Source organism: Chloroflexota bacterium (genome assembly GCA_009840355.1).
GTDB lineage: Bacteria > Chloroflexota > Dehalococcoidia > Lucifugimonadales > JADFKI01 > Bin90.
The window spans coordinates 1-57,671 of record VXNZ01000046.1 but is presented as its reverse complement, the minus strand read 5'-3'; the positions used below and the strand labels follow the sequence as shown (position 1 = coordinate 57,671).

The window sequence follows — 57,671 nt, the reverse complement described above, 5'->3', positions numbered from 1 at the left end:
GCGCCATGGAACTAGAGCAAGAGGAAGAAGAAGCGCTCCTAACGCAGATCGAAATCGAAACCCGCAGAGTAAGAGCGCGCGTGCTGGGGGAAGACGGGATGGCTGCGGGGGAGTGACGGCGTTGCGTTGCCCTAATGGGACAAACCACGACAAACCGGGACAAACGAAGAAGCGGGAGCAGCCTATTTGACTGCCCCCGCCTGTTTTCATTTGCCCTTATGGGCGACTATCTTGCGGCTAACTTAGGAATCCGCTTATTTCGCCGCGGATGCGGTTGTTGAAGTCCTTGCGGGCTTCGTCGTACTTGGGGCCGACCGGGCGCCTGTCGTTCTGCACGGCGGCGATGTAGGAATCCAGCCCCGTACGGTGGCGGCGGATTCCCCGAATAGAACCTACGAATCTGTCAATCATGTGCAACCTCCTTGCCTTCAAGGTTTGCAGAATACCGTTTCATTCTGCCACGTTTGGCAGTTCACTTGCGGTATGTATCCATCATAGGCAATCCATAGCATTACTTGAAGATATATTACTGAATATGTTATATTTGTTACAGCAATGACAACATGGTTCTACATTCTTGCAGAGGTCTATCAACAAATGGAAATTCGGGAACTGAGGAGCTTCAGCACGGCGGCGCGCCTGCGGAGCATTTCACGGGCGGCACGGGAACTTGGGTTGGGGCAGCCTACGGTTACGACGCACATCAAGAAATTGGAAGAAGAACTGAATATGACGCTGTTCGACCGGGTGAAGCGTCCCATACAGCTCACGCTCGCCGGACAGCGATTGGCGGACATCGTTACGCCGCTGGTTGAAGGCATCGACGCGCTGCCGACAATGACCGCGCTCGCCGAAGAAGAGGGCCCGGTGCACATCGCGTCCACGCCGGACATCATCCCGCATACGCTGCTGCGCGTGGTGCGCGTGTTCCTGAACCGCTATCCGCGTGTTCACCTGCGGGTGCGCTCCGGCACGCGCACCGAGGTGCTGCAAATGGTGGAGAGCGGCGATGTTGACCTAGGCGTGGTGCAGCACGCGGAGAAGAGTGAGTCGCTGGAGTTTCAGGGGCTGTTCCTGTACGAGCGCGTGCTGATAACGCCGCTGGACCATCCGCTAATGCGCGAGCCGCTGCAGTCGCTGGAGCAGATAGCGGGGTCGCCGCTCATTCTAATGGGACGCGGCACGCACACGCGGCAGATTTTGGAGGAAGAGTTCAAGCGGCGCGGCGTGGACTACGACATAATAGTCGAGCTGGACAGCATGGACATGATCAAGCGGTATGTCGAGCTGGGCATGGGCATATCGGTGGGACCCCGTCTGTCGATAGAGCCGGACGACTCGCAGCGCGTAGGCGTCATAAGCCTGGCAAACTTCCTGCCCGTCGATCAAGCGGGCATCGTAACGCTAAAGGGCAAAACAGTCTCCACGCCCACCCGCAACTTCATCGCCGTAATGCAGGATGTGCTGTCGCCGGCAGGCTCGCATCGGTAATTTTCGCTCATTCATCCCATCTCCGCCCCAATCCTGCCCTTCCTGTCCATCAATGTTAGTGAACCACGCCCGGCGCGTATTTGATGCCCACCAATTCCGCGGTTACGACTATACGGTGGTCGTAAACTAGGCGAGGGACGCAGGCTACTAGCGTTAGCTGCGCTACATCTGCGCCGTAGAGTTCGAGCTCGTCCTGGTGCAACACCTCGGTGCGAGTGATCTTGTACAGGAATATGCTGCCGTCTTCGTTCTCCAACTCCACGAACACATCGTCGCCGTCTCGCAGCAGGTCGGGTATCTCCGGCAGACGCTGGAACACGTTGCCTTCGCCCCTAATCGGGCTTTCCAAGTGTCCGAAATACCACGCATTGCCGCGTTCTCCCGGGTTCGGCGACTGTGGTATGTGTCCCACCAGATTCTTCGGCGTCTCGTACGCTCTGCTGTCACCTAAGTTCAATATGGACAGTTCCTTCGTCTCCGAATCGACATCTATCAGCGGAATGGCGATGCGCGTGGTTGCGCTGCCCGAACCCCGAAGCAGCGCGTCATCCACCGCCGACACCGCGCGGAATCCGTCCGGCAATCCGCTGCCGCCACCGTCCGGGTTGTACACATACGGCTCGCCGCCTGCCCAAAGCGGCTGCGCCCAGAACTTGGGGTGAATGTGCGACGCAGGATAGAGCGCAGTGTAGCTCGACGGCGGCAAAGTGGATTCTTCCTGATTGGCGGGACTCGCCGGACTGGTCGGACCAGTCGGGCCAGTATGGTTTGATGACTGCGCCGGGCTGACGGCGCCTGCTTGCGAACCCGCGTTGACAGGCAGGTTTACGGCGGCGCTGCCCGATGATGTTGTCACCGATGCACCAGTCGTTGTGCCTTGCGCCGGAGCGACGACAGGATTGCTGAGCAAAGGCGCGGACGACATGGTAGAAGACGATGACGACGATGCAAACGACGCGCCGGCCGGAGCAGACGGATTGGCGAGCGTGGACTGCGCGGACTGCGCCGCCACAACATAATTGAGGTCGCCGAGCTGCGAGCGTGCGCTTGTGGCGTAGGCGAAGTAGCCGCTGACGATGGTCAGCAGCAGCGCGCCCACCACTACCATCGCAATGCCGAGCGTCAAATTGCGCCGGCGAACGGGACGCCGCGTATTGTCGCTGTGCTGCTGGCTGGTTCTCATGCGCTAGTCGCTGCCGGTTCGGAAATAGACATCGATGGTCAGGATACGCGATATGGCGCACAAATCCGCCGCATCTAATGCAAGAGCGTAATTGGAGACTTGGGGAGAGCCTGCGAATGCCTACCGCATGCGTGGGATATGAGCTGCGCCGTTGGCTATGGGCTCGTTCAGGTACACATCGCCGTTGCGGATTTTGATGTTGAACCCGCAATCGGGATCGCTGCACACCCAAGCCTTGTAGTGAATCGGCGCTCCCTGACTTCCGAAGTCGGATAATGGAAGCAAGCTACCCTGTGGGCATGCTTTGCATTCCGGCCAAGTCTGTTGCACGGCACCCTCCTCCTTCTTCCTGCACGACTTGAATACCGATAATATATTCAGGAAGTATATCTCAATTGTATCATTATAATGTTGAGTTAAACAAGTATGTCCACACGCGCGAAAGTATCAGATTCTGCGTAAGTGAAGCAAGCCCCAGTCTTGGGCATAATTGAGACCAACATCCTTCCCGTCCTGTTCATCCCTATCCTGTCCATCAATGTTAATCTCCCACCCTATAAATCCGCGTGGGCTATGCGGTCGTACTTCGCGCCGCCGGGCAGAAGCGTGCTCCGCATAAGGCTGATACCGTTCACCGCGATGATGCGAGTTGTGGGCAATTGCAATGCGGATAGGGTGTCTGTGGCAAATTGCCTGTCCGCTCGCGATGCTCTGTGGTGCATTCTTCCGACGGTCAGGTGCGGGTTGAATCGCTGCTGCTGAGTTGCGGAAAAGCCCGCCGCAATGAGCGCGTCTTCGACTTGGACTTGCAGCGAGCGTAACGCCGGCATATCGCCATCGACGCCGACCCACAGCACGCGAGCGCGATTCGCGTTAGGGAACACGCCGGTTGTGCCAAGCGTAAGGCAGAACGGCGCGTTAGGCGCATTATCCGACCGGCGCTTCGACGAAAACGCGGCAACCGCCTGCGCCATCGCATCCTTAACCACCGGCACCCTATCAACACCAATGTCGCCGAGAAATTTCAGTGTCAGGTGAACGCCCTCAGGACGGACAAGCCGCAGATTGTCAATGCGCGCGCGCCGCAGCGAATCTATCGCATCCGCCACGACCCGCTTCACATCATCAGGCAGCTCAATGGCAACAAAGACGCGCAAAGTATCCATACTCGACCCCTATATCCTACCCATCCCGCTAAATCATCTCGCCCAGCCGCCTATACCAGCACACCAGTGCGTCCAGCGAATAAGCGGCGTTCGCGGGACTCGGATTCGGCACGACGAACACCTTCGACTGCCCGATGCAGCGCTTCTGCAAGCCTAGCTCGATGGTCGATTGCCGGACGCCCTCGCCATGCCGCAGGTAATTGCGATAGGCGACCGCGCCGTGAAAGCATACGATGCGCGGCTGAAATCGTTCCATCTTCGCCTTCAGCACGGGAGCCCACTCGCGGTAGTTTGCGGCGCGCAAGTCGGACGCGCCTCGCGTTGGGCGCTTGACCACATCGGTCAAGCCGATGCCCTGTTCCGGCAGCTTGTAATCGGTCGCGGAGTCTAGCGGCTCGGCGAGCAAGCCGGAGCGATTTATCGCGCGCCAGAAACGGTTGCGCGGCGTGGCAAAGTAATGCCCGACTTCGACCGAATACAGGCTAGGGTTCAAGCCCACTAGCACGATGTCCAAGTTTTCTTGCAGATAATCCGGTAAGGTGTCCATGGAGCTTACTTAACGGGATGGGTAGTATGGACTGGATGGGTAGGATAGTGGATGAGCATTAGTATAAGACGATTTCACAAATGCAATTTATACCTGTCATTTCGAGCGAAGCGAGAAATCTAAAGTCGGAAACAGGTTTGCATGCAACGATTTCAGATTCCTCACTGCGTTCGGAATGACAAAGACAGCGCGGAATGACAATATTAGGAATTTGTGAAATCGTCTCATTAGTATGGCATTTGCGTTTCCGGGTGTTCGCGGATGTAGTGGACTTGCCGCACGCTGAAGTCTTCTTGCAGCTGCACGGTTAAGCCACCGTCTACGACGAGCGCGTGTCCGGTGATAAACGACGCCTCGTCCGATGACAGGAACGCGACCGCGTTTGCGATGTCGTCCGGCGTGCCGGTGCGGCGCACGGGATATTGATCCTCGAAGTAGCGAAAACCGGACGGGTTTTCGTCCCAGCGTTCGCGCTGCCGTTCGGTAACGATGTGCCCGGGGCATATCGCGTTGACACGGATGCCGTCGGGACCAAAGTCTATCGCCATCTGCTTGGTGATGCCGATGACGGCGGACTTGCCCGCCTCGTATATGAGCTTTTGCGGCGCCATAAGCAGCCCGTGCACGGACGATATGTTGACGATGCTGCCGCCGCCGACCGCGCGCATATGCGGCACGGCATACTTCGCCGCGAGGAAGTGAGCCTTGACCAGCGTCGCCATGCCTGCGTCCCACGCCGTCTCGGTAACGGTCAGCGCGTCGCCGTCGCTCTCGTCCGTCGGGCTGAACGCGTTGTTCACCACGATGTCCAGCCTGCCCCAATTGTCGATGGCGACTTGCACCATCGCGGCGATATGCTCGTGCTTGCCCACATCGGTGTACAGCACTTCGGCATTGCCGCCCGCACTGCGAATCGTCTCTGCGTTGGCTTGCGCTTCGGTCATATTGACATCGGCGATAAGGACATTCGCGCCGCCCGCAGCCAGCAGCCGTGAAGTCGCGCCGCCAATGCCGGCCGCGCCGCCGGTAACGATAGCCACTTTGCCTGCAAACTTGCTCATGTTAGACCTCCGGCTGGATTCTTGCTTTCGCAGGAATGACGGTCAAGGGATGGATGAACATAATTGTAATGGTTTGAGAGCGGGACTGGAAGGAGTGGGCACAAGTGCAACGCCGACCCACCCCGGAGGGACAGAGTCGGCGTTGATAGGGTTGTTCTATACTTTTGGCGAGTTTACTATCGGTCTTGGCTATCTCGCGGCAGTATCTTGAACTTGCGCCGCGCGTTTCCGAGCCACTTGCGGTAGCGTTCGCGCTTGCGGCGCTCTTTGTTGCGCCACCATTTGAATGTAACCAGCAGGTTGAACACAAGCGGGGTAATGAAATCCTTAAACGGAGGGTCTCCCCATTCCAAGTCATCATCCCAAACCCACTTGGGCCTCTTGTCGTCATTCGCCTTGCGTCGCGTCATCGTATTACCGAACGAACTCAAAGGTGTACATCCCGTTGTGGTAAGTATAATCGAATATGCCATCGGGACGCTCGTCAGTAATCACCACTGGGTCGTCGGGCATTTCCTTGATGCGCTTGATAGCCGACAGGGCGTCGTCCAGAGAGAAAGCGATATTGATTGCCCGTTTCCTTCTCAAGAACCTAGACGGGAAGCCAGGGCTACCCACCCAAGCAAGCGCACCAAATGCGAACTCCATGTACGACTGCCAAGTGGAGAAACCGTCTGCGAGCGCATAGCCGGCTCCGAACTCAGAGGTTTCCGGGTGTATGACCAAGTATCCGTTATCGTGGTAATAGATATTGTAACGGATACCGGTTTCGTCTTCCAAATCCTTCTTCAGCTTGTCCAAGTCAGCAGTATGCTCTTCCCAATTAGCTTCGTAATCCCAATCTGGTCCTGGCATTGTTTCTATGCTCCTTTCTGATGAACATAAGGTCTGTATATCACAGATGTTCTCTCATCCGAAGGCATCACCGTCTCCCTCCTTCCCTAACGGTTTGCAAATTTGCTATAGATGTTGAACATTTGTACTCACAGAGTAAGTAGAACATATATTCGCCTGCGTGTCAACCCCAATTTTGCTCGCATTCATAATCTATTTCCCCGTCTGGGAGAACATCTTGGCTCGCGACGGAGGTGATTGTATTCACGCGCTAGTCTAAATTGACATTCTTACAAGCGCGTTGCTACCATGTGGGTTGCGTGCGTGTGTGCGCTAGTACGATACGGAGAGCACCAGCCTTGTCTTATGTAAAGAGCCTGCGTTGTCGCGAATGCGGCAGCGAATACCCTGTCGAGCCGCAGTATGTCTGCGACTTCTGTTTTGGGCCGCTCGAGGTGTGTTACGACTATGATGCCGTAGCGAGCGTCATCAGCCGCGAGCGCATCACCAAGGGTCCGCTGACTATGTGGCGCTACCACGACCTTCTGCCTGTGGACGCGGAGATGGCTCTGGATATGCAGACCGGCTTCACGCCGCTCGTGCGCGCCAAGAACCTGGGCAGGCTGCTCGGGCTGAACAACCTGTACATCAAGAACGACAGCGTCAACCCGACATTCTCCTTCAAGGATAGAGTCGTGTCCGTGGCGTCCGCGAAGGCGCTGGAGTTCGAGTTCGACACGCTGGCGTGCGCATCGACCGGCAATCTTGCCGGCTCGGTGTCGGCGCACGGCGCGAAGGCGGGCATGAACACGATGGTCTTCTTCCCGTCCGACCTCGAACGCGGCAAGATACTAGGTGCGGGCATATACGGCGCAACGCTCGTCGCCGTGGATGGCACATACGACCAAGTGAACCGCCTGTGCAGCGAACTCGCGGACAACCACCGCTGGGCGTTCGTGAACATCAACATGCGCCCGTTCTACTCGGAAGGCAGCAAGACGCTGGCGTACGAAGTCGCGGAGCAGCTCGGCTGGCGCGCGCCCGACGCCGTTGTCGTGCCCGGCGCATCCGGCTCGCTCTTTACCAAAATCTGGAAGGGCTTGAACGAACTCAAAGACCTGTCGCTTATAGAAACGGCGCACACCAAGATGCACATCGCGCAGGCAGAGGGCTGCTCTCCCATCGTCACCGCATACGATGAGGATACGCCGCATGTGCGCCCGGTTACGCCGGACACCATCGCCAAGTCGCTCGCCATCGGCAATCCGGCGGACGGTTTCTATTCCATCAAGACCATCGAAAACAGCGGCGGCAGCGCGGTCGCTGCGCCCGAAGATGAGGTCGTCGAAGGCATTCAGCTTCTCGCTGAAACCGAGGGCATCTTCACGGAGACGGCAGGCGGCGTTGTGATTTCCGGACTGCGAAAGCTTGCGAAGAGCGGCAAGATACAGCCCGACGACCTGACAGTGGCGTACATCACCGGCAACGGGCTGAAGACGCAAGAGGTGGTCGAATCCGTCGTCGATCCGGTGTTCACCACGCCCGCATACGAAGATTTCATGACCAACATGGCAGCGCGGAAAGAAAGAAATGGTACGAGTCATGGCTAGGCGAAGAGTCAGGTTCACCTTCCCCGAACAATTGATTACCGAGCCGCTGATATACAACCTCGGCCGCAAATTCGAGATTGTTACGAACATCCGCCGCGCCAATGTGCAAGAGCGTGTGGGCTGGGTCGTGCTGGAACTCGAAGGCGACGAGGACGAGATAGAGCGCGGGCTGGAATGGATGATAGCGGCGGGCGTGCGGGTCGATCCGATTACGGGCGACCTGATAGAAGGGTAGGCAAGCGCATGGTTGTTCAAGACCTGACCGCCGCCGAGTACAAGCAAATGGCGTTGGACTTGCTGGTGCGCGCGGACGATGCTCTAATGGCGCGCGACTACGACAGCGTTTCCCCGATGCTGTGGGGCGCCTTAGAACACGCCTTAGCAGCGGCAGCAGTAGAGTGTGGCTGGCAGCCGCCGCAGACCGACGATGAGACGGAATTGCGAGAAATCGTTAAGCGCTTGGAGAAAGAGCGCGGCAAGGATAAGATATTGGACTATATGTCCGGCGCCGGCATATTCAAGGACAACATGAACGTTCGTTACCTTGAAGACTACGAGTTCGATTTCTTCGCCCCGAGTACGAGTCGCTTCGTGTTAAAGCTGCTCAACCAAAATGGAGTGGACACATGCAACAGCGCCACAGGCGAATAGACAAATCAGAGTGCGCTGAATTAGATTTATGAACGCTTCAGAACACGCCCAACTTGCTGTGGCATGGCTGGCAGTGTCGGACGAAGAATTCGCCGAAGGCAGGCGAATGCAGGCATCGGAGAAACTCTGGGGAGCAGTGGCGCACGCATTGACAGCAGTTGCCATGGAGCGCGGCTGGGATTACGGCAGACATAGACACTTTGCTATCAACTCTAGGCAGCTTGTCGAAGAATCCGGCAACATTACGATGGCAGAAAATCCAAAGTGGCACAGCGCTTCCGTTCTAACTTCTACCAAGGACATCTCACTGACATTCAAATTGCGGAGGAGCGTCCGCGCGTTCGTAGCTTCACTTATTTCGTTCTGAACTTTTTCCCTGAAATCCCAGACAATTAACTGCTGGCGACCAATCGACAGATTGACAATCAACTAACTAATCGGAGGAATACTCGACATGAGCATATCGGTCAGGATACCGACACCACTGCGGCGCGTAACCGACGGCGCAGACAAGGTGGACGCGGACGGTGCCACGCTGGAAGAGCTTATCGGCTCGCTGGAAAGCCAATACCCCGGAATCAAGGCGCGACTCTGCGATGAAGAGGGCGAGTTGCGCAACTTCGTGAATGTGTACATCAACGGCGAGGATGTGCGCTTCCTAGACGGGATCGGCACCGCCACCAAGAGCGGCGACGAAGTCAGCATCGTCCCAGCCGTAGCAGGCGGAAACTAACATCGCTCCATAAAAGTCCCTTCCCCCTTATGGGGGAAGGTTAGGATGGGATGATGAAGCCGTTGCAGGCCAACTCCCGTCAATTCACTCCACGGTTGAACGAGGCTAGCCACTTTTGCTTTTGCGCGCGGCGGACACGCTCGTCTGGCGGTGTGAAACGGCTGTGGAACTCGCGGCGGTATTCTGCGAATTCGCCTGATGTTATCGCGGCGCGCATCTCTTCCATCAGCCGTAGGATGAAGCGTAAGTTGTGTATCGTCGCCAGACGGTACGCCAGAAGCTCCTTCGCGCGGAACAAGTGGTGCACATACGCCGCCGAGAATGTGCGGCAGGTGTAGCAGTCGCAGCCCTCTTCGATCGGCGTGTACTTGCGCTTGAATCTTGCCGCCGTGATGTTCAGCCTGCCCTCACGCACGAACAGCGCGCCGTTGCGGGCGACCCGTGTCGGCAGCACACAATCGAACATGTCGATGCCGCGCGCAACGCACTCCACAAGGTCTTCCGGCGATCCGACGCCCATCAGGTAGCGTGGCGCGTCCTCCGGCAGCAGCGGCGCGGTGTATTCCACCGTGTCGTACATCGCCTGCTTCGACTCGCCCACACTCAGCCCGCCAATCGAGTAGCCGGGGAAGCCCACGCTCGTGATGAACTGTGCGGACTTGCGGCGCAGATCGGGAAACAAACCGCCCTGCACGATGCCGAAGATGCGTTGGTCGGAGCGGGTGTGTGCATCGACGCAGCGCAGCAGCCAACGGTTCGTCTTGTCCACCGCCGCGCTCACAGTCTCGCGGTCGCTGTCCGCCGGAGCGCAAATGTCCAGCGGCATGATAATGTCCGCGCCTATCATCTGCTGGTGCTGTACCGCCGCTTCCGGGCTGAAGGTATGCTCGCTGCCGTCGATGTGCGACTTGAATATGATGGCGTCTTCGGTAATCTTCCGCAGATGTTCGAGGCTAAACCCCTGAAATCCGCCGCTGTCAGTGAGAGTCGCGCCATGCCACTGCATAAAGCCGTGCAGCCCGCCATGGTCGTTCACAATGTCCACGCCGGGTCGCAGGTATAGGTGATATGTATTGGCGAGCACGATGGTCGCGCCGATGTTCTGCAAGTCCGCAGAGTCCAGTGCCTTAACCGACCCTTGCGTCGCCACGGGCATAAACGCAGGCGTAGGCACTTCCCCATGCGGAGTCTGCAAAACACCCGCGCGCGCGTCTCCGTCAGTCTTGTTAAGCGTGAAGAAAGGCATGTCGTTCAGGTTCATGGGATTATTGTACAGCGATGGTGTGGTTGGCGCATGTTGACTGTCCCAATCCTAACAACCCCCATCCTAGCCTTCATCCGGAAGGGAAAGGAACTCATCCTTCCCATCCTGCGCATCCATGTTAGTTTTAATACCCCGCGCTCTACCCACGTATGCCCTGGATGATTAGCTGCACGCCCAGGATGAGGATGACTACCATGAGAAGGCGCAGTATCCAGGGTCCGCGTACCCTTCCGGCGAGGCGCGCGCCAATCTGTCCGCCGGTTACCAAGCCTATGCCCGCGAATACGAATGTGGGGAACCACTCGATGTTGCCGATGATCGCATGGGTCGCCGCGCCCGCGGTGGTGTAGAAGGACAGGGCGAATATGGATGTGGCGACCGCGACCTGCACCGGGAAGCCGAAGGCATAGACGAGTATCGGAGTGCGGAGGAAGCCGCCGCCTATGCCGAAGAAGCTGGATATGAAGCCGAGCACGAAGTTGATGAGGACTGCCCACCTTTCGCTCAAGCGGTAGCGGTAGGTCTCCCCGGATTCGGCGGTTATGCGTCGGCGGTGAAGTGTCTGGGGATCGATGAAACTGCGACGGCGTCTCCTGGCGCGGGCGAGCGCGGAACGCTCCTGCGTATTAAACTGCTGCGCTGCTATACGAAAAGCAAGCAGGACCAGTATTACGCCGAAAGCGGCGTCGTATATGCCGGGCAGCTCTTCAAGCGCCTTTTTGAGGACGAAAGGCGCTATGACGGAACCCGGGATTGCCGCAGCCGCGAACAGGTACGCGCTGCGCTTGTCCACGATACGCATCAACCTGTAGGCGAATGCCCCCGATATGCTGTTGGCAGCGACCAGTGCAAGCACTGTGCCGGACACGACGGAGGGGTCTTCTTCAGGGAAGAGAATGCGCAGCATGGGCACGAGTATGAAGCCGCCGCCCGCGCCAACCAGCACGCCGAAGACGCCGGTGCCGAAGCCCAATATGGCAAGCGTTATCCACTCGGCGATTTGCTGCCATTCCAGTGCGGACAGCCACGCTATCAGCCAAGCCGGACCGGAGCCGGTAAGCCAATCCAGCTCGGGCATCTAGTCCACCGCCAGCGCCTCTAAGGTTTGCTGCACAACTGCGGCGGGAACATCGCTGCGGACGGTGGCGTTGCCGATGCCGTCCAGCAGCACCCAACGGTTCGCGCGTCCCTTCACCTTCTTGTCGGACATCATCGCGTCTGTAACTGCTGCAATGTCCATCTCGCCGCAGGTCAGCGGCAAACCGTAGCTTTCGAGCAATTGGCGCTGCCGTTCCACTTCTTCGTCCGCCAACATCCCCATCGCGTTGCCGATGCGCGCCGCGCCCATCATCCCCACGCTCACCGCCTCGCCGTGCAGGAAACTGCTGTAGCCTGTAGTCGATTCGATGGCGTGTCCGATGGTGTGCCCGTAGTTCAGCAGGATGCGTATGCCCAGCGTCTCGCGCTCGTCCTGAGAGACTACATTCGCCTTGATCGCCACGCTGCGCCGGATGATGTCGGTGGCGATGTCTTGCTCAAGCGCGAGCAGCGAGTGCCTGTGCGTCTCGAACGCGTCCAGCAGGTCGCGGTCGAGAATCAGCCCGTGTTTGATGGCTTCCGCCCAGCCAGATGTCAGCTCGCGCTTGGGCAGTGTTTGCAGTGTGCTGACATCGACAAGCACAAACTTGGGCTGGTAGAACGCGCCCACGAGGTTCTTGCCCTGCGGCAGGTCAACGGCGACCTTGCCGCCGACTGCCGCGTCCATCATCGCGAGCAGGGTTGTTGGCACTTGCGCTAATGGCAAGCCGCGCAGGTATGTCGCCGCGACGAAGCCCGCGAGGTCGCCCACAACGCCGCCGCCGACCGCGACTATCATATGTCCGCGCTCTGCCTTGCGCTCTGCGAGCCAGCGATATACGAGCTGCACCGTTTCCAGCGTCTTATGCGTCTCGCCGGCTGGCATTATGAACATGTGCGCGGCGATGCCGGCTGCTTCGAGCGAGAATTGCGCGCGTCGCGCCTGTCGATGCACCCCCTCGTCGGTGATGATGTACGCGGTGGACACATCGAGAATGGAATTGACGCGCTCACCAATCTCGTCAATAGTGTTCCAACCCACCCATATCGGGTAGTCCCCTTGTGTTGATTTGACGATTGCGGCGAGGTCTGAATATTCGGTCATATTGGCGTTCCAGTCTTTCCCTTGCTCAAGTTCGGTCGTGCAGGTCAGATGTCCGTCAGTCTGATGCTTGCCGGTCTGATGCCTGTAATTCAGATGATTGCATGTCGGCGGCGCGCAAATCTTCGGCTCTTTGGCGCATCCAATCCGGATAGGCTTTCCAGCAGATAGCGGTGTCGCCCTCATTGAGAATGTCGAACGCTCGGACGACTTCGTGCGCCGCCTGCTCGGGTGTCAGTATGTCGGTGTGGACTGTCCAATGGGCAAGAGTATAATTTAGTTGGCGCAGGGACTTCAAGGAACGGATGCGTTCAAGCGGGTCGTTCGCGGCGAGCATAGGGCGCACGATGGCGTCGTCGCCGGTGCTCTGCGCCAGCACTCGCTCGAAAATCGTCTCCGGCGTGGCTTCGAGGCATACGACCGCGCCGTGCTGCATCATAGCGGCGCGATTGTCCGCGCTCTCCGCAATGCCGCCGCCTGTGGAGACGACCTGCCGCTCGGATTCGCAAGCAGTAAGCAGCGTCTGCGCCTCGGTCTCGCGGAAATGCGGTTCGCCATGTTCTGCGAAAATGGCGTCAATAGTAGTGCCCGCGTCCGCCTCGATGCGCTCGTCCAAATCCACAAACTGCCAGCCAAGAATACGAGCCGCCTCGCGCCCGACAGTAGTCTTGCCGGTGCCTGAGAAGCCTGTGAGGAAGATGTTGCGTTTCAATTGAGTTGTCCTAGTTGGTGAGCGTACCCTAGCAATAATAGCCTATCAAACACGTCCAAACTACGCCTAATGTCATCTCGTCTGCGTTTGAAATACATTTGATATACTAATGTTAAGCGATTATAATCGCGCTCACAATCAACGGACACTGCAAGGAGATGTACGCGGTATGTTGCCTGCGAAAATCAACTCCCAATTCTCCACACTGCCTGCATATGGACCTGTGGAAGCCGTCTTTGCTGAAGACGTAGAGACTGTTGCTAAGCTACTCAGCGAGGGAGAATTATCCTGGTCTGATGCTGAAGCCGTTCTGAAGGTGTTGCTGGCATTGCACATAGCCCAGCAAACCAATTCGATCTCGAATGCAATAGAAGAATTATTCGTGGGATTGTTCGATAGTCTTGAACCGGAATTTGAAAGATAGAGACTTCTGAATGGATGTAAGTATGGAACACAACGAAGATAGCTCAAAGGAAGAACATACCGAGCCAGAACAATCTCCCTTATTAGGCACCGATGAAGGCAACAACGGGTTGACAGAACTGATAGGTATTGAAGAAGCTCAACGCATATCCCCTGATGCTCGAAAAAATACTCACTCAGCGACTCTTCGCCAGTTTCACATCAGTACGTATTCCAAGCATCAACCCCATGTTCCAGCGCATCACTTCTGAGCATATCACTGCGATTATAGCTGGGCGTGAAAGCAGCAACGAGCGTGAGCACGAATCACAAGCATCGCGCGAAGATACCAATTCCTCTACTTCCTGATAGGTCTAATCGCCGCTATTGGGCTTATCGTCTTCTTCTCGCTGACGGATGATGGGGTGAATCTGACGATCGTTATAGTTGCGATCCTCAGCTTTGTCGGCGGCTTCGGCTTAGGGCGCACGACCGGACGAAGTTAGCCTTACATACGCCACACTACTCCCCACAACTACCTACCCCATCTTCAGCAAGGCTACATTGCCCGCCGCGAACATGGCGTCTATGGGGGCTTTGTTGCCCGTCCACATCTCGAAGGCTGTTGCGCCTTGGTAGATTAGCATAGGCAAGCCGCCCAGCGCCGTTGCGCCTGCGTTGCGTGCGCCTGCTAGGAACGGCGTGTTCTGCGGGTTATAGACCATATCCATCACCACCGCTTCGTGCGGTATTATGCCGCCCGATAGTGGCGTCTGCCCTTCGGATTCGCCGTGCCGCATGCCCACCGATGTGCAGTTGACAATGAGATCGGATTCGAGCGCGACAGGCTCTAAGGTCGTGTCATCCAGCACGGCGGCGAGCACGCTCACGGCGTCGTTGTGCAGCGATTCCGCGAGCGCCTCCGCGCGGGAAACATTGCGGTTGGCGATGGTGATAGACGACACGCCCTCGCGACATAACGCGAACGCCGCGGCACGAGCTGCGCCGCCCGCGCCGAGCAGCAGTGCTCGCTTGCCCGCAGGCTCGAACCCGCCGTCTTCCTTCAGCTCGCGCATGAATCCGTGCGCGTCCGTGTTGTGTCCTACGAGGCGTCCCGCCGTCTTGACTATCGTGTTCACCGCGCCGATGGACTGCGCCAGCGGGTCCACTTCGTCCAGCAGCGCGATGACGCTCTCCTTGTGCGGAATCGTCACATTCGCGCCGATGAAGTCGCCGCTGCGAATCTTCGCCACCTCTTCGGCGAGTCCCTCCGGCGGCGTCTCCCACGCTAGGTAGCGCACATCCAGTCCGTAATGGTTAAACGCCGCCTGCTGGAATGCGGGCGACAACGAATGCGAAAGCGGGTAGCCGAATATGCCTGCCAACTGTGTCATGATGCTGCCTCCTGTGAGCGAGGATGCTGTTTGCGTGCATCAAGTATATCAGCAAGCCGCCAAGCGGTCATTACGCTAACATCGATACGGGATGGGAAGGATGATGGTCGCTTTCCTTCTGGCGGACGGTAAGGCATGGGGAAATGTTAGGCAAGGGAGCGGCGTTAGTACAAGACGATTGACCACTATCGCGCCTGCAAGCGCATTGACCCACACGCCGCGCACTGCTTACGATATCCTTGAATATGTGAACTGCTGGAACGCCGCCGCGATGAGGAATGTGCTATGAACGACTATGACGACATTGTTAGGCAGATTGCCGGGTGCACCCGTTGCGCGCTGTCGGAGCGGCGCACGCGCACCGTGCCGGGCGACGGCTCGCCGAGCGCGGACATAATGTTCATCGGCGAGGCGCCGGGCTACAACGAAGACCGGCAAGGGCTGCCGTTCGTCGGCGCGGCGGGCAATGTGCTGACAGACTTGCTCGCGGGCATCGGTCTGAGCCGCTCGGATGTGTATATCACAAACATGGTCAAGTGCCGTCCGGACAACAACCGCGATCCGCTCGCCGCCGAGTTGGATGCATGCTCAGCGTATCTCGACGCGCAGATAGAGCTTATCGACCCGAAGGTCATCGTCACGCTAGGGCGATTTTCATTCGGCAAGTTCTTCCCGGGCCGCAGCATCAGCCGCGAGCGAGGCAAGCCACGATCATGGCGCGGCAGAATGATATACCCGATGTACCACCCGGCGGCAACGCTCCACAACCCGCGCCTACGTCCCGCGCTGCAAAACGACTTCCGCAACCTGCTGCCCTTAGTCGAAGAAGTCATCGCCATGCCAAGCGACATGCAGCAGGACGATGCCGCGCCGGATGAATCGGAGACGCCCGCACAGCAACTGAGCATGTTCTAGGCGCGGCGTGCTTCGATGTGGCGCCCTGACTTGCTGATGTGTAAGCTTTGCATCAGCGACGATTTCATAAATCCCTCGCCTTTTGATGAGCGAAACAGTTAAGGTGGTGCGATGAAGAAGTGTCAATCGCCTGCCAGGTCGCATCGAAGCAAGTTGGCAGCAGCCTAGATAGGACGAGATTTTCGATGCGGGTGAATAGTCAAGAGTATCGCAACATCGTCACGCCCATCCTGACGATGGTCGTCATGTTGCTGTTCGTCTTCGGCTGCGGAGCGACTGAGCCGCCGTTGCCGTCCGCGTCGGTTCCAGTGCCGTCCGTACCGACAACATCGCCGTCCGCGACTCCGGCGGCGCCTGCGGAATCGCCCACAAGCGTATCGCCAGCCGCAACCGTTCCGCCTACATCCGCCGCATCGACGCCCGCTGTGCCAGCGCCAAGCGATGGGCGCACGATAACCGTCAGCATCGCGCCGGTCTCACGCGACTTGCCGGACTACGACCGCGACGATTGGCGACACTGGAACGACGATGACCGCGATTGCCAAGACGCGCGGCAGGAAACTCTCATCGCCGAGTCTCGTAGCGCGGTATCGTACCGGAACGCTGACCGTTGCCGTGTGGAGAGCGGCGAATGGTTCGGCGTCTATACCGGCGAGTCGTTCACCGACCCCGGCGACCTAGATGTCGATCACATGGTACCGCTCGCGAACGCCCACGACTCCGGCGGCTGGGCGTGGTCGCGCGAGCGCAAGGCGGACTACGCGAACGCCCTGCTGTACGACAACCACCTAATCGCTGTGAAGGCGTCCGCGAACCGGCAGAAAGGCAGGAAGGGACCCGAAGAATGGCGGCCGTCTCGCCGAGAGTACTGGTGCCAATACGCTATTGACTGGGCGACCATCAAGCAGAACTGGGGTCTCACGGCGACCCAGCGCGAGGCAGACGCGCTAGGCGAAATGCTTGCGACCTGCGACGAACCGACTTCGCTGGTAATCGAATCAGGCACAGGCGCTGCCACATCGCCGTCCGCGCCGCCCGCATCGACAGCGACTCCGATACCGCCATCAGCGCCATCGTCCAGCGAATTGCCCTATGACCCGGACGGACCCGACCGCAACTGCGGCGACTTCGACACCTGGGACGACGCGCAGGCATTCTTCCTCGCAGCCGGCGGCCCCAACGACGACCCGCACCGCCTAGACGGCGATGGCGACGGCGTAGCCTGCAACTCCCTCCGCCGCAACTAGCCCCGCTTGCTCACGCCCCATCCTTGCCTCACTCTCCATGCGGTCGCTCCACGCATCTTCCACATTCCCCGTTCAACACACACTCGCATGTTACAATCAGCGTGCACCCGTGCTCCGTCAAGATACCCGCGAACATACGACACGGCGCACAAGCACAAATCACAAGCGCAAACAAGGGAGGCGCGAGATGGCTACGCAGCGCAGCGGAACGATGGTCACATACGAAGACTACCGCGAAATGCCTGATGACGAGCGCTACGAAATCATTGACGGAGAGTTAATTATGGCTGCCGCGCCTAGCGTAGTGCATCAGTTGATTCAGGATAACATCGGACGACGGCTGAGCCTATTTGTGCATGATAACAACTTGGGCAGAGTCCTTTGGTCGGCGACGGATGTGCTGCTCTCGGAGATAAATGTAGTGCAGCCGGACATCCTGTTTGTCAGCAACGCGCGGGCGAGCATAATGACATATAGCGTTATCAACGGTGCGCCCGACCTAGTGGTAGAGATACTCTCGCCCTCGAATACTCAACACGATACGGTTCGCAAGCGCGAACTCTACGCCCGATTCCGCGTTCCCGAATACTGGCAGGCGGACTCGGATACTCTGGAAGTGACCGTCCTGACTCTCGCGGGCGACGACTACGATGTCGCCGGCGTGTACAAGATGGGCGACACGCTCGTATCGCCTATCCTGCCGGGCTTCGCGCTCGATGTGGACGACATTTTCGACGCGGATGTGTTGGCTTTGCTCAGCGAGCAGAGCTAGATAACAAGACCAAATGGCAAGGCTAGATTCCCACACGGCACTAGCCGGACAAGCAAATAATCATAGATCGACATAAGCATAAGGGAGTACAAACATGACCGGCGCAGACTTGGTGGCACGGATACTGAAGCAAGAAGGCGTGGACTTTATGGGTGTCATACCCTTCAACTCGCTGGAAGAGGCGGCGGCGAAGGCGGGTATCCGGCCGCTGATATTCCGGCAGGAACGCGTGGGCGTGAACCTCGCGGACGCCTACACTCGCGTTACGAACGGCAAGGGCACCGGCGTATTCTCGATGCAGGCGGGTCCCGGAGCGGAAAACGCCTTCGCGGGAGTCGCGCAGTCCTACGCCGACTCCGTGCCGATACTGCTGCTGCCCGCATCCGCGCCGCGCAACCGATCGGGTGTGCATCCCACATTCAGCCCCAGCCGCACCTACGAATCGGTCGTCAAGTGGTCGGGCAGAATCGACCTGCCGGAAGAAATCCCAAACGCGTTGCGCCGCGCATTCAGCCAGCTGCGAATGGGTCGTCCCAGCCCCGTGCTGCTCGACATCCCCAGCGACATCCTGCGCGGCGAACTGTCCAATGGCGCCGCGCCATACATCCCGGTGCGTCCGCGCCGCTCGGCAGGCGACCCGCAGGATGTGCGTGATGCCGCGAAGCTGCTGCTCGGCGCGCAAAATCCGATCATCCACGCCGGGCAGGGTGTGCTGTACGCTGAGGCGTGGGACGAACTGCAAGAACTGGCGGAACTCACGCAGACGCCTGTGATGACATCTATGGCGGGCAAGAGCGCATTCCGCGAAGACCACCCGCTATCGCTCGGCACGCGCTCCAGCACCACGACCGGCATGGTCGTGCACTTCCTTGACAAGGCGGATGTCGTGTTCGGAATCGGCTGCAGCTTCACGCGAATACACTACGGCGCGGACCTGTTCGACAGCAAGGCGCTGGTGCACATCACCAACGATGAGAACGATGTGAACAAAGACTACTCGCCCGATGTCGCAGTCGTGGGCGACGCCAAGCTGGTGATACAGCAGCTCATCGACGAGATAAAGGCGATGCAGGCAGATGACGGCAGTGAGCGTGCGGACCGCGGCGATGTCGCGGGCGAGGTGCAGGCGGTGCGCGACGAGTGGATGCGCGAATGGCTGCCCAAGATGCACTCGGACGCCACGCCTATCAACCCATACCGCGCGCTCAACGACCTGTCGAAGGCGATAGACCACGGCAAGACTATAATGAACCACGACTCCGGCAGCCCGCGCGACCAGATGATCCCGTTCTACCGCACCGTTACGCCGCGTGGCTTCATCGCTTGGGGCAAGTCCACCCAGCTCGGGTACAGCCTAGGCGCCGCGATGGGCAGCAAGCTGGCAGCTCCGGACAAGCTGTGCGTCAATGTTATCGGCGATTACGGATTCGGCATGGTCGGCACTGACCTCGAGACGGCGGTACGCGAGAATATCCCTATCCTGACTGTCATACTCAACAATTCATCGATGGGCATATACCGTCCCGAGCACTTCGCCACCGCGCACGACCTATACGGCACGAAGACCACCGGCGGCGACTTCGTAAAGATGGCAGAAGCACTAGGCGCGCACAGCGAGCGAGTAACGCAGCCCGAAGAAGTCATAGGCGCCGTCCAGCGCTGCGCCGGAATAGTCCAATCCGGCCAAACCGCCCTCCTAGAAATAGTAACGGACGCCGACGAGAAGGACATGCCTTTCAGGCAGTTCTAGCCACCGCGAGAATTACATTGATGGACAGGATAGGCGGGATGGAATAATCCTGACCTATCCTGTTAATCCTGTATATCCAAGTAATCTCTCTACGAGCAAGTTCGTCGGGCGGTGCGGAGGAGTCTTCCTGCATCGTTTCATTGTGTACATGGGCGGGGCGAATGAAAGCTGCGGGTCTAGCAAGGCTAGGCGGCGGCATATGACGCAGAGGTATTCGGGCGAGGAAAGACAAGGCTGAGGATATGGTCGGGGAGACTGGATTCGAACCAGCGACCCCCTGCACCCCATGCAGGTGCGCTACCAAACTGCGCTACTCCCCGGCCAATTATCAGAATAGCACAGCGCCTGTACGCCTTCAAGAGAATCTGTGCATCATCTTCCCGGGACGGTTCCCGACAAGTTAATTCAACGAAAATATGCTATCATCGGCAGAAATGAGACATCGTACGCGAAGCTAGAGAATGCAAGGCGCGGCAAAAAGGCATCATAGTGGGCAGGTAGGAGAGCGACAACGCCCTGCCCTATCCGTAACTGACAGGCTGGGCAAGACAGAATGTTTATGAAAGGAGGCTGTGATGGCTACCGATGCAATGGCTACCGATGCAAACGAAGAAACACAAGGTTATCCGTTGGAAATTCGCGGCGAATATCCGGAAGATCCTAGCCGCTGGCTGTGGCTTGTCAAGTGGTTTTTGGCGATACCGCACTTCATCATTCTGATACTCCTGACGGTCGTCGCGATTATCGTATGGATAATCGCTATATTCGCCATTCTGTTCACGGCGCGATACCCCCAGGGGCTGTTCAACTTCACGGTCGGCGTATCGCGATGGTGGTGGCGTGTGAGTTTCTATTGCGGCGTGCTGGGCACTGACCGTTATCCGCCGTTCAGCCTAGCGACGGACGATGATTACCCGGCCGACTTGTATGTGAGATACCCGGAACGGCTGTCTCGCTTGCGGGTCGTGTTCAAGTGGTGGCTTATGGCGTTGCCGCACTACATAGTGCTGTACCTCATAGGCGGCTTGGGGCTCGCGCTCTCAATCTTCGCAGGCGTGGTGATGCTATTCACCAAACGCTATCCCAGCGACATGTTCGGCGTGCAGATGGCGTTCAACCGCTGGAACTGGCGCGTTCAGGGCTATACTTCGCTTTGGTACGACGACTACCCGCCGTTTGAGTTCGATGCGCGCTCGGGCTAGTTCCACTATCCCCTGCGCCCGTTAGCGCACACCAGCCGTGAACCGATTCTCATATCGCATATCGCCCACCGCACCGTACGATTTCTCCCTGACTGTCGGCAGCATGACCTACTTCCAAGCGCGTCATGCCGCCGACATGTACGAAAACGGCGAATACCGCCGCGTTCTCACGCTCGACGGCGCGCCCGTGCTGGTGTCGGTGCGTGCTGTCTATCGTGAGGACGGCGTGGATGGTGGCAGAGACAACGGAAGTGGGTACAATTACCACACGGACGGCAATAACAGCGACAGTAGCCCCGTTGACGCCGGCAGCACGGACACACCTGAACTTGAGGTCGATGTAGTCGGCGAAAGTCTATCCGCTGCAAGCGCGGACGATGCTCTGCGGGTAGTTCGCCGTATGCTCTCCACGGACGCAGACATATCCGCGTTCTACGCGATGTCTCTGGACGACCCGCACCTCGCGCCGCTGGTCAGGAATATGCACGGTCTGCGTCCGACATGCGCTCCCACCGCATACGAAGCGCTCGTGCTGGCGATTTTGGGGCAGCAAATCAGCACGCATGTCGCGCGGATGCTGCGCAACCTGATTATCGAGACATACGGCGAGCGCATCGTCATAGACGGTGAGACGCTGCGGGCGTTTCCGCGTCCGCAAGCCCTCGCGGACGCCGGCGTGGACGGGCTGCGCACCATCAAGTTCAGCCGGCGCAAGGCGGAGTACATCACGGGCATATCGGAGCGCATTGCGGCAGGCGAGCTGTCGCTTGAGGCGATGCGCGATATGCCGGACGACGAGATTGTCGGCGGTCTGATGGCGCTGCGTGGTGTAGGCGCTTGGACGGCGCACTGGATGCTGATACGCGCGTTCGGCCGGCCGGACGGCTTCCCGCACGGCGACCTCGCGCTGCAGCGGATGATGGGCGTAATGGTGGGAGACGGCTCGCCGATGCCCGCGGACGAAGCTCTGGCATATTCGGAACGCTGGTCGCCGTGGCGAAGCTGGGTCACGGCGTACATGTTCGGCGCCGGTCGCACCGGCCGCTTTGCCGAGATTGTCGCCGGCGAGTAGAATGGTCTTATCCTTTTTACCGTTCATCAATGTTAGATTTCCGTCTGTAATCTGTAATATGAGGGCTGCCCTATGGCGCTCGCAACCCAAACTAAAGCAGACCCCAAGGCAGTAGCGGTAGCGCGCGCGGTCTATGACGCCGTTGCGCTGGACTCCGTCATCCTGTTCGGCTCTCGCGCTCGCGGCGACTACCGTCCCGACTCCGACATCGACCTGATGCTGATACACGACGCGCCCCTGTCCAGGGACGACTACTACAAGGCGGGCGATGCGGCGTATGACGCCATTGAAGAGACATTCGGAAAGCGCGGGGTTGTCGGTGTCGACCTCCTGCTTATGTCCAAGAGCAAGTACAATCAGTGTCGCGGCGGCATCAACCATGTGGCGGCGCAGGCAGCCAGAGACGGAGTTGACATGAACGGTGAAAAGCCGGAATACGAACCAGACCCCGAATCTTTCGACTGGGGCGATATAAACCAGCGCGTAATCAATACCGACAGGGAATTGATTACGCTGGAAGGCCTGATAGAGAGTAATTTACCCCAGGAAGCGATAGGCTTTCACGCGCAGCAGGCGATTGAGAATATCCTGAAAGCATGGATTTCCGCAGTGGGCTTGGAGTACATAAACACGCACGACTTGGAGGAACTGCTTGGCATCATCAAGAACGTGCCGGACGAACTGGTTACGCCGGCCGGTGTGGAGCTGAGATGGCTCACCGAATACGCAGTCAAGTACAGATACCAAAGCGCGGCGCTGGTAATGGACGATCCACAGATGCTTTTCCGCCTGATAGACGACGCTGTGGCTGCCATCTATGAGCGCATCAAAGCGCTGACCGGAGTCGATGAATTGCCGCGCTATACGCCGCCGGAGCAGCAGCGCGGGGACGGGGAGTAGCGTGTAGCGCCACCAATGCGCGTGCCGCCGTCGGGACAGAATACGCTATTCATTGTCTGACGTGCATACGGATGCCAACCCACATCGCAAGCCGCGCGCTTTCCAAATACTCATACCTGTCTCGCACTTCACATACCCCTGTAAGCCCTATGGGGCAAGAGACGAATGGAACGGCAGTCATGTCAGTCTTATGACAAGCGTTTAAGGCTAGGCAACGCCACGTCCGTGGAACTTTCGCGCACATGCGCAAGCGGTATCCCTTTATCCCGTGCATCCGTTGTAAAATAAGCGCATGCAATTTTTCGACCAGCACATCCTTCTCGCGCTCATCACGCTGCCGATGATTGGCGCGGCGGCGATGATGGCGATTCCGGGCGCGCGCGGTGGCGCGATACGCGGCTCGGCGACGGCGTTCGGCGCGGTTGGCATTCTGCTGTCGCTGTATGTGTTCGCGCGGTTCTACTTCGACGGCGACGGCGCGCGATTCGCCAACTCGTGGCGCTGGCTCAGTCTGCCCGGTCCCTGGACGCACGGCGACATCGGCATATCGCTGACGCTCGGCGTGGACGGCGTCGGCGCGCCGATGCTGCTTCTCACCGGCATAGTGATGTTCACCGGAGTGCTCGTTTCGTGGTCTATCAAGGCGTGGAGCAAGGACTTCTTCATCCTGTACTTCCTGCTGCTCGCGGGCGTATTCGGCGTATTCGCATCCTACGATCTGTTCTTCTTCTTCTTCTTCTATGAACTATCCGTACTGCCGATGTACCTGCTCATAGGCGTATGGGGCAGCAGCAGCCGATTCCCAAAGTTCGCGCGCACGAAGGAGTACAGCGCGATGAAGTTGACGCTGTACCTCGTCGCGGGCAGCGTGCTGATATGGGTCGCGCTGATGGCGATATTCGCAGAGGCGGGACTAGGCACATTCGACATACGGCGACTTGCCAACGCAGACTATTCACCTACATTCCAGAAGGTATTCTTCCCATTCTTGGCAATCGGATTCGGCATACTTGCCGGTCTATGGCCCTTTCACACATGGTCGCCGGACGGACATGTCGCAGCGCCGACAGCCGTCAGCATGGCGCATGCGGGCGTGCTGATGAAGCTGGGCGCGTTCGGGATCATCCGCGTCGGGATGGTGATACTGCCGGAAGGCGCGGAGTTCTGGATGCCCGCGCTGCTAGGGCTGGGCGCGGTGAACGTAATATACGGCGCAATCTCGGCGATGGGGCAGACAGACCTGAAGTATGTCATCGGCTATTCGAGCGTGAGCCACATGGGATATGTGGTGATGGGCATCGCCACGCTGCACCCGCTCGGCGTGAGCGGCGCGGTCTTGCAGATGTTCTCGCACGGCATCATGACGGCGCTCTTTTTCGCGGTCGTGGGCGTGGTCTATGACCGCCTGCACACGCGAGATATGTTGGTGCTCGACGGTCTCGCAAAGCGCATGCCTGCGACGGCGGTCTTCTTCACGATAGCCGGCCTGACATCGCTGGGACTGCCCGGCTTAAGCGGCTTCGTCGCCGAACTGCTGGTATTCCTCGGCTTATTCCAGACCTACCCGTGGCTAGGCGCGCTAGGCATAATAGGCGCCGCCATAACCGCCGTGTACATTCTGCGCCTGTTAGCCAAAGTCTTCTTCGGACCCCTGGGCGACCTGCCTCCCGAATACGAAGAGCAGGAGCAAGCCGCCACTTCGCCGCAAGAAGCATTCCGTGCGACTCAAGCCGACAACAACGGCGTAGAAGCGCAGCCCACCCCCGCCGCTACGAATATCGCCGCACCTACGGGCGCAACGCAACCCGCCAAGCCGCTCGATGCCACGCGCATAGAAATCATAGCCGCGTCCATCCTGACAATGTTCATTCTGCTAGTAGGCTTGCTGCCATTCCCCTTCATGCGCGTCATCAACAGCGGCGTGGCGGAGGTGCTAGCGCGGTTCTAGTCGCCGGCTGCCTTTGTTGGTGGGAGTTAGGCAATCGCTGCTTCTGATTACTTCCCCAATTCCCAAGAAATTGAAAAGCCATCTATTAGATTTCCAACGGCGTGCTTTCCATTGGTAACTATTTCAGCAAACCTTACATTCGTATTTGGTGTTACCTGTCCACTCTGATTATTTCCCCAGCAGGCCGTAACGCCGTCTTCTCGCAGTCCACAAACATGCTCATAACCGCCACTTAATTGCGTAAAGCGTTGATTGAAGGGCGGCGATAGTTGACCATAGTCATTCCGCCCCCAACAATCTGCGATTCCATTCTCACGAAGCCCGCAAGTGAAATACTTGCCGCTGGTTATAGATTTGAACTGCTGGTCTGACGGTGGTGACGATGCTCCATCAGAATCTCTTCCCCAACATACGGCAACGCCATCGTCCTTCAGCCCACAAGTATGGCTATATCCACTACTTATAGACATGAAACGCTCATCTGCCGGCGGCGATAATAGGTCAATAAAAGAATCGGATCCCCAACATACCGCGCTGCCGTTTTCACGCAATCCACATGCATGAACAGAACCAAAGCTCACCGAAATAAATCTTTCATTTGCTGGTGGCAAGTACATTTCAGGCGTTCTTGGAAATTCACTATGGGCTACCCACCAGCAGGTGAGTACACCGTCCTCACGCAATCCGCAAGCATTGGCTGTAGATATAAAACGCTCGTCTTGGGGTGGAGTGGATGTGTGAGTAGCTCCCCAACATACAGCAGTGCCATCATCACGCAACCCACAAATGCTGTCGTCAAAACCGCTGCTGATGGATACGAACCGTTCATCTGAGGGCGGAGCCGATTGTCCGTCGCCATTATCCCCCCAGCATACGGCGGTGCCGTTTTCTCGTAGTCCACAAGTATGCGACCAACCAGTGCTTATGTCGGTAAAACGTTCATCTTCCAATCTTAGTTTGTTCTCCAGTGGCGGTACTCTACTAATCGCGAATCGCCCCCAACACCGAACAATTCCATCTTCTCTTAGGCCACAGACATGGCCACCGCCAGTGCTGATGGATACGAACTGTTCATCTACCGGTGGTAACAATGGACTGTCTTCATCGCTTCCCCAACATACGGCAACACCATCTTCCTTCAGCCCACAAGTATGGTCATATCCACTACTTATAGACATCAAACGCTCATCTGCTGGCGCAGCCAACTGTCCTTTGTCATTATCTCCCCAGCATACAGCAACGCCGTTGTCACGCAGTCCACAGGTATGCCTACCACCTATACTGACGGATACGAACCGTTCATCTGCCGGCGGCGATAATGAGTCAATGTAATAGTCGCCTCCCCAACATATAGCAGTGCCATCATCACGCAACCCACAAATTTCTGCTCCGTAACTGCCTACGCTGATAGATGCGAAGCGCTCATTACTAGGCGTATTTTGATAAATAAATTCAGAATCCCAGCATATGGCACTTCCATCCTCACGCAACCCGCAAGTGGTTTCTCCTCCCTTGCTGATAGCCACGAGGCCATCCACAGGAGCGGACTTAGAATAACTTCCAATTTCTGAACCCCAACAGGACACGGTGTTATCATTACGTAACCCGCAAGTATGGTCGAGGCCACTGCTTAGTGCTATGAAACGTTCATTCGAAGGTGGAAGCTGCGACGACAGACCAACTTCATGTCCCCAGCATACGGCAACGCCGTCGGCACGCAATCCGCATACGTGACGACCACCGCTGCTTATGAATACGAACCTTTCAGATTGAGGCAGCGCAGATATTTCGATTTCATCGTCATTATCTGAAGTCGCAGGTACGGCTTCCGTAGGTAGTAGCGTGCTCATTGTTGTTGTCGCGGTTGTGTTAGTATCCACCGATGCAGGCGCATCCTGCGATTTGGGGAGTTCGCCGCGAGTATCGACGCCATCACCGCATCCAGCAACTGTGGCAGTCATGAAAAACACTACTATTGCTATGACTCCACATGTCAATACTTTGTGAATCATCGTACCTCAAATGTTCTAATGCAATCGCACACATCCGCTAATTGTCCATTACTACATGCGGGGAATAAAAACATAGGCTACCTCCTGTGAGATAGCCTCGACCCTGCCCTCCAATGGTTCAGGGGAAGTATAATCAGTATGTTACCAGAGTCGTGGTCTTGTCAATGAACAACAACTTCCTCCTTCTCATACCTGAAATTATGGTCGTGGGCATCGCGTTCGTGGTGCTGACGCTGGATTTGTTCCTGCCGGAGCGCCGCAAGTGGATGCTGCCGTTCGTCGCGGTCGCGGGGCTTGCCGCAGCCCTCGTCGTATCGCTGGCGTATCTGTGGGGCGTGAACGATACGCTGTACGACGGCGTCGTGCGCATAGACGGCTATGCGCTGTTCTTCAAGGTCTTTTTCGTCGCGCTCGGTGGTGTGGTCATCTTGGCGTCTGTCGATTTCGTGCGGCGCAACCTCGACCACCCGGGCGAATACTACGGCATCCTGCTGTTCACCGTCGCGGCGATGATGCTGATGGCGGCGTCCGGTGAGTTTCTGACGGCGTACATCTCGTTGGAGCTGCTGAGCTTCGGGCTGTACGCGCTGGTCGCGTGGGACAGGTACAACGCCAAGTCCAACGAAGGCGCTACGAAGTACATCCTGCTGGGCGCGTTCTCGTCGGCGCTGCTGCTGTACGGCATGAGCCAGATTTACGGGCTGCTCGGCACGACGCGCTTCGACGAGATTGCCATGGCGCTGTCATCGCCGGACGCGCTCAGCCCGGGCTTGATACTCGGCATCGCGCTGATAATAGCGGGCTTGGGGTTCAAGGTAGCCGCCGTACCGTTCCACATGTGGGCACCGGATGCCTACGAAGGCGCGCCGATACCCATCACGGCGCACTTGGCGGTCGGCTCGAAGGCGGCGGCGTTCGCGCTGATGTTGCGGCTGTTCGGCGAGGCGTTCTTGCCCATAGCCGCGCAGTGGCAGACGCTGCTAATCGCGCTCGCCGTGATAACGATGCTGTTGGGCAATCTCATCGCGTTGGCGCAGCGCAACCTGAAGAGGCTGCTGGCTTACTCCAGTGTTGGGCAGGTGGGCTACCTGCTGATGGGCATCGCCGCGCTCGCGTCAATGGACATGGGCATGGGCATTGGGGGAACAAGGATTGCAGGCGGAGCAACCGGCGCGTCGCTGGAACTGGCGCATCTCGCGTCCAACGGCGTGATGCTGCATCTCGTCGGATACGCTGTTACAAACATGGCTGCGTTCCTGTGTCTCGCCTCGGTGTACAACATCACGGGACGTGAGGACATCGCAGGGATGGCGGGCGTAGCGCGGCGCGCGCCGTTGGTCGGAATGGTCTTCGCCGCGTCGCTATTCTCGCTCGCCGGTCTGCCCGTATTCGTGGGCTTTACCAGCAAGTTCTACCTATTCAACGCCGCAGCCGCGCAGGGGTTGCTGTGGGTCGCAGGCATAGCGATATTCGCAAGCCTGATTTCGCTGTACTACTACCTAATGGTCGTCCGCCAGTTATACATCGAGCCGGTGCCGTCCGAAGAAAACATCGCCACCGCCACAATACCCGCCCCGCGCCTAACGCTAGGCTTGCTGGGCGCGCTCTTCGCCGGAATGATAGCGCTGGGCATCTACCCCGCCCCCCTAATGCAAGCGGCCCATCACGCCAGCGCCGCGCTGCTGAGGTAGGCGCGGTGGGACAGCGCTTTGCCTTGCGCAGGCAGGAGAACATCCCTCTTTCCGCTTCCGGCGGTAGGGGAGTAATTGCCACCCGTCGGGCAGTCTTTATAGCCTACAATCTCCCGATCTCTTGGCTTGCCATTGCCAGAGGGACGCTTCCCAAGTCGCCTGTACGGCTATGTGCCCGATTAATCATAAAATGCGTGTTTGTAGGAGTTTGACTAACTCTGCTAAAGTTGCGCCCGCGCACCAAATCTGACAATTCTGAAAGAGGCGATGGGTGACTCAACTAGCAAGGACTATAAGGATTGTTCCCGGAATAGCGCTCGTACTGTCCGCTATCGCGCTTGTCGCATGCGGTGGGCAGACTAGACAACAAGCGCCGATTGACACCGCGACTCCGATTGTGGTCGAGAAAATCGTCGAGGTTGAGAAGGTCGTCGAAAAGATTGTTGAAGTAGCGGTTCCGGCGACGCCGATAGTAATCGAGAAGATTGTCGAGAAAGAGGTAGAAGTTCCGGTAGAGGTCATCAGAGAAGTCGTAGTGGTCGTCACAGCAACACCGGCCTCAACGCCCGTCCCCACAGCCACGCCAATGGCAATGAAAACTCAAGCGCCCGTGCCTCTACCTGCTACAACCGCAGAGCCACAGGACGTACAGCTTCGCATCATAGCCATCAATGACTTACACGGGCACATCGCCACTTCTTCCGATGCCTTCGGCGGTGTTGGCCGGGTCGATTACCTCGCAGCCAACATTTCCGCTGCAAGAGCTGATTACGAACATTCGGTGTTCGTCTCCGCGGGTGACCTCATAGGAGGGTCTCCACTGGTCTCGGCACTCTTCCACGACGAACCAACGATAGAAGCAATGAACCTGATGGGTTTGGACATAAATTCCGTCGGCAATCACGAGTTCGACGATGGCATTGAAGAACTTGTTCGAATGCAACAGGGCGGCGCACATCCGACAGATGGTGATCTGGATGGTGACCCGTTTGCTGGCGCCGACTTCCAATTCCTCGCCGCGAATGTCATCGATGACCGCACAGGCAACACGGTCTTCCCGCCATACGCGATCCGCGAATTTGGGGGAGTCAGCATCGCATTTGTCGGTCTGACGCTGGAAGGCACCGCAAATATCGTAGCCCGAAGCAGCGTTGAGGGACTGACATTTGCGAACGTAGCCGAGACGGTCAACTCGCTGATTCCTGAACTGCGTAGTAAGGGCATTGAGGCTGTCGTCGTCCTGCTGCACGAGGGCGGCTCTTCCGATGGTGGCAAGGATGATTGCGGGTCTGGCCTTGATGGAGCGGTCGCGGAGATCACCGCACAACTTGACGATGCCGTGGACCTGGTGATTGCCGGACACACAAACGACGAGTTCGTGTGCGAGATTGACGGCAAGTGGATAACAATGGCAGACAACGCCGGGCGGCTGTTTACGGTCATCGACGTTACGCTTGATGGGACAACAAAAGACCTGACAGTGCAGGACATCAGAAATCTTCCTAATTCACAGGACGGAGTAACTCCTGACCCGGAACTCACGGCGCTCATCGAAAAGTACGAAGCGCTGTCGGCGCCTAGGGCAAACGCCGTAATCGGCAGGACTACCTCCGATATTCTCCGGCAGCCAAATGAGGCTGGCGAGTCAGCCCTTGGCGATGTGATCGCGGACGCTCATCTTGAGGCGACGCGCGAAGCCGGTGCAGTGGTGGCGTTTATGAACAGAGGCGGTATGCGGAATGACATCCTGTTCGCATCCTCTGGTCCTGAGAGCGACGGCGAACTGACATACGCAGAGGCATTCTCGGTACACCCATTCGGCAACAGCATGGTCACAATGACGCTTACGGGTCGGCAGATTGACACGCTGCTGGAGCAGCAATTCAGAGATGAAGATGTTACGACAAGGGGAGTACTGCAGGTCTCGCGAGGCTTCAGCTATGAGTGGGACGGAACGCAGCCTGTCGGTGCCAGGGTGGATATATCCAGCATAAAGATAAGCGGTGTTGCGGTGGAACCGGACGCAACTTACAGGATAACCACCAACAGCTTTCTGGCAGACGGCGGTAGTGGGTTCAGTGTGTTCACGGAAGGAACCGATAGGACGGGTGGCATTATAGACGTGGAGGCGCTGGCAGCCTACTTCGCAAGCGCTAACGAAGTGGCTCCGGGTCCACAAGATCGCATAATGCGCCTTGACTGATTGGGCATCGCTCAATCTAAACGATGGCGCATTCTGATAGGCGGCTTGAGTTCGGCAAAACTGTACCGTTTCTTACCTTCATTGACCGTCCTCTGGGCGGGCGACCGTACTGCTATGTGTGGCTGAACGCCCTGACGCAGAATATGCGGGAAGACGGCGGGATAGTCAACGTGAGCGTACGCGTCTTCACATCTGAATCCGCCGGTCCAGGAAGTCTGATACAGGAGACATAATTCTGCAACAATTCACTCTTATCGTGTGGTGCATCGGGAATACATTCACACGGAAGGAGTGAAGAAATGAAGATAAGGATTAACAAGCTGATGTCGAAGTCTCTCCTGGTTGGGCCGGTCCTGGGAGCGATACTCGGAGTAGGAATACTGACCGCCTGCACGAATGACGGGATCATGGAAAGCAGGGACTCCGGCGGAGTCACGGTGAGCCGGGAAATCTCAGAGCGGGGAAGCGAAAGTGGCGGCGAGAGTGGTCGCGAGTCGGTCGCCTCCAGCAGTGCTGCATCCGGGGGCGAAGAGGGCAGCGGTGCTACGCTGGCGCTTGATGCGACCTTCGACGCCACCCGTGGCGGCGCGCGGCTGGTACTGAACTACGACGCAACGGGCAACGCCTTCACCGGCACTGTGGAGAACACGACCAGCAACGCGCTGAGTAACGTCAGGATAGAGGTGCACCTGTCCAACGGGACCGAACTCGGGCCCACTACACCCGTGGACATGGCGCCGGGCGAGGTGCTGGCCGTCAACCTGCCTTCGACTCAGGCATCGTTCACAGGCTGGGTAGCGCACGCGGAGGTGGGCAGCGGAGCCGAGTCAGGCGGTGAGCATGCATCAGGCAGCGACAGTGAAAGCGGAAGCGAGTCTGCTAATGAGGGCAGCGGTGAGTCCGGTGGCGAAGGTGGTGAGAGCGGCCCCGATGGTACCGAGGGCCCTGAGAGCGGGAGTGAAGCCGCCAGGGAAGCAGCTATGTCCAGCCCTATCACGCCTCTTGACCAGTCTTGGAACGGAGTGCTCGGCGGTCTGGCTATCTCGGCAGAGTACGACGATGCAACCCAGTCAGTGAACGCATCGGTGCAAAACACGTCCTCACAGCAACTGTGCTTTGTGCAGGCAGAGCCTCACCTGAAGTCGGGAACGCAGACGGTGGGGGAGCTTGGGCCGCAGAAGCTGGGAGATCTGAATCCGGGACAGACCGTGATGTCCAGCCTGTCGGTCATCGATGAGCCTAGCCTCGCGGGAGTTGCTTACGACGGGTATGTGGTTCACATGGAAGTATTCGACTGCGGCGGCACCGGCCCTGTGGCTCACACAGTAGCGGAAGGCAGCGGCGAGCATGGAGGCAGTGGCGGCGAGGGGCACGGTCCCGGCGGTGAGTCCGGAGCGTCCGGCAGCGAAGAGGGCAGCGGCGCGACCCTGGCGCTGGATGAAACATTCGATGAGACTCGCGGCGGCGCTCGGCTGGTGATGAGCTATGACGCTCCCAGCAACTCCTTCAACGGCACCGTGGAGAACACGACCAATAACACACTGAGCAATGTCAGGATCGAAGTACACCTGTCGAATGGGACCGAGCTAGGACCTACGACACCTGTGGACATGGCTTCGGGCGAGATATATGCGGTCAACATGCCTGCTACACAGGAAGCGTTCAGCGGCTGGATAGCGCATGCCGAGGTTGGCGGCGGTGACGGCGGCGGCGAGCATGGCAGTGGCGGTGAGTCCGGCGGTGAGCACGGCGGACGTGGGGAGAGGCGCGGAGGCGGCTGAAGCCAGCCGGAGCCGAATATGGCCGATCCTGAGACATGGCTCCGTATGAGATAATTCGTCAACTAGCTCCGATATGAGTAGGAGGTGCCTGGATGAGGCACCTCCTACTGGGACACCTTCCTTTAGAGGCATGGCAATGAGCGAATCGATATTGATAGTCGAAGACGACACTAGGATCGCCAACTGGGTAAAGGTGTACTTCGAGCGTGAGGGATTTTCCGCAGAGGTCGCTCACGACGGTGAGGTCGGTCTGACTCTTGCACGGCATCTGGACCCGGACCTGATAATACTAGACCTGACGCTTCCGCGCCTCGACGGCGTGGAACTGTGCAGAATATTGCGCCGGGAGTCGGATGTTCCCATCATCATGTTGACGGCAAGGGAGGCCTACGCCGAGCGGGTCATCGGGTTGGATAGCGGGTCCGACGATTACGTCGTCAAGCCCTTTGATCCGAATGAGCTCATCGCCCGTGCGCAGGCTGTGCTTCGCCGCGTCAAGGGCAAGGTACAGCAGATCCTGACCCGCGGCAACATCACATTGAACGAGACCACCGGGATGGTGACCGTCAATGGAGAAGCCGTTGACTTGAGCCAGGCACAGATCGCTTTGCTATCGACGTTCATGCGCCATCCCAATCAGGTCCTCACCCGCGATCAACTGATTTCACTGACCTTCAACGAAGATTTCGACGGATTTGACCGCGCCATTGATAGCCAGGTCGCGCGCCTGCGAAGGCAGATAGGTAGGGAGGGAATGCAACCTATTCAGACCGTCTATGGAGCTGGATACAGGTTCGTAGAGGAGGGCGAGTGATGTCTCTTCGCTGGCGAATCATGGGACCGATGGTCCTTGTCATCGTCCTTACCGTCTTGATCAGCGCCGGCGTGGGCTACTACGCTACCCAATCCCGCCTCGGTATATTCGTGGACGAGATAGGCGGTGACGAGGCGAACCGGTTGGCTCAAAGTCTGAGCAGGGAATACACCGCAACCGGTGACTGGGGGACGGTGGGCAGACCGCTTTCCGAAGCCGGATACCTCTATGAAGGTGTTGTGCGGAGGGAAAGTTCGGAAGGAAGAGAGGAAGGCCACAACGAACTCCTGCACGAGGACCGGATACGAGTCGTCATTGTGGACGCGGATGGACGCGTGGTGAGGGACAACCTGTCCGAGCTATCTCCTGGGACCTACGCATCCGATCTGGACGGGCATCGGGAGGCTGTGTTTGATACAGCCGCAAATCAGCCTGTAGGCCATGTCTATGTGGATGTGAACAGTGAGCTCCTGTCGGCTGAATCGAAAGGATTTCTTAACACGTTCCTGTACGTAATAGTCATCGGCGGGGCACTAACCATTGGAATTGCAGTACTCCTTGCCGCCTGGCTTTCCAAGCGTATAGCAGCCCCTGTGACGGCTCTGACGGAGGCGACCCAAGCAACTGCTCAAGGGAATACTGCCCAATTGCCGGTCACAACCTCGGATGAACTGGGTCGAATGAGTGCTGCCTTCAATCGGATGACCTCGGCCCTGAATACCCAACGCAACCTCCGCAGGCGGCTGATTAACGATGTATCCCATGAGCTGAACACGCCACTGACCGTCATTCAACTGGAGGCTAGAGGGTTGCGCGACGGGCTTCAAACACCGGAGAACGCGTCCGACAACATCATTCGGGAGGTGGATAGACTGCGAGGTCTCACAACTGACCTTGACTGGCTTGCGGAGACTGACAGCGGCGAACTGAAGCTCGCTCTCGAAGCGAGTTCGATCTACGACTTGCTCGCCGCAGAAGTGGACCGCTGGCAGGCGCCATCTCAGGCCCGACAGGTTGAGCTGTCGATGAGCGTAGCCGTCGGCCTGCCAGATATAGATCTCGATCGGATGCGAATGAGCCAGGCGTTGGGTAACGTCGTGAGCAATGCGATCCGCTGTACCGAGCCCGGAGGGACCGTCGCGCTTCGGGCGAACCTGGGAAAAGATGATGTGTTGACCATCGCGGTCATTGATAACGGGATCGGGATAGACGCCGCTGACCTTCCCCACATTTTCGACCGCTTTTATCGTACTGACCGAGCCCGCGATCGTGGGATTGGCGGCACGGGGCTAGGACTAGCCATAGCCCGGGGCATAGTCGAAGCGCACGGGGGATCAATAGCGGTGTCAAGCGATGGGCCCGAACGGGGAACTACTGTGACTATTCGCATCCCGGTCTTTAGAATCTATCCGTCTATCCTAACCTGCGCTGAGGCTCAACGAGCTTGGGGAAGTCAAACTGCTCGTTGATCTGGATGAGGAGATGATTGGGGTCGATAAAGTCGCTGAGACGCTTGGTGGTGAACTGGAACAGTGCGGATTCTCTGCTGTAGAGATCTAGTGGATCGGGCATCGTGAAGACAAGCGCCTGAATGACTTGCTCGAATTCGTTAGGCTTGGATAAGAAATGAACGCGTAGAAGACCGCCGTCACCACGGAGCCCGGAAGCGGAAATACGCGGACGTTAACGATTTCGCTGCTTGCCCAACCCATAGTCAGCGTATTTCACATATCCTGCCTGCAAGTTGTTATTTGGTGGGCTAAGGCGTACTGAATTGCGAACTTTTAGTTGGGAGGTCAGCCTTTAGGCATCGTGCCCTTGTCTCAAGGGAGACTGACGCCCCCGTGCAATCAAATCTCTCCACGATACACAGTATCGGTTCACTTGGATTCCCCGCGGCTAATCTACGGCACGCCATCTCGATAGGCCGGTCATTGCAGTCGCTAAGCACAGGACGCGAGGACAGATCTCCGCCTTTGGCTGCCATTAGGTGCAAGGGCGGCCACTTCAGTATTCTATTCCCATCCCCTCCGATGGATCCCACACCAAAGGTGTTCCGGATTCAGCATCGAGAACTACACCTCCAAGGACTGGGGAGTTGCCCTTCTTGGCACGGGCATGCCAGAACCTATGGACGGCTATACCGACCGCAGGAGATGTGAAACGTCGACTACTATAGTCTTCATCAGGATAGCGAAGAGCCGTGACACAGAACCAAGCCCTCGATACGTCGGCGCCATCAAACCAGGTATCTGAAAGATTCGCCCTCGCCAATATGGTCTTGTACAGCCTCGCTCCTGACAACCCAACGTGCGACCTGTTCGAACCTCTAGCATTGGCTCCGGACAAGTCTGCACCACGGAAATCAACCCGCGTGAAGTTTACACTTCGAAGGTTGGAACCTCTCAGGTCCGCTCCCTGAAAGTTCACCTCGAAACCCTTCTCTCTTTCCAGAGCGACCAGTCTGTCGTCCCTCAACCGCATCAAATCCATCACCGCCTGCACATCCCCGCGTAATCGGCTGCCACCAACGTGGCGTGTCAACTCCCGGTCAGATAGAACAGGCAGTTGTTGGTCAGCAGGCGGATTGCGTACAAATGCACACAGCAGATGCATACAGGAAACGTAGTATTGCTCCGGATGTTCCTGAATCAACGCCTGAAGCGCGTAAACGCCGCCCAGCCGAACGGAAAGGTTGTCATGCCCGAGCATCTCGGCTGCCTTCTGGTAGCGTTCGTTCAACAAGCCTTGCTGGGCGATGGCAGCTTGATGTTGCGCTGACGATGCCTGCTTATCGGCTGCCACCGCGCGCCATATCGCCAGTGGGATGGCCACCGAGCCGGCAATGACCAGTCCGATGTTCCGTATCGTTGCGCTTCCGGACTCGTCCTTGACTAGCCAGTCCCAAAGCGTGACCACGAGAATGACTTCAATGATCACTACGATGGTTGAAACAGTGGCCCAGAACCCACGCGACTCTGGCATGCGGAATATTGAGCGTAGGTTACACATTCGTTCAAAGAAGGTTATTCGGTCAGGTGTCCCGCTAGGTTCCCCACCGTTCCTACCTCCGAGTTCGGTATCGTCAATTGGCTTGGACACGGCAGCTCGTGTGATTCTCCTACCTATGTATCTGAAGAACGAAGTCACCATAGACCTGAATCCTATGAAGATGAACATTGCGAAACCGCCAATGGAGAAGACCGGTGACCACCACTGGCCCTGGGGAAGCTCCAAGAATGAAGGCAGCCAGCTTAGGGCGAAGGAACCCGCTACAATAGGGAGCATGAACCACGAAGCCCAGCGGGCTACACTAAGTCCCGAACGTTGGAGGGGCGTTATCATTGACGCTGCAGCCAGATACAGCGATAAGGCGAACAAGCCAGCCGTGAGGGTCAAGAGCACTAACCCCCAGTAATCTGCCACCGTGAACACGAGCAGATTGATAGTGCGTCGTGAACCTTCCCACCTTTCCCACGACTGGCCCATGAGAAGCGAACCAATAAAGGCAGCGGCGGCGAAGTTGGCAAGCCTATCTTCCCTCATTTCCATCAGCTCTGAACTGTTCATGCCCGCCTCCTAGCTGGGTACGGTAAGTAGGTTCCCCAATCAACAACGATAGGCTCGTCGAGTGCGGAAGAGATCCTGCATTATCTTGAGAGATGAATCCGTCACCGCGCCCGGTGGAAACCATCGTCTTCGAGATGTGGCTCGGCAGCCTGTCGACGCACCGCGGCCTCTCGATTCCAGTAGCGCAAAGGGACAGCATGGGGAACGCTTGCCGCCACCCATGCCTCCATCACACTCAACCTCCTTCACATATTGTACGATATATCGTACAATGCAGCCATGTACACGATCCTGCGAAGCGCGACTTTCGACCGGTGTCTGCGCCGACTGTGGGAACGTCGGGCGGTGCATCGCATAGTCGCCAGATTGCTTGCAGCCGAAGGCGGACATCTCGAAGACGTGAGGTCTGTTGGCGACGGCGTGTCCGAGATGAGAATTCAGTATGGACCTGGATACCGTATCTACTTCATAACGCGAGGCTCCAAGCTGATCGTTCTGCTATGTGGCGGCGACAAGGACAGCCAGCGGCGGGACATCGCGCGGGCCAAGAGAATGGCGGCAGAATGGAGGAGCTAATGTCTGAGGAGTACCGAAAGTTCGACGCAGCAGACTACATAAATGCCGAGGAGGATGCCCGAGGGCTTCTCAGGGCGGCTATGGATGAGGACGCTGGGGACGGAGCCGTGCTTCGCGCCACCCTCAAGCACGTCGCTCGGACGCATAACATCAGCGCTCTCGCCTGCGAAACCGGGCTAAACCGGGGCAACCTCTACGAGGCGCTGTCCGAAGACGGCAACCCCACCTTGGCAACATTGATGAAGGTCACCCGGGCCCTGGGGCTGAGACTGCGTCTTGAGCCCGTCGAGGGTCTCACGCAGGGCGCACAACCGGCTGAACGCCGGCATCTTCCGGCTGGTTCGAAGGCTAACGCTCAACGCCGCTTCTGAGTCTACACCTTCGCCTCCTGTGATAACAGGAAGGTGAGAGGTGTCAGGGATGGACTATAAGCCGAAGTGGCAATTGAGTACTTCCCGACCCTCCAAGCTTGACAACAGACAGTTTTTCCATGCGCGGTCGACCCTGACAAAGCTCGGCATGGTTTCTAGGTGCGCTGTGATTACACAGGCAGCACGCGCAACTTGCTCTCCGCCTTGGAGTGCAGCCTACTGTTTTCGGCAGTTAAACTGGAGCTCATGCCCTTACCGACAGACCAGAAGGGCCGCACTGCAGTGGAGATTATAGTCACGGCTTCGTGCCCCGCAAGTCAACTCCAAGCACGAGGAGACAAGCTAAGCCACTGCAATGCGGATAGGGAGCAGATCTGGCACGATGTCGCGCTGGGAAATCCCTGCCCCTTCGCTGCTCCAGCCACTTAGCTCCACGAGTATTGTTCTTTGGTTATCAGAAACTGGCCTTAGTTTGCGTTCTAGCAGCGAGGCGAAGCGGCTGTCATGCGTCGACACCATCAATTGGCGCCGTTCGCGCATTCGTTTGAGTAGGTCTATCAGTCCTAGGAGATTCAGATCATCCAGGCTTTGCAGCGGATCATCGAGGATAGCCACACTTAACGGTAGTGTTGGTATACCTAGGTTCAACGCAAGGAATACTGACACTGCCAGCACGTTCATTTGCGAACTTGACAAGAACGCTCCTGGGGCTTCACTCCGACGATCGTGCAGGGGATCCTCGACCTCTGCCAGCACGCGTCCGCTTCCTCGGTACATGCGAGACAGAAGTTTCACAATTCGAAATTCAGGGTGTGGATCAGCCGCTGCATAGATTCGTCGCAGGAGAGGCTCCAATCTCTCCAGTTCACTTTCGACGAGGTCAGATGATGCACCCCGTAGGCCATCGATCATCTTCGACACCAGTTCACCTGTTGCCTGACGCATCTTGATCTCGTCCTGGAAGTTCGATAGCTCGCTCCTTAGTCGCTGAACCTCGAGATCAAGTTCCGTCTGCCGCGCAAGTTGTCCCGTTCGTGCTAGGGAAAGGGCAAGTGATTCTCCACGTGATGCAACCTCAACAAGCGCCCCAAGTTTCCTCGCATTCTCTTCTATTGCGAACTCAATCGCACCCGTAACACTGCCATCGTCTTGGGTGCTGATTCCAAGTTCGACGAGGCCAGCGAGAACCCGCTCTTGGCCATCAACCCGCATACTCTCTTGGTGCTGGGCAACTTGTAGGGCCATCGACGCAGAAGAAGCCCTCTCTTCCATCGCGTGAAGATGCTTCATCAATGCAATGAGGCCCAGATCGTTGGCAAGCGTAGTTGTGGCTTGAACCCCTTCCCGAAGCCTAGAGAGTCGCTCACGAGTCGAATCAAGGTCATATGTCTGCTGGCAAACAGGACAATGCTGTCCCAAATGGCGAAGTGCGATTTCGGCAAGAACTCGTAGATCCTCCTGTTGTGAGCGAGCCTCAATCTGTTGCCGGCGGACTTCGGCAGCTTCTTGCTCTGCTTCGGCTAACGTCTTCCGAGCAGCTTCCACGGCTTCAGTCGCTTCTTCGGATTCCTTAAATAGCGCATCTAGGTTCTCTACTGCCGGTGGCAGGTCCTGCTGCATCAGCGCCAAGTTCCGGAGGTGTTCTCCACGCCGCTCTGACGAAAGGCGCAGAGCACGCAACTCAGCCATCGCCGCGTCGATAACTCTAGGGGCGTCTGAAACACCGACTCTCGGAATCTCCACTGATGAGACACCCAGATTTCTAGCTTGGGCCCACCAGGCATTCCACTCGGCTGCGGAAGAGGGCTTTATTGACCTCGCTCCTGCCAAATCCTGCAATTGTCTTTCAAGTCTCTCTAGCCGTTCCTCCCTATCCCGCATTTCCGAAGTACGCTGAGTAGTCGTTCGAGTCCAGGACCTCCTAGACCTCTCAAGAGCTTCCTGAAACTCGGTGGTTCGCCCAGCACCAACTAGCTCACCAATCGCCCTGAATCTATCCTGGTCTGTATCAGCAGTCAGGAAACCCGTAAGGACGTCTTGCTGTAGATATACACCGCGTTCAAAAGCCGACTTTAACGCAGGTTCAGACTCGCTTGCCGCCAACCCATCTGGCCAAAGACACCTAAGCAATTCGTACTGCGCGTCCCCGCCTCTAAATGTCTGACCACCCGTATTGACGAGCAATCCCACTTTCTCGCCGTCAGAGTGGCGAGTTACTTCCAAGACCTGATCATCCTCAGATACTAGCGTCACGTTGACACGCGCCTCGCCTGATGACGAATACAGCGAAACGACCGAGTCTGGTCGGCCAAGCCGGGAGATTTCACCGGTAATTGCCCAGTGGATCGCATCGAACAGTGATGTCTTTCCTTGTCCATTTACTCCAACAACAAGCACGATGTCTCCGTCAAGATCAATCTGATGGCTACCACTGAAGGCTCGGAATCCACTGATTTCTACGGACCTAATCCTCACGATTGGCACCCTCTCTCTTTTCTACAAACCCATGGATTGCTTCAATGATCGGCCGCTGCTCAAGAAAAGCTGCGATGGCAATTCTCGAAGCCTCATGGTCAACACCATGGCGAGCAAGCAAAGTTGGGAGGGAGTGAAGTACGTTGCTCGGACGCGACGCTTCTTGAACGTCAAGCGGTAGCAGAGGGAGCAATGTGCGACGAACAGCATCTATTGTTTCTAGTTCGTCACCTGCAGCGAAGAGCTTCCGGACGTGTACCGTGTTTCTTTGTATCTCGATAGCTTCCTGGTGGTCGACCGCCGGTACAACGCTAGGGGTAAGGAGTACAAGGTATCCATCCCACGCCTTGGCTTCGTTCCTCGCGAAGTGCCTTGAGATCAGATCAACCAGGTTCGCTTGATCATCAGCCCAGAGGGACGAGAGATCTCTCCAAGTTTCATAGACTGAGACGCAAACGACGCTGTAGGCGTCCTCGAACACTCTCGCCTCAGTTGCCCTCCACACTCCTGTCGAGACTGGATCAACAGCTCTAAAGCCAGAATCCTCGAGAATTCTGGCCGCGGCAGCGATGAGCGTCGTGATTGTGAACGGAGTATCGCTTGTACTCAACGGACAACCTCGTAGGCAAGTTCGGGATTGGCTCGGAGTTCGGCAAGGCTAAAGGTCCTGAGATGATCACTTCCAGTGACAAGATCGTACGGGTCTGTATCTGCGACGATATCGCTAGGTGCGGCTATACTGGCACTGGAGTCTACGCCTCCGACCAAAGCCACAGCCGACGTGATACCTCGGTGCCGCAAGGCTTGCTGACGCTTCTTTAGCTCTGTCTCCATCCGGGCATCTGTCATCCAACCACCTCCAGAGCAAACTATCACCCGTGTTATGTGGGTGTCTTGGGAAAACTCGACTACGCCCTCTTCACCGAAGGTGGCTTGATGGCCGCTTATCCTCTCCACCGCCCGGACACCCAGTACGAGACTCCCGAAGAGGCGGAGAGGTGTGCCCGACTCTTGCGGAAGATATGAGCTACCCTCCGCCAACCACGCAGCCCGCAGCTTACCGAGTCTAAGGATTCCTAGTTCCGCAAGGCGACGACAGAGTTCGGTGACGTCCTCATTCTTCTGGCCGAGCTGTTTGGTCAGCTCATCGCACTCATGTTGTATGGACGCCCTATGCTCCTCGACCAATCGCTGGGCCAACGCCTCCATGAAGTCACCCCACCCTATGCAAACATAGTCCTTTGACGGAGTATTGAGCTCCGTGGCAACAACAGAATCTCCATGTGCAATGGGATCCACGACGTAGACGTTCGCCTGCTTGTCAATGGCGGCCAGTATACGGCGGGTTGTATCAATGAGAACACTGGCCGGACTTCCAATCCCAACGAATACGGTGACGGGCCCAGAAAGTACTCTTTGTGCGATGACCTGTTCCCAGCGCTCTTTCCATGCCTTCTCCAAATCTTTCGCGCGGAGGATTAAGCTGTCCTCGTCGCTGTCAATGTCACGGTGGAGGTAGATGAGGTTGTGTGTGCCAAGATGAATGTAGTCCTCTGGCCTCCGGACTGTCGACACTCGCGAGCCGACTCCAAGGCGACCCAAGGCAGTACGAGCTGCTGAGTCGAAGTTCAGTGTCAGCACGTCAGCCAGGGCACCCTCACGGAGCAAAGCCGCCATAATTAGGTAGCCTTCGTTGGGTTCAGCGTGCCTGAATTCGTCTGGAGGGAACCGTTCTATGAGGTCATGCTGACTTCCGGTTTTGCAGACAACGGCCTCCGCAACCGCAGACAAATCACGCCTATCACCGACTTCACCCTCCGATAGAATGCCATCGAGAATCAGTTTTCGATGGCATTCTTCCGAAAGGTCGCCTGACAGTGGTAGAGACGTGGGTTCTTCATTCGAGCATCCCGCTCCGAGCACCAGTACAACACGTCCACCTCCGGGAGAAGAAATCGCCTGGAGTAGGCCGGGTGGAAGGCTAGGAGTATTATTCTCTGGTTTACTATTCATATGCTATTAGGCGACACATTGCACAAGACCTTAAAGGGATGAGCTCCGCCAAGCTCTCTTACATAGGGCAGATGGGGCGTTAGCAGCAATAAAATCTTGATGGCCCTGTAGATCATTCAAATATCGGATGCTACTAGGTTCAAGGACCATGCGAATTGAACCTGCGCAGCAGGAATGACTTACGCGCCCTCTTGCTGCAATTGATTCCAAATGAGTTGGGTCAGTAGAAGGAACACTCGCAGAACAATGTGCCGACAACTGGGTACAAGCAATGGTAACCCCAGGCAGTACGCGCCTGATCCCCGCGACGATTTCGGGACGTGGTGTCTGATACTTACCGCGGCCAATCGAGAACACGATCAAGCTTGGTTGCACAACTTGGCCCAGTAAGCTAGCGAATTCCACAGGGTTTGCGCGAGATGGCAGTCCACCGTGATGAGGAAAGACCAACACCTCTGATCGCGGCGACGGAAAAGTCTCCAGTAAGTTCTCCAGACCTACCGCGTCTAAGTCGCCCGTCAGCAGAAGCCGAGGTACCGACTGATAACTGACGCGCGAGACAGCGGACATAGAATTGGAGGTCAATTTACGCCCCTTCAGATCAGTTCCACCAGGGCCTGCCATTGCCACAGCTGGCTGGGGGTAAAGAATTTCGATCTGAACGTCTCCCCGTGTAAATTGCTGGGTGCTGCTCGTAGTAAGTTCGACGCTTACACTAATAGACGCCCTTGCTGTGGCGTCTGCAATCGCGTACCGGAGGTCCTCCCATATGTCGGAGTTCTTGGTTGCGTCTGAATTCAAGTAGACATGCCGGACCTGTACAGTCGCTGCCGATAGAAGCGCCAAGAGTCCCGATATGTGGTCAGCATCCGCATGAGAGATTATGACCGCATCAATCTGGGTAATCGCGCATTCTTGCAGGAATTCCAGCAGTGTCGCTCCTAAACCCGCATCGAAGATCACGATTCCGAGTGCGTCTTGAAGTACCACGCACTGTCCGTGTCCTACATCCAGGATTGTCAGGTTAGGAGAGAATTGTTCCATTCTGTGGCTCAATGGCGGGTTCAAAGTCCTCTAGATATAAGTCGCCAGCATCCTCAGCGCCGATATTGACGCTCGCAAAAAAGCGAAGTTCAAGCCGATCACTTCGTCCGGCCGGCAATGAGTTCCTGTGATGACCAAGAAGTTCGGCTGGAAATCTCACTGCTTCATCTGGGCGCCAGCCAGGTATGATGGCATCGAGTACATCTTCGCCACCCTCAATATCCTTTGCGACCACCCGAACTAGGGACCGCCAACCCTTTCTCTGCGGCAAACGCCTGCCGCCGATCTCATCTGAGCAAACCCTGATTGCATCGGCAAGTTGGTCTGGTCCGACTTCGTCCCGCGCAAGCAATATGGGGATCCTGCTTCTATATTTTCGGATCGATACGTTCTGGTCGATCTTGAAGTATTGGCTAATCAGCACCGCTGGAAATGCCGTGGAATACAACTGGGCGACAAGTTCTGCCCCGCTGAATGACGCGAGGCCTCGGGGACTCAGGCGATGATCACATATGGCTGCCGTAGCGACGCTCTTGATTCGAGCAACAGCTCCATCAACGCTTTCAAGCGGATGTTCTACTTCAATGGCCTCAAACCCAGCATCTTCTAGTAGAACACTCAATGTCGCGGCGGCAGTAGGGTCGTCATCAACTAGGGCAACCCTCGTTTGCTCCGCATTCATCCTTCAACTCCCATTAACGGTAGAGTCACAACGATCTCGGCACCCCCCAGCTCCCCATTGGCTATTGCGTGAACGTCTCCGCCAAGATCAGTGACAGCATCCCTGACTATGGTCAGTCCCAGACCCGTGCCTCCGGGTATGCTCGTACGACCTGGGAGCCAGATTTCTTCAATTGGCAGCTCTATGATCCCTGGTCCGTTGTCCTTAACTGAGATGAGCAGTGAGGATTCGCTCACTTGAGTCGCAACCAGAATCTCGCGCTCCAGTTGAGCTTGCTGCTGTTGGCTAAAGGCGTTGACCGCGTTAGTGATTAGATTGCTAAGGATGGATTCAAGTGCAGCTACGCTACCCCAGACTCTTGGCCGACCTTCATCGAGCCGTGCCTTACAAGAGATCTTGGAGTCTTCCAGAAAGGGTTGAAACAGCTCTATGATGTCGAGTGCCACGGAATTGATGTCGACCTCACCAAAGCGTCGCTTCTCCCGCCGGAGCATTGCTAACGGAAAAGAAGCATAGCTCTCCAGAGCCCTTGCTGACTTTAGGACTATTGAGACGGGTGTTTCCAACACGTTGTGATAGGCTGGTCCCAGTTCTCTCTTGCCCCTGCGACCTATGCTATGCGCCATGCTTTTGATTTGCCCGACTGGCTTGGCAGCCTCGTGCGCGAACACGGCAATTGTTGTGCCCAGACTGGCCAGCGTTCGATAAAGCTGAAGGTCCTCCCGCAGAATTGCCTCCTGCCTTTGTCTAACGGTCTCCAAACTCTGCACGGCCTGCGATACACGTGAACGTTGCTCGGGTGGCAGGACATCTACCTCCTTGCGTAGTCTGTTGCGGGCCCGCGTTATGCCAGATGAGGTACTCGCTTTGCTCTTTCGTTTCTTGGTCTCTCGTTCATCAAGCCTCTGACGGGCCATCCATTCCAGTGAGTCGATCGCGAAGCGGCGCATCTCACTAAAGGCTGAACTCTCCAGAAACCCTGTTCGGTCAGTCTTCTCCGTGAGGATCTGATCCGGGTCAGGGACGATGACTCGACCAATCGACGTATTAGTTGAAGGTCGCAGCTCCGGATTTCTGGTTCTGAGCAAATTCATGTCGAGCCAATCGTGCCCCGAATCTCCGTACGGATGAACTCGCAATCCTCGGTGGTAGAGGTGGACACCACCTATAACTTCAAGCCAGTTCCTCACCTCCGTAACTGTCGCGCGGCGATTTGTGAAGCTAGCCCCATCGAGCAGGAAAGCCCACAGTTCGAATTCGGACGCCACCGTAGAGTATGTAGTCTTGGACAGGTCAGCATTTTGTCCTGACCACCGAAGTGCCTTGGTTCTGGGATCGTACACATCGACGTGCGACCGTCCCTGCTTGTCGAGCTCTGCATGCATGTAGTACACCGCGTCATCGAAGTATGCGTTCCGCACTCGCTGCTCCAGATCGTAGAACTCAGGAGATATCAATACAGGGTGAAATCCCTGGCTATCGTCAAATGGGTCGGCCAATAGCAGCAGCGCTCTGGCAAGCCGTTCGACTTCGCGGCGCCCAAACGTCACGGATAGATCCGTAACCTCGATGGAGGTGCCTGGAGGTTTCTTAGTCGATCCCTCGATGACCTCTAAGGCTACATCTTCCACTACACTTATCGCTTCAAACTTAGACCAGTCTATTTCCAGCGTGTATTCAGTCAAAGGCTTCGAAGCCGGTCGAGTACTCAGCGTTACGCGGCGGCCCATCCGTAGCGCAGCCAACCTGCCCAGCCCCTTTTCGCCGACAGGCCTCCTGCCCAGTGCCGTTAGGCTACGGCCCGGTTTGTTTGATCGTCCGAGGATGAGCCAGCCTGACCGGATGGCGTCGTAGTCCATTCCCAATCCGTCATCCTCAATCCGGAGGGTGCCTCCCAACTTGTCCACGCCTACGAGTTCGACTCGACAACTTACGGCGTCGGCATCGTAGGAGTTTCGGACCAATTCGACGATTCCTTGTTCGATTTGAGGAACAAGCTCTTCGCCAAGGCGACGCAAAATGTCGGGAGAGAATCGTAGGTGCTCGCTCATCATCTCAGTCGGCCTGCCAAGGTAGGTCGTTTAGGGCACTAACAGTTAGATGCCGGCATCTAATCCGATGGTCAAGCCACCTATCTGTCGCGTCACTTCGTAGCAGATCCAAAATCTGTAGACAGGTGTCAAGGGTGGCATCCTTGGGTTTAACGACCATAAGGTGGTTCTCCACAGCAACGGGTCTGTCTCCGAGTATCACTGTGCCGATCGCACGGCCAGAATCGCCTGGACGCGAAGTGCGGCGCACGACCACGAACGGTGGGGCGAAGACCGTCCCGTTGAAGCGCTTCTTGGGAAGGTCAACAACTTTGACCGTCCCCCATTTTGCTAAACCCAAGGCATGCAGGTACGGATGCCAACGGCCTCGATTGCTGTGACGATGAGGCACCAAAGACCCGACGGAGACCTTTGCGACTGTACTCAATGTAGCCGTAACCTCCGTTTCTTTGGGTCCAGTCCAGGCAGCCATTGAGGTTTCGAAGCTGCCACTGCGGATCAAGGCCTCAAATAAGAACACGTCCACATCCGCCCAAGGGTCAAATGTCCCCCAAATCGAGACGCGCCTGACAGTAGCCTGTTGGCTAATGTTTTCGCGCCATCTTCCATACCGAGTTCCCGACCTCAGTACGTCCGGCAGTATCGCCACTACATTGGTCTCATCCTTACACGCAACAAATACGTGATTCAGAAACACGGCTGCCGCCGACACCTGACCACTGGACCACTCTACGTCCTGGGGCGTCTGGATGAGGTTAAACGGGGGGTTGAGTACGACATGCGTAGCTTGTGCCAAGTCCTTCGGAATCGCCAAACCGTCTCCGACCCTGATCCCGGGAAACCAAGATTCGGATTCTGCAAGCCCTTGCGTTGCATTCCATCGACCACGGAGAGCGGCAGCCAGTACTAACCTCGCTCGGGTGGCACGAATAAACTCCGGATATAGGTCGAGGCCATACAGCTGTTGGCCCCAAGATTCGAGCGTATCAACCAGGCTAGCCGCTATGGGCAAATGACGTGAGCATGCCAGCAGCAAGTCGCCGGACCCGCAAGCTGGATCGAGAATCCTAGAATCTTCGTTTATGGGCTTCGCAAGGGTACTGACAAGTTCATCCGACAAATCGGAGCTGCTGAAGAAGGCCCCAGTCGATTTGCGCGTGACAAGATCGACAGCTTTTCGGAGTGCTTCCCCTGGTCCACCGTTTAGAACAGGAGTCGCTTCGGCAGTTAGGTCACCTAAGCCTGCAGACACCACTGTCCTTGCCAGCCGCTCAATCGACCCAACGTAGTTGGAGAACGGCTGCATTACTGATACGTCATGGGAAGGAGGTCCCTTAACTACTCGCCCCTCCTGACTCTCTGCACCGCTGTGCTGCCTTCCTTGTGCGCCTTGACGAATCGCCTCAGAAACGACCACAGTGTCATGGTCACCGCGCTCGTCGTCAGTGATAGAGAGATCCGCGAAGACAAGGGGAGCCGAAGCCGCCTTTGCCGCCGGTGAGGAGGGTTGCCGCAGAGTATCGATGCGTTCCATGCTCTAACGTTTCCGTCTTGTCAAATCGCCTAAGTCTGCGTTGTTGGGAACTTCCGCCTCTCCTGACTTTACCCATGCGTCAACCTCGGACAATTGAAACTTCCAGAAGCGACCAACTCGGTGAGCCGGCAATCCTCTGGAGTCGATCCAACGGTACACAGTGTCGCGGGCTACACCCAGATGCCGGGCAACTTCAGTGACAGAAATCCAACGAGTATCCCTTGCTTCCATAAGCAATTCCAGCCTGGTACCCTGCTATGCAGCTCATTCTCAGTATATATCGGCTAATGTATACCAACGTCGTACAATACGTCAATCCGTGGCTCCAAGGTAACCAGACTGCATTGAGTCCATCAGACACACTCACCCACTTAGGCTATTCCGAAGTCGCATCAAGAGCCCGTGCCTATGCTCAGACTCGGCTCAGGTGTCCGTTTCCTACGGGCATGCCTGCTCCCTGGACTCCCACCTCAGCCTCCCCCGCGCCTATGTTTAGTCCTTCTGCTATCCGCTTGCCTTGTGTTTGTTGAGGTTCTATCTCCAGAAGCCGACATTCCATCCAGGGCCGTTGGATGTATTCGCAGTACTGACGCGCGCTGGAGGAGACGCAGTCCGGCCATGCGCACTTCGTCTTTCCTTCGGCGGTCGTCTTGAAGCGGATGCACAGCAGCTCTACATCCACGTCTCCGAACATCTTGATCAGATAGAACTCCTCCGGATGGTGATAAAGGTATACCTTATGGTACTCCATAAGGCTGGTGACTTGAGAGAGCCATTCTGGAACCGCGTCTATGAAGTAACGGTAATCGGTCTCTCTACCCAGAGGGTTCTCGGCGTGGAGAATGTTGCCCAGCCGCCCGTACACCTCTGTCAACTTGTCTTCACTCAGGAAACCCTCTTGCCGATCCCTCGGTTCGGCTCCACGTAGTCCTGCCTCCAAGTCTACGGCCCTCGGATAGAAATTGGGATGGAGGCGCTTAAGTTCTCTCAGTTTCTTGCTTATGTCCTGCGAGCTCTTGAGCTCCTTCTGCGATCTCTGCCAGACGTCCTTATTTGACACCAAGGAACTGAACACGATCAGTTCCAGTAGCATCCGGAGCTGGAGACAGATTGATTCCACGCGAGTCTGAATCGTGATTCCAGGAAGCTCCATCAGCTGGTTGATCGATTCAATCCTGTCCTTGACCTCCTCCATGAGGTCGCAGTACTGGGCTATGTCAAGGCTTTCCGCCTGCTTGATCTCCCACTCACAGCTCAGGCAGACTATCTTCCATCCCCACTCCACAGGGTTAGACCCTTGAAGTTCCAAGAATGAGTCTCCACACTGTGGGCACTCAGTGTATTCCGACCCGTCCACACCCTTGACTGGCCCGTCAGGATTGAGGTCGAGGCTCATCGATGGGTTGGAGAAGATGGGTATCTCTCCGCAATTCGGGCATGGCTCACTCGGCTCGATGCCGTACATCATGTACGCAAGAGCCGCTTCCTGATGACCATGAGGGCACTCGCTGGTCAACGACAATTATTCTGGCCGCTCCTGTTGCCTCATTGGATTATGTTACCAAGACTTTCGCAGCTTCTAATTGACGCCCACGGGTCTGATGTTCCTTTGGTCAGCCTCAATCATTTCACTCCGTTCACCAGAAGCATACACCAGCTCTCGCGCCATAACCCTACGCCACTGTCGTACTCGGCGTTGCAGCGTTCGGAGGTGACTCCTGCTGAAGCGCTCAGGATGACGGCGTATCAACCGATCCAGCAACTCCCTGGCCGTGGCGTCCGGCTTGCACTGAAGCCAGTCCAGTATCTCGCACCACACTCCTTCGAACGGGTCAGCGCGTGTCCGCCACGTGTGAGGCTTTCTCGCCTTCTGCGCGTCTGACTCGTGCGTCGCACGAACTTCGCCCTGTTTCCACAGGTCGGGCAGCCTGCCGAGGAACTTCTCCAGACTCTCGCTGGTCGATGCACTCACAGGGGCAGAGTCCTTGATCGAAGCAAGCGCCGATTGCGCCTCCCGTATCGTGTGCAGCAGCGACACGGGGTCAAGCTCTACTCGACTGTTCCTCAGTCTCTGCTTCGTCTCCTCGCTTACGTCGGCACGTCTGAGCAGACGGTCGCAGGGAGTAGCAGGTTTCTCGTACCTCTTCCTGGCTGTGCCGCCGTTACGACTCTTGTCCAGTAGCTTGAATGAGGGCTGGAAGTGGTTCACGTACAGACGCATAGCGCCGTACAGGTGGGCCAGAGCCTGACCGGCTATCGGTCCCGAGTAGCGATTGTGACCGGCGAAGCGCCGTATTACGGATCCGTTCTTCTGCTCTATCCAGGCTTGGTCGTTACTGCGATGCGCACGCGAGCGTGTGAACTCTATGTCCCGCTCCTGGCAGTAGCTCAGCAGAGTCTCGTTGATGAACACGCTGTCGTTGTCGGAGTCAATGCCGCGGATCGGGACGGGGAACAGCCGCGCGATGGCTTCCAGCCCTTCGACCACCAGCGACTGCTCACGCGCCAGCAGTGGGATCGCTTCTGTCCAGCCCGAGCAGACGTCGGTCACCACGAGACTGCTGATGAACGAACCCGCTACGGACTCTCCGCAGTGAGCCACCAAGTCTATCTCCAGGTATCCAGGTTCGGGTTCATTCCAATCGGAGAAGGTGCGCACCGGGATGCGACTTCCCATCTTCCTCTTCTGTCTTCGCTTCCTTCGACTGCCAGCCTGCTCCCTGATGGGCTTGAGCAGTCTGTCTATGGTCGAAGCGCTGGCAGCGAACAGTCGCTGCCGCACGTCAGAGTCCAGGTCGAGATGCCCGTGTCTCTCAAGTGATTCCACCATACTCGGCAGTGCGGCCTTCAGCCTCTTCCCGCATATCCTGTCCGATGCCTCCCACACCACGGTCAGCGCCTCCTTCACCGCCTCGCCGTATATCTTCCGCCCCCTGGGAACTGCCCTAGTCGATGCATCTTCACCTTGCCCAAGTAGTCTGACCGCGTGCTTTCGGTGACATCCCGTCATGGCTACGAACTCATCCAGCATCCGACTCTTATCCTTCTTCGATGCCTCTCCGTACCGGCTGCGAATTGCTCCGAGCACTTCGGTCCTCGTCGCCAGGCTAATCTCTCCAGCCACCTCTTGCCTCCTCGATTTGGGTAACACCCATTGTGAGGCAATGACCTTATTTCGGTAACATCAACGTGAGGCAATAGCTCGGAGTTCGGTAACCTTTTTGTTGAGGCAACGCGAGCGGCCATTATAAATGTCGTTGTTCACTCGCCCATTGGATCGTCCGAGGATTCCGCCTCCCTTTCCTCAGCAAACATTCCTATGGCCTCTCCGCAGGTCCTCATGCCCAAGCACAGTTGGATGTTCTCGATAGTCTTTCGGGTGAGGCGAAACGCCCTTCGAGTATGGCCTCCCTCATCGTTTCCGACCTCAAGGGTAATTACCTCCCCTAATCTGGGCCTTTCAGTCCCTCGGTTAGCTATCGACCAGCAGACCTGTCCATAGAGAACGCCTTCTCCAGCCCTCAGGAGGTATTCCAAAGGCTGGGGTTCCCTCGCTCTGCCCTTACGCTTGTTTTTCTTGGACATATCACACCTGTAAAGCGGGAGAAACTAAGGGAGCACACATATCCGATCATGTTACAATAGCTCCTTAGCTTGAATCGAGCCGGATGGAGCCACCGCTGGCTATCTTTGTGCATTGCGTGGACTCTTGAGTAATCAGAGGAGTTTGCAAGAGTGCCGAGCCTCAAGACCTATGATCTGTTCATCAGTCATGCTTGGACGTACGACGACGACTATTACAGGCTGGTCCAATTCTTGGATGACGCCAATTGGTTCAAATATCGAAACTACAGCGTCCCCCAGCACGACCCACTGGATGCAAACAATGCCTCTCGACTTATGGCGGCGCTCGACCGACAGATTCGGCCGGTCAATGTAGTCCTTATCATCTCAGGGATGTATGTGACCTACAGGGATTGGATTCAATACGAGATCGAAGTGGCCCAGAGCTATAACAAGCCGGTAGTCGGGATTAGGCCCTGGGGCTCGCAGCGTGTTCCCGTCGCAGTTCAGTCGGCCGCGACAGAAATGGTTGGATGGAACACAAGCTCAATTGTCGGGGCGATTCGGAGGAACTCCATTTGAAACCCAACGAGTACGGTGAGAACTACTCAGCCCATCTCCTTGAGCAGTACAAGCTCTACGTCGAAATGGCTGATCGCATAAGCCAGCGCAGAGATCAATCGAACCGCTTTTATGCGAGTCTGCTGGCTGGCATGATCGCCCTCTTGGTTATCCTGGCGAGGCTCAACATTTCTAATGACGTTTGGGCCGTGGTGTTCTTAGTGGGCGGTCTGTTTGGGTCCTTCTTATCGGTTGTGTGGCTGGTGAACATCAGGTCATATCGCTCACTGAACACGGCGAAGTTTACGGTCATCAATAAATTAGAAAAGAGTTTGCCGGCCCAGGGATATTCAGATGAATGGAATCTGTTGCGGCCGCCGGACGACTCACCCAAGTACTTTCAGCTGACGAGGGTGGAGCAGTTTATACCCGTGATAATGTTCCTCCTGTTCTTTGGACTGGTGATATATTCGGTAGCGCAATTGATCTTCGACCACTGACTTGGCAAGTCGTTCATATCCGATCCAAGTCACAAAGCGGCCCGTCCTATCCTGACCGGTGGGCCTGAATTGAACCAACAGATACAGGAGACTCGGTTGGATACCAAGAGCGTGTTCATCAGCTTTGACTACGATAACGATCAAGACCTGCGAGGCAATCTGGTCGCCCAGGCCAAGAATCCCGAGTCCCCGTTCAGCATCACTGATTGGTCGGTAAAGGAGCCGATTTCAGAAAACTGGCGGAGGAATGTCCGCGACCTCATCCGCAGGGCCGACCTAACCATTGTGATTTGCGGTGAACATACGCACCAAGCGGCGGGTGTTGCGGCCGAGGTCACTATCGTGCAGGAAGAAGGTAAGTCGTACTTCCTGCTGAAGGGCCGCAGGAGAAAAACTTGCACAAGACCTAGGTCGGCCCGCCGTCGAGACAAGATCCATAATTGGACATGGCCGAATCTGAAGAAGCTCATTGCTGGAACAGGGTGATGTGTTGGGGTCGTGCAGACTAACGTCCGACCGGTTCATCCTGCGCTCTCCAACGCATCAGTGCCCGTACTGAATCTGTTCAGTCTCTCCACTGACGGCTGTCCTTGAGTCGGAGGTATCCGGGTAGCGAGACGGATCAAATCGGAGGAGCCGCGTCTAGGTCGTGAGGTGTTCAATGTGAAGTCGTCGGGCCATCGAGTCCGCTCACTCCGACCCTGCCTCACTCCGGTGACGCCCCCTCTACCCCGCCGGCATCCAGTAGCCTACCCCGGGGTTGGGTGAAAACGTAGGTGGGGTGGTCGGCGTTGTCGCCCAGCTTGCGGCACAACCTGACCACAACGGTGCGCATGAGGTATAAACGCCGACGCACATGCGCTCCAACTCCCCCGGGTTCGTTCATTCGGTCCTTTCCACAAATCGCATCAACACCTCTGAGGGAAACACAGAGGATTCCGCTCCATGACGGTCAATCATTTCGCGGATTTCTAACAGCCTTGACCGGTCCAGCACTTCCGCCGTCATATACAGACCGATGCTGTAGTTGCACACCAATCCGGCCAGTAGCACATATAGCTTGAGTTGAGAGTTCATGTTGAACCGTAGTCTTTGGTGCTGGGCCAACTGTCTGCGTTTATAAGTCGTTGAGTCGAAGACGTACCCCGTAGTTTGTGCAGCCTTACTCTCTACCTCAGTGCCAGCTGAGGCGGTGAGAGATACGGAGATGCTTCGTAGCATCTGACTTTGCATCACTCTGCATGCCTCAAAAGTAAGAGAAACTGCTGCTCCATTCGTTCCACTCTCCGCGTATCTGTGGGGGCAGCGGACCTCCTTCTACCCGGCGACGGACAGGATCGCTGTATATTGAACTTGGCCAGCTGCGCTTATACGCCGTTCCTCCTCCGAATAAGCTAACCCGGGAATAATAATCTGCCAACGAGCGTAGGGAAGAAATCTCCCACGCGAGCCGTGAAGACAAATAGGCGATCAAACTTCCTATGGGTCTGTTACGCTGAGCACTGGACAGTGCGTAAAGACTTTCTGCTGTTTCTGCCATCCCAAATTTAGTGGTGATATACGATGGCAGATTGTATGTGTATTTCCAACTTGCCCACATACCCAAATCTGCCACGCATAGTAAGTCTAAGCAATCTCGCGGGTGGTTAACGAACTGGCGATCCGCCTCCAAAAGCCTGGTGGTAACATTTTCTTCGGGTCGTGAGTTATCCTGTACCCAGTTGTGCGAATGAGCCAAAAGGCCATAGATGATGGGAGCGTGCAGTTCGGCGTAGGGACTTCCATCACGTTTTTGGCTTAGTCGCTTGATCTTAACGGATGTCTCGATTGCCTCTGTGATGTGGCGGCCCCGCAGGGTAGTTTTGCATTCGAAGGCGGCCGCTACCCCGTCAGACAGGTAGAGCTTCCTTCTGAGCATCCCTTTGGGATATATATCCTTCAACACCAGCACGTCCACTTGAGGGCTGACGGTACCGTCGGGTCCGATTATTCGGCCTTTCGTGACGACTTGTAGCGTGGGCGGTAGCCATTCGGATAACAACTCAGCCCAATCAGTTTCACCTTGGTCTCCAGCTGTGCCGGGGTCTTCCTTCGACCGTTTTCTGATCTGGTCGTAGTGCATGGCCATGTCAACTTGAAGCTGTTGCATCCATTCATGTAAGTCATGGGGGATCCTGTCAGTCATTTTGATGCTCCTAGCCTGGATGCCTGACAATATTCAGTCCGTCGTTGATTTGCCAGACATTCGGTGTCCTCGTCTCTAACCATACGAGGACTACATTACACAGCTTTCACCTCTGCAAGTAGGTACCGTCTTTTGCGTGGAGACGATTACATAACTGCAGCACTTCCTATTCGTATATGGGAGAGGGAGTTTAGCAATTCTCTTCCGGGACTTCAGGCCGTCACCCCTGGCCTGTGCCCCTGCCCCAGCACCCTACTCCTCCCCCGCCGGCACCCAGTAGCCCACCCGAGGCTCGGTGAAGACGTAGGTGGGGCGGTCGGCGTCGTCGCCCAGCTGACGGCGCAGCCTGCTCACAAGGGTGCGCATGGGCCGCACGTCGCTGCCGTCCTTCCTGTCCCAGACCCGCACCAGAAGATGCTCGTAGGTCACCACTCGACCGGCGTTTGCCGCAAGCTCGGCCAGCAGCCGGTACTCCATGGCCATAAGGGGCAACGGGCGTCCCCCCAGGGTTGCCCGGCGCTGGGCGAAGTCCACGGTCAGATCGCCATATACATAGGGTTCCAACACATGACGCCGGCGCAGGGCAGCACGAATACGCGCCGCAAGCTCCGTAGCAGAGAATGGCTTGACCACGTAGTCCACGGCCCCATGGTCGAAGGCCCGGGCGATGAGCTCCTCCCGCCCGTAGGCGGAGATGAAGATGACCGGCACGTCCGCCTTTTCAAAGATAGCCTCCATCAACTCCACGCCGTCGGCGTCTGGCAGCATAAGGTCCAGCAGTGCCAGCTGGGGGCGCTCCTGCTCCATGAGGCGCAAGGCCTCCTCCGGGTCCCCGGTCACCACCGGCTGGTAGCCAGCCGAGGCCACTGCGTCGCGGATGTACCGGAGATCGTTGGGGTCGTCGTCCACCGCCAGCACCCGCACCGGTTCTTCCGTTTCCCCTCTCTCGCGCCGCAACGAGCGGGTCAATGCCGGAGCCGCATCGCCGCTGCCGGTCTCCCCGACAGTGGGCATGGTAAAGGTGAACCGCGCGCCCAGACCAAGGCCGTCGCTCTCGGCGCGGATACGGCCCCCGTGAGCCTCCACGATCCCCTTGCAGATTGCCAGACCCAGGCCGTTGTCGCCGCCAAGCTCCTCCGGCCCGCCGCCGGAGAACTTGCGGAACAGGTATGGCAGCCGCTCCGCCGGAATGCCCCTCCCCTCGTCGGACACCACCACCGCTACATGCACGTCCCGGCGTGAGGCGCTCACCCGGATGACCGAGCCCGGCGGGGAGTGGCGGGCAGCATTGGTCAGCAGGTTGACCAGAACCTGCACGATGCGCCGCCGGTCCGCCAGCACCAGCGGCAGGTCCGGCTCGACATCGATCTCCAGGGGATTCCCTCCCCCTCCGCTGCTGAAGACGCTCCGAGCACGGTCCACCAGCGCCGCGACCTCGGCGGGTTCGGGGCTGACAGGCAGCGTGCCGGTCTCGATGCGGGCCACGTCCAGCAGGTCGGAGACCATCTCGTTCATGTGGTCGGCCTGGTCGCCCATGATCCGGACGAACTGGCGCACCACCGCCGGGTCGAGGTCGGCCACCGAATCCAGAATCGTGGTTGCCGATCCCTTGATGGAGGTCAGTGGAATTCTCAGCTCGTGGCTCACCATAGCAAGGAAGTCGGCGCGCAGCCGCTCCACCTCCTCCAGGGGCGTCATGTCCTGCATGGTGACGACCACCGATTCGACCGTCCCATCCTTTCCCAGGATGGGAGTCGAGTTGACGATGGCACTCACGCTCCGACCGTCCGGGACGCTGATGACCATCTCCTCGACCCGCACCGTCTCCCCGGCGCTCAGCAGCAGGGCCATGGGGAACTCCCGCAGGGAGACCTCCCGCCCGTCGGCCCTGCGGCAGGTCACCACCTCCAGCAGGTCCTCCGGCGACTGGCCGGGGTCGCACAGCCCCTCGACGATCCTGCGGACTTCCCTATTGAAGGACACAGGCGCCCCGGTCTTGGCGTCGAAGACCACGACGCCCACAGGTGAGGTGTCTATCAGCGTCTCCAGGTCGGCCCGTGTGCGCTGTTCCTCCCTGTGGCGGCGGGCGTTGGCGATGGCAAGCGCGGCCTGGGAGGCGAAGAGAACCAGCGTGTCCTCGTCCTCCTGGCTGAACGCCTCTTCCCCCTGCTTGTCCGACAGGTACAGGTTGCCGACCCGTGCGCTCTCGTAACTGATGGGCGCGCTGAGGAAGCTGCCCAGCGGCTCCAGGGGCGGGCCGATTTGCGGCAGCCCCAAGGCCTCGGTGTAGGCGGAGAAGTCGGCCACCCGCAAGGGGTCAGGCAGGCCGCTCAGGTAGGCGAACAGCTCCAGTCCTCCGGGAAGCTCCTCGAACCCCCGGTGGGCCTCCTCGGTCAGGCCCGACGAGATGAAGTCCTCAAGCTGCCCTGCGTCGTCCAGGACGGTGAGGCCGCCTCGGCTTGCCCCGGTCAGCAGGCGAGCCCCGTCCACCACCCGCTGAAGGACGGCGTCCAGGTCCAGGTCCTCTGTGATGCGCAGGCTGGCCTGGCTCAGGCGGGAGAGGCGCTCCCGCAGGGCTGCTATCTCAGGGTCTCCCCGTTCCGCTGGGTTCATTCGGTCACCTCCGTAAGGGCGGGCAGCCTCGTTCGGCCCGCGAAATACTGAGCCGATAAGGGCAATTATGCCGGAATTCCCAACTTGTTACAAGATGTAATGGAGATCGGACAAGATGTGACCCACATGTTGCATGCAAGTTGCTATAGTTGCCTCTGCCTCTTCCGATAGTGGAGGAGAACACGTGATATTCAACCGTGCCTGAGACGACGGCAGGCGCGCAGCGATACAGCCTGCGAAAGGAAACATAGTCAAAATGCTCAACGCATCGCTCTTGAATCTGCTTGGCGCGAAGGCCCGGCAGTTCAGCAACCTGCCATTCCGCCCATTTCACTCCCTGAAGCTCGGGGGGGGGCAAACTCATGAAATGGCCCCTGCTGGCTCTCTCGGTCGTCCTC

The 57,671-nt window shown here is 57.3% G+C and carries 53 protein-coding genes, 1 tRNA gene and 1 pseudogene (1 of these 55 running past the window's edge); 28 read left to right on the top strand and 27 right to left on the bottom strand.

Annotated features, from left to right (window positions below; all coding sequences use genetic code 11):
* Both F4X57_11865 and F4X57_11860 read left to right on the top strand, forming a co-directional pair.
* Window positions 1-116, top strand: the end of a protein-coding gene (locus F4X57_11865) for a hypothetical protein (protein MYC07845.1). The gene continues 253 nt to the left of window position 1, outside the view; the window shows 116 of its 369 coding nt (coding positions 254-369); its start codon lies off the left edge, out of view; it ends in the stop codon at window positions 114-116.
* Between the two features lie 439 nt (window positions 117-555).
* The gene (locus F4X57_11860; protein ID MYC07844.1) at window positions 556-1,491 is read left to right on the top strand and encodes a LysR family transcriptional regulator; all 936 of its coding nucleotides are present in this window, start codon (window positions 556-558) and stop codon (window positions 1,489-1,491) included.
* Between the two features lie 55 nt (window positions 1,492-1,546).
* Here the strand turns inward: F4X57_11860 and F4X57_11855 are convergent, their stop codons facing one another.
* From F4X57_11855 to F4X57_11825, 7 genes are all read right to left on the bottom strand, one after another.
* Window positions 1,547-2,674 carry a sortase gene (locus tag F4X57_11855; protein MYC07843.1) on the bottom strand — a complete coding sequence of 376 codons (1,128 nt, stop codon included), beginning with the start codon at window positions 2,672-2,674 and terminating at the stop codon, window positions 1,547-1,549.
* A gap of 120 nt (window positions 2,675-2,794) precedes the next feature.
* A complete protein-coding gene (locus tag F4X57_11850; protein MYC07842.1) occupies window positions 2,795-3,004 on the bottom strand; it encodes a hypothetical protein in 210 nt (69 codons plus the stop codon).
* Window positions 3,005-3,228: 224 nt separating this feature from the next.
* Window positions 3,229-3,840, bottom strand: a complete 612-nt coding sequence (thpR, locus tag F4X57_11845; protein ID MYC07841.1) for an RNA 2',3'-cyclic phosphodiesterase — start codon at window positions 3,838-3,840, stop codon at window positions 3,229-3,231.
* A gap of 28 nt (window positions 3,841-3,868) precedes the next feature.
* The gene (locus tag F4X57_11840; GenBank protein MYC07840.1) at window positions 3,869-4,387 is read right to left on the bottom strand and encodes a mismatch-specific DNA-glycosylase; all 519 of its coding nucleotides are present in this window, start codon (window positions 4,385-4,387) and stop codon (window positions 3,869-3,871) included.
* A 227-nt stretch (window positions 4,388-4,614) separates the two neighbouring features.
* Window positions 4,615-5,448, bottom strand: coding sequence for an SDR family oxidoreductase (locus F4X57_11835; GenBank protein ID MYC07839.1), 834 nt, complete (start codon window positions 5,446-5,448; stop codon window positions 4,615-4,617).
* A 176-nt stretch (window positions 5,449-5,624) separates the two neighbouring features.
* Window positions 5,625-5,879, bottom strand: a complete 255-nt coding sequence (locus F4X57_11830; GenBank protein MYC07838.1) for a hypothetical protein — start codon at window positions 5,877-5,879, stop codon at window positions 5,625-5,627.
* Window positions 5,863-6,303 carry a hypothetical protein gene (locus tag F4X57_11825; protein MYC07837.1) on the bottom strand — a complete coding sequence of 147 codons (441 nt, stop codon included), beginning with the start codon at window positions 6,301-6,303 and terminating at the stop codon, window positions 5,863-5,865. The genes F4X57_11830 and F4X57_11825 overlap by 17 nt, the downstream gene beginning before the upstream one ends.
* 338 nt (window positions 6,304-6,641) lie before the next feature.
* On the opposite strand from F4X57_11825, the gene F4X57_11820 reads away from it, so the two are divergent.
* From F4X57_11820 to F4X57_11800, 5 genes are all read left to right on the top strand, one after another.
* Window positions 6,642-7,892: a threonine synthase gene (locus F4X57_11820; protein ID MYC07836.1), complete on the top strand. Its 1,251-nt coding sequence runs from the start codon at window positions 6,642-6,644 to the stop codon at window positions 7,890-7,892.
* On the top strand, window positions 7,885-8,127 hold the full coding sequence (locus F4X57_11815; protein ID MYC07835.1) for a FeS-binding protein: 243 nt from the start codon (window positions 7,885-7,887) through the stop codon (window positions 8,125-8,127). Before F4X57_11820 ends, F4X57_11815 begins: the two co-directional genes overlap by 8 nt.
* Entirely contained in the window at window positions 8,067-8,543 is a 477-nt protein-coding gene (locus F4X57_11810) for a HEPN domain-containing protein (protein MYC07834.1), read from the top strand. Before F4X57_11815 ends, F4X57_11810 begins: the two co-directional genes overlap by 61 nt.
* 28 nt (window positions 8,544-8,571) lie before the next feature.
* Window positions 8,572-8,910, top strand: coding sequence for a hypothetical protein (locus tag F4X57_11805; GenBank protein ID MYC07833.1), 339 nt, complete (start codon window positions 8,572-8,574; stop codon window positions 8,908-8,910).
* A gap of 87 nt (window positions 8,911-8,997) precedes the next feature.
* Complete coding sequence (locus F4X57_11800) at window positions 8,998-9,276, top strand: MoaD/ThiS family protein (GenBank protein ID MYC07832.1); 279 nt, start codon at window positions 8,998-9,000, stop codon at window positions 9,274-9,276.
* Window positions 9,277-9,355: 79 nt separating this feature from the next.
* On the opposite strand, the gene tgt is transcribed toward F4X57_11800, so the two are convergent.
* The 4 genes from tgt to F4X57_11780 all read right to left on the bottom strand — a co-directional run bounded on the left by tgt (window position 9,356) and on the right by F4X57_11780 (window position 13,470).
* Window positions 9,356-10,537 carry a tRNA guanosine(34) transglycosylase Tgt gene (tgt, locus tag F4X57_11795; GenBank protein MYC07831.1) on the bottom strand — a complete coding sequence of 394 codons (1,182 nt, stop codon included), beginning with the start codon at window positions 10,535-10,537 and terminating at the stop codon, window positions 9,356-9,358.
* A 142-nt stretch (window positions 10,538-10,679) separates the two neighbouring features.
* A complete protein-coding gene (locus tag F4X57_11790) occupies window positions 10,680-11,618 on the bottom strand; it encodes a sulfite exporter TauE/SafE family protein (protein ID MYC07830.1) in 939 nt (312 codons plus the stop codon).
* Complete coding sequence (aroB, locus tag F4X57_11785) at window positions 11,619-12,905, bottom strand: 3-dehydroquinate synthase (GenBank protein MYC07829.1); 1,287 nt, start codon at window positions 12,903-12,905, stop codon at window positions 11,619-11,621.
* Window positions 12,778-13,470 carry a shikimate kinase gene (locus F4X57_11780; GenBank protein MYC07828.1) on the bottom strand — a complete coding sequence of 231 codons (693 nt, stop codon included), beginning with the start codon at window positions 13,468-13,470 and terminating at the stop codon, window positions 12,778-12,780. Before F4X57_11780 ends, aroB begins: the two co-directional genes overlap by 128 nt.
* A gap of 70 nt (window positions 13,471-13,540) precedes the next feature.
* On the opposite strand from F4X57_11780, the gene F4X57_11775 reads away from it, so the two are divergent.
* Together F4X57_11775 and F4X57_11770 are read left to right on the top strand one after the other, a co-directional pair.
* Window positions 13,541-13,855 (top strand): hypothetical protein, encoded by a 315-nt coding sequence (locus tag F4X57_11775; GenBank protein ID MYC07827.1) that lies wholly within the window; start codon window positions 13,541-13,543, stop codon window positions 13,853-13,855.
* A gap of 22 nt (window positions 13,856-13,877) precedes the next feature.
* Window positions 13,878-14,105 carry a hypothetical protein gene (locus tag F4X57_11770; protein MYC07826.1) on the top strand — a complete coding sequence of 76 codons (228 nt, stop codon included), beginning with the start codon at window positions 13,878-13,880 and terminating at the stop codon, window positions 14,103-14,105.
* A gap of 267 nt (window positions 14,106-14,372) precedes the next feature.
* On the opposite strand, the gene F4X57_11765 is transcribed toward F4X57_11770, so the two are convergent.
* Window positions 14,373-15,227: a shikimate dehydrogenase gene (locus tag F4X57_11765; GenBank protein MYC07825.1), complete on the bottom strand. Its 855-nt coding sequence runs from the start codon at window positions 15,225-15,227 to the stop codon at window positions 14,373-14,375.
* A 285-nt stretch (window positions 15,228-15,512) separates the two neighbouring features.
* Here F4X57_11765 and F4X57_11760 point away from each other — a divergent pair, with 285 nt between their 5' ends.
* From F4X57_11760 to F4X57_11745, 4 genes are all read left to right on the top strand, one after another.
* On the top strand, window positions 15,513-16,142 hold the full coding sequence (locus tag F4X57_11760) for a uracil-DNA glycosylase (GenBank protein MYC07824.1): 630 nt from the start codon (window positions 15,513-15,515) through the stop codon (window positions 16,140-16,142).
* Between the two features lie 185 nt (window positions 16,143-16,327).
* Window positions 16,328-17,389 carry a DUF1524 domain-containing protein gene (locus F4X57_11755; protein ID MYC07823.1) on the top strand — a complete coding sequence of 354 codons (1,062 nt, stop codon included), beginning with the start codon at window positions 16,328-16,330 and terminating at the stop codon, window positions 17,387-17,389.
* Window positions 17,390-17,426: 37 nt separating this feature from the next.
* Window positions 17,427-18,161 (top strand): Uma2 family endonuclease, encoded by a 735-nt coding sequence (locus F4X57_11750; GenBank protein MYC07822.1) that lies wholly within the window; start codon window positions 17,427-17,429, stop codon window positions 18,159-18,161.
* Window positions 18,162-18,255: 94 nt separating this feature from the next.
* Window positions 18,256-19,911 carry a thiamine pyrophosphate-requiring protein gene (locus F4X57_11745; protein MYC07821.1) on the top strand — a complete coding sequence of 552 codons (1,656 nt, stop codon included), beginning with the start codon at window positions 18,256-18,258 and terminating at the stop codon, window positions 19,909-19,911.
* Between the two features lie 243 nt (window positions 19,912-20,154).
* On the opposite strand, the gene F4X57_11740 is transcribed toward F4X57_11745, so the two are convergent.
* Window positions 20,155-20,231 (bottom strand) — tRNA-Pro (locus F4X57_11740).
* 270 nt (window positions 20,232-20,501) lie between these two features.
* Between F4X57_11740 and F4X57_11735 the strand changes: the two genes are divergently transcribed.
* The 4 genes from F4X57_11735 to F4X57_11720 all read left to right on the top strand — a co-directional run bounded on the left by F4X57_11735 (window position 20,502) and on the right by F4X57_11720 (window position 25,033).
* On the top strand, window positions 20,502-21,113 hold the full coding sequence (locus F4X57_11735; GenBank protein MYC07820.1) for a DUF4389 domain-containing protein: 612 nt from the start codon (window positions 20,502-20,504) through the stop codon (window positions 21,111-21,113).
* A 37-nt stretch (window positions 21,114-21,150) separates the two neighbouring features.
* Window positions 21,151-22,185: a DNA-3-methyladenine glycosylase 2 gene (locus F4X57_11730; GenBank protein MYC07819.1), complete on the top strand. Its 1,035-nt coding sequence runs from the start codon at window positions 21,151-21,153 to the stop codon at window positions 22,183-22,185.
* A gap of 72 nt (window positions 22,186-22,257) precedes the next feature.
* Window positions 22,258-23,085, top strand: a complete 828-nt coding sequence (locus tag F4X57_11725; protein ID MYC07818.1) for a HEPN domain-containing protein — start codon at window positions 22,258-22,260, stop codon at window positions 23,083-23,085.
* A gap of 292 nt (window positions 23,086-23,377) precedes the next feature.
* Window positions 23,378-25,033, top strand: a complete 1,656-nt coding sequence (locus tag F4X57_11720) for an NADH-quinone oxidoreductase subunit M (protein MYC07817.1) — start codon at window positions 23,378-23,380, stop codon at window positions 25,031-25,033.
* Between the two features lie 47 nt (window positions 25,034-25,080).
* On the opposite strand, the gene F4X57_11715 is transcribed toward F4X57_11720, so the two are convergent.
* Window positions 25,081-27,045 carry a hypothetical protein gene (locus tag F4X57_11715; protein MYC07816.1) on the bottom strand — a complete coding sequence of 655 codons (1,965 nt, stop codon included), beginning with the start codon at window positions 27,043-27,045 and terminating at the stop codon, window positions 25,081-25,083.
* Between the two features lie 113 nt (window positions 27,046-27,158).
* Here F4X57_11715 and F4X57_11710 point away from each other — a divergent pair, with 113 nt between their 5' ends.
* The 6 genes from F4X57_11710 to F4X57_11685 all read left to right on the top strand — a co-directional run bounded on the left by F4X57_11710 (window position 27,159) and on the right by F4X57_11685 (window position 35,003).
* Window positions 27,159-28,736, top strand: coding sequence for an NADH-quinone oxidoreductase subunit N (locus F4X57_11710; GenBank protein ID MYC07815.1), 1,578 nt, complete (start codon window positions 27,159-27,161; stop codon window positions 28,734-28,736).
* 271 nt (window positions 28,737-29,007) lie between these two features.
* Entirely contained in the window at window positions 29,008-30,939 is a 1,932-nt protein-coding gene (locus F4X57_11705) for a bifunctional metallophosphatase/5'-nucleotidase (GenBank protein ID MYC07814.1), read from the top strand.
* A 23-nt stretch (window positions 30,940-30,962) separates the two neighbouring features.
* A complete protein-coding gene (locus tag F4X57_11700) occupies window positions 30,963-31,172 on the top strand; it encodes a hypothetical protein (GenBank protein ID MYC07813.1) in 210 nt (69 codons plus the stop codon).
* A 66-nt stretch (window positions 31,173-31,238) separates the two neighbouring features.
* The gene (locus F4X57_11695) at window positions 31,239-32,720 is read left to right on the top strand and encodes a hypothetical protein (protein MYC07812.1); all 1,482 of its coding nucleotides are present in this window, start codon (window positions 31,239-31,241) and stop codon (window positions 32,718-32,720) included.
* 73 nt (window positions 32,721-32,793) lie between these two features.
* On the top strand, window positions 32,794-33,534 hold the full coding sequence (locus tag F4X57_11690) for a response regulator transcription factor (protein MYC07811.1): 741 nt from the start codon (window positions 32,794-32,796) through the stop codon (window positions 33,532-33,534).
* Window positions 33,534-35,003, top strand: a complete 1,470-nt coding sequence (locus tag F4X57_11685; protein MYC07810.1) for a HAMP domain-containing histidine kinase — start codon at window positions 33,534-33,536, stop codon at window positions 35,001-35,003. The genes F4X57_11690 and F4X57_11685 overlap by 1 nt, the downstream gene beginning before the upstream one ends.
* Window positions 35,004-35,541: 538 nt before the next feature.
* On the opposite strand, the gene F4X57_11680 is transcribed toward F4X57_11685, so the two are convergent.
* Complete coding sequence (locus F4X57_11680; protein ID MYC07809.1) at window positions 35,542-37,104, bottom strand: pentapeptide repeat-containing protein; 1,563 nt, start codon at window positions 37,102-37,104, stop codon at window positions 35,542-35,544.
* A 279-nt stretch (window positions 37,105-37,383) separates the two neighbouring features.
* On the opposite strand from F4X57_11680, the gene F4X57_11675 reads away from it, so the two are divergent.
* On the top strand, window positions 37,384-37,680 hold the full coding sequence (locus F4X57_11675) for a type II toxin-antitoxin system RelE/ParE family toxin (GenBank protein ID MYC07808.1): 297 nt from the start codon (window positions 37,384-37,386) through the stop codon (window positions 37,678-37,680).
* Entirely contained in the window at window positions 37,680-38,051 is a 372-nt protein-coding gene (locus F4X57_11670) for a putative addiction module antidote protein (protein ID MYC07807.1), read from the top strand. Before F4X57_11675 ends, F4X57_11670 begins: the two co-directional genes overlap by 1 nt.
* Before the next feature lie 342 nt (window positions 38,052-38,393).
* On the opposite strand, the gene F4X57_11665 is transcribed toward F4X57_11670, so the two are convergent.
* The 10 genes and pseudogenes from F4X57_11665 to F4X57_11620 all read right to left on the bottom strand — a co-directional run bounded on the left by F4X57_11665 (window position 38,394) and on the right by F4X57_11620 (window position 50,974).
* On the bottom strand, window positions 38,394-40,535 hold the full coding sequence (locus F4X57_11665) for an AAA family ATPase (protein MYC07806.1): 2,142 nt from the start codon (window positions 40,533-40,535) through the stop codon (window positions 38,394-38,396).
* Window positions 40,516-41,136, bottom strand: a complete 621-nt coding sequence (locus F4X57_11660; GenBank protein ID MYC07805.1) for a hypothetical protein — start codon at window positions 41,134-41,136, stop codon at window positions 40,516-40,518. Before F4X57_11660 ends, F4X57_11665 begins: the two co-directional genes overlap by 20 nt.
* Window positions 41,133-42,317, bottom strand: a complete 1,185-nt coding sequence (locus F4X57_11655; GenBank protein MYC07804.1) for a hypothetical protein — start codon at window positions 42,315-42,317, stop codon at window positions 41,133-41,135. The genes F4X57_11660 and F4X57_11655 overlap by 4 nt, the downstream gene beginning before the upstream one ends.
* Before the next feature lie 252 nt (window positions 42,318-42,569).
* Window positions 42,570-43,583 carry an MBL fold metallo-hydrolase gene (locus F4X57_11650; GenBank protein ID MYC07803.1) on the bottom strand — a complete coding sequence of 338 codons (1,014 nt, stop codon included), beginning with the start codon at window positions 43,581-43,583 and terminating at the stop codon, window positions 42,570-42,572.
* On the bottom strand, window positions 43,564-44,265 hold the full coding sequence (locus tag F4X57_11645; protein MYC07802.1) for a hypothetical protein: 702 nt from the start codon (window positions 44,263-44,265) through the stop codon (window positions 43,564-43,566). The genes F4X57_11650 and F4X57_11645 overlap by 20 nt, the downstream gene beginning before the upstream one ends.
* Entirely contained in the window at window positions 44,262-46,316 is a 2,055-nt protein-coding gene (locus F4X57_11640; GenBank protein MYC07801.1) for a GHKL domain-containing protein, read from the bottom strand. Before F4X57_11640 ends, F4X57_11645 begins: the two co-directional genes overlap by 4 nt.
* Window positions 46,317-46,320: 4 nt before the next feature.
* Window positions 46,321-47,850 carry an N-6 DNA methylase gene (locus tag F4X57_11635; GenBank protein ID MYC07800.1) on the bottom strand — a complete coding sequence of 510 codons (1,530 nt, stop codon included), beginning with the start codon at window positions 47,848-47,850 and terminating at the stop codon, window positions 46,321-46,323.
* A gap of 3 nt (window positions 47,851-47,853) precedes the next feature.
* The gene (locus F4X57_11630; protein MYC07799.1) at window positions 47,854-48,081 is read right to left on the bottom strand and encodes a helix-turn-helix domain-containing protein; all 228 of its coding nucleotides are present in this window, start codon (window positions 48,079-48,081) and stop codon (window positions 47,854-47,856) included.
* Between the two features lie 181 nt (window positions 48,082-48,262).
* On the bottom strand, window positions 48,263-49,318 hold the full coding sequence (locus F4X57_11625) for a hypothetical protein (GenBank protein MYC07798.1): 1,056 nt from the start codon (window positions 49,316-49,318) through the stop codon (window positions 48,263-48,265).
* 174 nt (window positions 49,319-49,492) lie between these two features.
* Window positions 49,493-50,974, bottom strand: a pseudogene (locus F4X57_11620) (transposase family protein).
* A gap of 611 nt (window positions 50,975-51,585) precedes the next feature.
* Between F4X57_11620 and F4X57_11615 the strand changes: the two are divergent.
* The 3 genes from F4X57_11615 (at window position 51,586) to F4X57_11605 (ending at window position 52,961) form a co-directional block, all read left to right on the top strand.
* Window positions 51,586-51,996, top strand: a complete 411-nt coding sequence (locus F4X57_11615; GenBank protein MYC07797.1) for a nuclease — start codon at window positions 51,586-51,588, stop codon at window positions 51,994-51,996.
* The gene (locus F4X57_11610) at window positions 51,993-52,475 is read left to right on the top strand and encodes a hypothetical protein (GenBank protein ID MYC07796.1); all 483 of its coding nucleotides are present in this window, start codon (window positions 51,993-51,995) and stop codon (window positions 52,473-52,475) included. Before F4X57_11615 ends, F4X57_11610 begins: the two co-directional genes overlap by 4 nt.
* Before the next feature lie 96 nt (window positions 52,476-52,571).
* A complete protein-coding gene (locus tag F4X57_11605) occupies window positions 52,572-52,961 on the top strand; it encodes a hypothetical protein (GenBank protein ID MYC07795.1) in 390 nt (129 codons plus the stop codon).
* Window positions 52,962-53,721: 760 nt separating this feature from the next.
* On the opposite strand, the gene F4X57_11600 is transcribed toward F4X57_11605, so the two are convergent.
* Window positions 53,722-54,660 carry a hypothetical protein gene (locus F4X57_11600; GenBank protein ID MYC07794.1) on the bottom strand — a complete coding sequence of 313 codons (939 nt, stop codon included), beginning with the start codon at window positions 54,658-54,660 and terminating at the stop codon, window positions 53,722-53,724.
* Window positions 54,661-54,912: 252 nt separating this feature from the next.
* Window positions 54,913-57,273 (bottom strand): response regulator, encoded by a 2,361-nt coding sequence (locus tag F4X57_11595; protein MYC07793.1) that lies wholly within the window; start codon window positions 57,271-57,273, stop codon window positions 54,913-54,915.
* Window positions 57,274-57,671: the final 398 nt, after the last annotated feature.

Bases quoted from the DNA above. Each gene is read 5' to 3' on its own strand.
- F4X57_11860 (MYC07844.1), top strand. From the start codon at position 556: ATGACAACATGGTTCTACATTCTTGCAGAGGTCTATCAACAAATGGAA.
- F4X57_11855 (MYC07843.1), bottom strand. From the start codon at position 2,674: ATGAGAACCAGCCAGCAGCACAGCGACAATACGCGGCGTCCCGTTCGC.
- thpR (MYC07841.1), bottom strand. From the start codon at position 3,840: ATGGATACTTTGCGCGTCTTTGTTGCCATTGAGCTGCCTGATGATGTG.
- F4X57_11840 (MYC07840.1), bottom strand. From the start codon at position 4,387: ATGGACACCTTACCGGATTATCTGCAAGAAAACTTGGACATCGTGCTA.
- F4X57_11835 (MYC07839.1), bottom strand. From the start codon at position 5,448: ATGAGCAAGTTTGCAGGCAAAGTGGCTATCGTTACCGGCGGCGCGGCC.
- F4X57_11825 (MYC07837.1), bottom strand. From the start codon at position 6,303: ATGCCAGGACCAGATTGGGATTACGAAGCTAATTGGGAAGAGCATACT.
- F4X57_11815 (MYC07835.1), top strand. From the start codon at position 7,885: ATGGCTAGGCGAAGAGTCAGGTTCACCTTCCCCGAACAATTGATTACC.
- F4X57_11810 (MYC07834.1), top strand. From the start codon at position 8,067: ATGGATGATAGCGGCGGGCGTGCGGGTCGATCCGATTACGGGCGACCT.
- F4X57_11805 (MYC07833.1), top strand. From the start codon at position 8,572: ATGAACGCTTCAGAACACGCCCAACTTGCTGTGGCATGGCTGGCAGTG.
- F4X57_11800 (MYC07832.1), top strand. From the start codon at position 8,998: ATGAGCATATCGGTCAGGATACCGACACCACTGCGGCGCGTAACCGAC.
- tgt (MYC07831.1), bottom strand. From the start codon at position 10,537: ATGAACCTGAACGACATGCCTTTCTTCACGCTTAACAAGACTGACGGA.
- F4X57_11790 (MYC07830.1), bottom strand. From the start codon at position 11,618: ATGCCCGAGCTGGATTGGCTTACCGGCTCCGGTCCGGCTTGGCTGATA.
- aroB (MYC07829.1), bottom strand. From the start codon at position 12,905: ATGAGGGCGACACCGCTATCTGCTGGAAAGCCTATCCGGATTGGATGC.
- F4X57_11775 (MYC07827.1), top strand. From the start codon at position 13,541: ATGTTAAGCGATTATAATCGCGCTCACAATCAACGGACACTGCAAGGA.
- F4X57_11770 (MYC07826.1), top strand. From the start codon at position 13,878: ATGGAACACAACGAAGATAGCTCAAAGGAAGAACATACCGAGCCAGAA.
- F4X57_11765 (MYC07825.1), bottom strand. From the start codon at position 15,227: ATGACACAGTTGGCAGGCATATTCGGCTACCCGCTTTCGCATTCGTTG.
- F4X57_11760 (MYC07824.1), top strand. From the start codon at position 15,513: ATGAACGACTATGACGACATTGTTAGGCAGATTGCCGGGTGCACCCGT.
- F4X57_11755 (MYC07823.1), top strand. From the start codon at position 16,328: ATGCGGGTGAATAGTCAAGAGTATCGCAACATCGTCACGCCCATCCTG.
- F4X57_11750 (MYC07822.1), top strand. From the start codon at position 17,427: ATGCGGTCGCTCCACGCATCTTCCACATTCCCCGTTCAACACACACTC.
- F4X57_11745 (MYC07821.1), top strand. From the start codon at position 18,256: ATGACCGGCGCAGACTTGGTGGCACGGATACTGAAGCAAGAAGGCGTG.
- F4X57_11735 (MYC07820.1), top strand. From the start codon at position 20,502: ATGGCTACCGATGCAAACGAAGAAACACAAGGTTATCCGTTGGAAATT.
- F4X57_11725 (MYC07818.1), top strand. From the start codon at position 22,258: ATGGCGCTCGCAACCCAAACTAAAGCAGACCCCAAGGCAGTAGCGGTA.
- F4X57_11720 (MYC07817.1), top strand. From the start codon at position 23,378: ATGCAATTTTTCGACCAGCACATCCTTCTCGCGCTCATCACGCTGCCG.
- F4X57_11715 (MYC07816.1), bottom strand. From the start codon at position 27,045: ATGATTCACAAAGTATTGACATGTGGAGTCATAGCAATAGTAGTGTTT.
- F4X57_11710 (MYC07815.1), top strand. From the start codon at position 27,159: ATGGTTCAGGGGAAGTATAATCAGTATGTTACCAGAGTCGTGGTCTTG.
- F4X57_11700 (MYC07813.1), top strand. From the start codon at position 30,963: ATGGCGCATTCTGATAGGCGGCTTGAGTTCGGCAAAACTGTACCGTTT.
- F4X57_11695 (MYC07812.1), top strand. From the start codon at position 31,239: ATGAAGATAAGGATTAACAAGCTGATGTCGAAGTCTCTCCTGGTTGGG.
- F4X57_11690 (MYC07811.1), top strand. From the start codon at position 32,794: ATGAGTAGGAGGTGCCTGGATGAGGCACCTCCTACTGGGACACCTTCC.
- F4X57_11685 (MYC07810.1), top strand. From the start codon at position 33,534: ATGTCTCTTCGCTGGCGAATCATGGGACCGATGGTCCTTGTCATCGTC.
- F4X57_11680 (MYC07809.1), bottom strand. From the start codon at position 37,104: ATGAACAGTTCAGAGCTGATGGAAATGAGGGAAGATAGGCTTGCCAAC.
- F4X57_11675 (MYC07808.1), top strand. From the start codon at position 37,384: ATGTACACGATCCTGCGAAGCGCGACTTTCGACCGGTGTCTGCGCCGA.
- F4X57_11670 (MYC07807.1), top strand. From the start codon at position 37,680: ATGTCTGAGGAGTACCGAAAGTTCGACGCAGCAGACTACATAAATGCC.
- F4X57_11650 (MYC07803.1), bottom strand. From the start codon at position 43,583: ATGGAACAATTCTCTCCTAACCTGACAATCCTGGATGTAGGACACGGA.
- F4X57_11645 (MYC07802.1), bottom strand. From the start codon at position 44,265: ATGAATGCGGAGCAAACGAGGGTTGCCCTAGTTGATGACGACCCTACT.
- F4X57_11640 (MYC07801.1), bottom strand. From the start codon at position 46,316: ATGAGCGAGCACCTACGATTCTCTCCCGACATTTTGCGTCGCCTTGGC.
- F4X57_11635 (MYC07800.1), bottom strand. From the start codon at position 47,850: ATGGAACGCATCGATACTCTGCGGCAACCCTCCTCACCGGCGGCAAAG.
- F4X57_11630 (MYC07799.1), bottom strand. From the start codon at position 48,081: ATGGAAGCAAGGGATACTCGTTGGATTTCTGTCACTGAAGTTGCCCGG.
- F4X57_11625 (MYC07798.1), bottom strand. From the start codon at position 49,318: ATGATGTACGGCATCGAGCCGAGTGAGCCATGCCCGAATTGCGGAGAG.
- F4X57_11600 (MYC07794.1), bottom strand. From the start codon at position 54,660: ATGACTGACAGGATCCCCCATGACTTACATGAATGGATGCAACAGCTT.
- F4X57_11595 (MYC07793.1), bottom strand. From the start codon at position 57,273: ATGAACCCAGCGGAACGGGGAGACCCTGAGATAGCAGCCCTGCGGGAG.